Consider the following 57,671-nt stretch of genomic DNA (forward strand, 5'->3'; position numbering starts at 1 on the left):
TTTGGTGGAAACGCTCGCAAATACCATTGGTTTGAGGGCTTCTGACCTTAGTTTTGGTATGGTCGATTTCGTTGAGTTGCAGGAACAACTCGTAAGGGTGTTTATCCAGGCTGCCACAAAACTCGGTTCCCCGATCCGTCAATACCCGCACAATACAGGGACATTGTGTTCCTCAAAGAAAGGCAACACACGGTCATTGAGCGTATCGGCAGCGGTGACGGGGATCTTGGCCGTATACAGCTTGGCAAAGGCCACCGACGAATAGGTATCGACCACCGTTTGCTGATAGATCCGGCCGACACCTTTCAGATACCCGACATAAAAGGTATCCTGGCTGATCAGATAACCCGAATGTTGGGTTTCGATTTCATCCGGGTGAGATTCCCGACTGCGCTTGGCTGTTTCCAAGGCCGTCAATTGGGCCTCGGTGTAAACAATGCCTTCTTTGGCTGCCCGCTCTTCAAGCGATGCCAGACGTTTTTTGAAAGTTTCCAGATCGTGCCGAATCCAGATGCTTCGAACACCGCCGGATGACACCAGAATGCCCTCTTTACGCAGTTCATTGGCAGCTCGTGCCTGACCATAAGCCGGATATTCAAATGCCATTTTGATCACGGCCGCTTCAATTTCAGGAGCAACCCGATTTTTGATACACGGCTTGCGCCGGCTTTTATCCTTGAGGCCTTCAAGGCCGTGCTCTTCATACGCTTTTTTAATGTCGTAGAAATGTTGGCGGGAAACGCCGTTGATGCGGCAGGCCTGGGAAACATTCTTGAGGTATTCGGCCAGTTCCAGTATGCTGAGTTTAGCTCTTGCGATTTTGTCTTGGGTGGTCATGATGTGCCTCCTGTTTTAGATTGTTTGGCGACAATCCAGAAGGTATCTGACCACCCATTTTTTAGCAAGGTGTCAAGTCAAGTCCGTCCTCATACAGCTAAAGCCCAAGGGTCTCGAAACCGTTGTTGTCGCAGGAGCCCAATAAAGCCTTGCGGCTTCACCTTTCCCGCTGCGGCTCTGAAATGATCCTACTTTTCACCGCTTGAGTTTATTCAGCAAATCTGATTCGATGTCCCGGCGGTTCGTTTTAAAAGCCTGTCCATTACTTTAAGATAGCCAGGGGCGCACTGCAGGTAAAAGGAAAGTCCCTTTGAAAAGTTTATCCCCACCACGCCATCGATAAACATCTGACTTATTTCCCGCTCTCGTTTTAAAATTGCCTGACATCCTGATAAAATTCGTTTTTCCTCGTCGGAAAGGGTTTTGGACAGGTACTTGAGTGCGGTTCGCGCCCGCGGCTGATACATCCAGAAGTAGAGCAGGTCCAAGGCCCCGATGACGATGAGTTTTTCAAGATCTCTGGTGTCGGCATTGGTATCTGTGCGGTCTTTTCCGATGGTTTCAAGTGTTTCCCACACATTGAGTTCGGGCAACAGGGCCTCCAGGCGACCATAGGTGTCAAAAAGCTGGGACAGGGTGTCTGCATAGTCCTGAAAACGGGTCTGAATATTGGTGAAGCGGTCGGCCGCACCCTCGATAACCCCGGCCACGGTGTCCGAGGCTCCTTTTGAGATCACGGCGGCCCATTTTTGCAGGTGGCCGTCAATACCCGCCACTCCGATTATTCCCAACAGGGTGCCGATGAACATGTTTAGGCTGATGGCGATGGGAATGGAGAGGATGCTGCGGAAAAAGTTCCCATACACAGCCCCCTTGGGCAGCCCGCGGAACAGGTTGTGGCTGGACAGATAAATGCCGTTGGCCACGGCCATGACCGTGTAGAGGGCAATCGGGTTAGTCGCCGTTGTAATGCCCATGAACCGATCCAGCAGAAGGGTTTTTACCAGATAGTCCAAGAGCGGCACGGAGAATCCGGTAAAGAGCAGCGAATCGGATATTCTTACCCAACTGACATAATCGTTCCAATGCAGCAGCGGTGAACGACTGATGCCGCCGCCGCCCAGAACCGATTGGACGATGTTTCTCACCCCCGTGATGCCGAACCAGATGAACGCCCCGAGGTAGGCCAGCACCCACCACGAGTTCGTCAGATAAAAAGAAAGAAAGGCCGGTATGAAGCCCATGATTATTTTCAGCCCGTTTCTGACCGTACTGTTCAGGTAGAAGGGTGTCACGCGGGGCTTGGGGGAGGTGGCCGGGCTGCATTCCAGCCGCAGGCCGTTATCCGACCGGTCGGCAATGCCTCCCAGGGTGACGATGTTCCCCTCCGGTTCCATGCGGGTGAGGTGGGTCTGGACGAGCCAGTCGACCAGGCGGATTTTGCCGAGGACCCTGAGCATGGGCAGATGTTGAAGCAGGCGCTGGTGAAGTCCTTGGGATCCCTTGGGACTTTCATAGGGGATATAGGTGACCCGCTTATAAACCGGTATTCTGAAGGGAATCACGCTGCGGATGGCCCGGTTCGGCGGTTCCGACGGTTCCGATGGTTCGCCGACCGAACAGGGTATCTCTCTCGGCGCCACATGCTGGCGGTGCCTGCAAAGCCGGCGGGCTCTGGGGGGCAGCGTATCCAGAATGGCCAGCCCCATGCCGTACATGCGTGATGAGTGGCCGGTCGAGTCACTGCCGATTCTCGGCTTGAGATGCATGGAGGTATACATGGCCGTGAAGGCCGAGATATCGTGAAGGATGATGCCTAATTTTTCGATTCGTTCCGTCTTGCCGGGAAAGGGTTTAGCGGTGGCCAGCCGTCCGATGATTCTCCGGATGACTCGCTTCAGATTGATGGCATTGCCCTCGTTGAGCGCCAGTTGCAGTTCGCTGATCTCCTCAATGTAGCAGGTCTTGCCGGTTGTATAATCCTTGAGATTAAAGATTTCCAGCCGGCTGATGAGGCCTTCACAGTCGTAGAGGATTTCCACCACGTCTTCGGGAAGCAGATCCGTCAGGTTCAAGGTGACCCGATAACCGGTGCGCATGCCCGTAACCCGGTCCAGCAGCTGCCGAGGCGTCAGGTGGAGCAATTCCGGAGTGTCCGGGTCGTCGTGGACCTGGTTGGGGTCGGGGATGTCCGGATGGGCCGCCGGCCGCAGAAACTGACGTACAATGGTTTCCGAATCCAGGTCGTTCATTCGTTCCACCAGTGATATCATTTCCGCTTTGTGGGCTTCATCGGTGCTTTCACAGATCGTCCGCAGGGCATCCACCTTGCGCTTCATCAGGGGAAGCAGTTGGTGATGGATGTATTTGGCCAGGTGAAGAATGGACGGCTGGCCGGGCCGAACGAATACCAGGAAGCCACCGGCATCCAGCGGGGGCATGTCCAACCCCATGGCGGCGTTGATGGCGGGCCGGTTTACCCGGTTGAAGGCGTCGAGAATCTTTAGCACATAGCGCTGCCGGTAGTGGGTGACTTCGCGACCCTGGTCCATTAACTGCCTGACCGGTTGTTCGGCTAGGAAACAGAGGAACGACTGGGCATCGGAAAAGCCCCGGGGGACCCAGATCAGCTGGATATATTTGTCCCGGAAGCGGGCTGAGAATTCGATGCCGATGCGGATTTCGACCCCCATGATCTGGGCGGCTTCGATCAGTTCGGCGGCTGATGGGGGATCGATGAAGTTGTAGTAGATCACTCGCAGCCGCCGGATGCCCTTAATCCAGGCATCCATGATCAAGTGGGAGGCCGATTTGCGACCCTTGGTGTTGATATCGTGCACATGATCGTCGAAGGAGAGCTGATTCCAGGCTTCAGGCATCTCCAGCAGGTGGTATCGCCGCAGCATTTTTCTGACGATGCTGGGCTTCCCGCTGGCCACTCGCCGGAAATCATGGGCCAGCTTGAGCTGTTCGGTTTCGCTGCCATGGGCCCGTACCAGATCTTTCATGATCGACAGAAGCACCCGGGCGGCGTTTTTGGGCATGGTGCCGGCCGAGGCATGCAATACCTCGTCACGCAGGGAGCGCAGGGCGTTGAGACGGTCCTCCAGGTCCCCGGCCTCCAATGACTCGAGGAGGTGGATGACGGCGTAAGCGATGCGAAGTCCCCGGGTTTCGGCCAGTTCCTTGATGCCGTGGGGATGAAACCAGGGAAACAGGCCTTTCTTGCCAATGATGTCAGGGGTGGATCTGCTCAGCACACCATTGACGATCTTCAGAAGATCACGGTCGCGCTTGTCGAAGAATAGGCTCAACGGTCCTCCAAAGGTCGGATGAACAGGTGCTTCGTTTTAACAGGGTGGCCAAAAACTGTTGCGGTTGGCCGTTCAGCGTTAAAAATTGACCTAACATGGGCATTTATCACCCATAAAATTCGCTTTGTCGCTTGATATTGCATAGTCCGGCCTGCCTATGACTTTTTTCAACACGCGGTTATTTGGCGATGGCCCATTCCCTTCATCCCTGTCGCGGAAACGGGGAAAGCCTTTTTTCCCAACAGGAAACTGTAATCATTCAGGTTTAGCAGGAGGAAATTGAGCCAGAATTTTTTCCACCAGCAGGTTGATGTCCTTGTTGGTTTTCTTCGGATCATCGTATTCCCGGAACGGCTGGGTTCCGGTGCCCCGCCAGAGGAGGCTTTGCGATGCCGCGTCGACAAAATCGATGGTCAGGGCGCCCTCATCATATGCTCGGACGCTGTTGCCGGTGCCGATGGCAATGCCGCCATGGCTGCCAAAGCTGCCAATGCCGAATCCGATGCCGCCGCCGTCCGATCCGATTTTTTGGCGCAGCACATATTGATAGCGGACCAGGAATGTCGGGGAGCCGTCAACAAATTTGCGGAAGCCCTTTTCATTCAGCAGGCGGTCCACCGCCGCTCGAATGCGGGTATCCCGCAAGGGATTGTCGACGCGAAGCTCACCGGTTTTTTCCTGGGTCTCGGCAGCCCAGCGGTACGTCTTCATAGACGCAAAGTCGGTGGTCGGATCATAGTCCTGATTGACCTTTATTCCCGAGCATCCACTGATAACAAGGGCTGCCGCAAAAACCGCGAACCATATTCTTATCATCTTTAAGACCTCCACTGATAATTTTTCTGAAAATGGGAGATGACTCCACGCTACTGCCTGTTATCCCCCGGGCAGGCGCTGAGAATTCAGTCAAAGCAACTCTATCTGCCCATCATAATTAGCATATTCGTAAAATAAGTCAAAACAAGACCGCTTTTGGCGATAAAAAGTCATGAACGGTGGTGGCCGATCTTGTCGACCACTTGTCGATCGCAGTTGGCCGGGAGGAGAAACTCGGGGGTCGGTGTGATTGTTGAGGGGGCTCCCTGAACGGGTAATCATCCAGGTAGACCCGACCCGGCCGAGTTCCCACCGGGTCGGCGGGGAATGCCGTGAACATGGCGTCTTTCATCGGGATCCTTTGGATTTGGATCCGTTTCACGGAGTGGTTCAGGGAAAATAATGTCCGATCATTTCCGGGCTTCTCCACCAGTTATCGGTCTGCGTGGTCAGTTCTTTAATCTGTTTTTCAACATCCCGGCGCAGGCTTTCGAAATCGTCGGGATTTAGTCGTCGAGGAACGAAGATGGGCTTACCGAAACGGACAAACACCCGGGAGAAGGGTTTGGGTACCATGAAGCGGTCCCAGCTGTTGAAGACCCAGCGCCGCTCGGCAGAAGTGATGACCGGCAGGATAGGGGCGCCGGAGAACTGGGCGATGGTGAGCAGACCGGGTTTGATCACCCCGAACGGTCCCTGCGGCCCGTCGACGATGTGGCCCACCCGATATCCCTGGCGAGTCAGCGAGCGGAGTTCTTTCAGCGCACGGGTACCCCCCTTGGATGACGATCCCCGGACCGACCGCCATCCCAGAATGTCCACCACTCGGGAGATCATCTCGCCATCGCGGCTCTGGCTGATTATGATGGCGATGGGTTTTCGAGTGGCAAAGAAGGTGATGCCCGGGAAAAACCGTTGGTGCCAGGATGCGTAGACCACGGCACCGTTGTTTTCGAGGGCACGCTGTTCGTTTTCCGTATCCACCAGCCGGTACCGGTAGGTTCGGGAAATGATCTTGACCAGCAGCAACCCCGCTCGCGGAAAGAGCTGCCGGTAACAAAAATCCTTGATGGTATCTTTAATTTTCATGGAGTTTGCGTTCTAAGCAAAGGATGAGCAATTGGCAGGCCAGGAGGGATTCGAACCCCCAACACCCGGATTTGGAGTCCGGTGCTCTACCAATTCGAGCTACTGGCCTGCAGCGTGATCGGAGGCATTTTCTATACAACAGAAAATGGAAAAAGTCTGCCTAAAAATAAATTGGAGATTGCAGGTTCACCAAATTCTTTCGATCTGACACCGGGGTTGAAACCGGCAGGGTGTAAGAAACGTCATGAGGTTGCATGGGATTCCGTGCCGGCGATCGTGAATTCTAATTCAAAACAAGCCGAAGACTTTCAAGCACCTTATTAAATGCAGGTAACTCTTTATCAAAATAATATCTCTGAGTCGCGGTATAGCGTAAATTGAAGAACCGGTCGGGTAAAATGACGCCGTAATAAATGGTTTTTATTTCGACTCCGGATGGATCCTGATAGGTGTATGTCAACCTGAAGCCGTCATGACCACCGACCATCGCCGGTTCGCTGGCCAGCAGGCGGAATTGCCGGATCAGCGGATCGGAGAGCATATTGTCGGTGATTAACCGAGCGGCTTCATAGGGCAGCATGCCGGGGTTCAATTTTTGTTTGGTATGCCGAAACTCTTGCACCATGGGTCTTGATTGAATGAGGATGTACTCCAGATAGGGCCCATCCTTGGATAGCATCTCCGACTCCTGGGTGCTCAGATGCATCCATTCTTCAGGTGGCGTGATGGACCATTGAGGCCCGCTGAGCCGATTCGGAGCTGTATTCCACGGTCCGGCACAGGCGGTCAGCATCAATGTCAGCACAGTACAGACGATTATTACGGGTCTGTTAACGATTAATTCCGGCATTGACGCAGATATCCTTTTATAAATTCTCTTGCATTGTCCTGGGGAGCCAGGCGGAGAAACGCTTCGAAATAGGGTTTAGCCGTCTGAAATCGGCCGGCTTTAAAATAAAGTTCACCAAGAGCCCGATGGGCCAACGGGAATTCAGGATCGATTTTTAGGGACTTAATATACGATTCAATGCACTGATTTTTACCATCGCCATTGTTTCGTCGGCGCAGGATTTCCCCTTGAAGATAATATGCGCGGGCATCCTCCGGTTTCAATACCAGAAATTTGGAAATACTTCGATCCGCCTGATTCAAGTCACCGCAAGTGAGCGCGGACTGCGCATTGGCAATCAAGGCCGGCGCAATGCGGTTAAGGAAAAAATAATGGTCGCCATCGGTTGCCGACGTACAGGGAAAGCTATCCCGGGCTTGGCCGATAAGTGTCTTCATGGTTTTTATGCGGTTTTCCAGTTGTCCCACGGCTTCGGAGGCCCCCTGATCCTGAAGGCTCTTCAACAGGTTGGACATGAGGGACAGTACTTCTGTTTCGCAATAGCCGGCGGCTTTTAGCATTACCAACCCTTCATCGTCGGCCTGATATTCTGCAGCATCGATTTTTTGTTTCATGGCCAGTCCGCCAGCCGCCTGGCTCTGATTGGCGTAAGATAACCCGGTACTACGGATGGACGTGTGAAAATGATCGTAAAGCACGGCGGTGTGCTGGCGAACATAATGAACTATCTCGTGGGCGAGGATCATGGCCAGCTGGTCTTCGTTTTCTATCTGGTTGAGGATTCCGGTGGAAAGAAATAAATATCCATTAGGATACGCATAGGCCTCCATCCGCGTATCCATGACGACTTTAATTGTCGGTTCGTTTAAATCGGTGGATACCTGTTTCCAGAGGCGTTCGGCCACTGTTTGCAGATAACTCGACAAAGACGCCTCGTGCAGGACGATGCCGCGCTGTTCAAGCATCGCCTGTTCCTGGGCGGCGAGCTGCCACAAGCGAGGTGTGGGGTTGGAAGCAGCCACTGCATTCAAGGCGTAAAGCGGCGCAGCCCATGCCAGCATCAAAATCATCCATGCCACCACATACCGGTGAGGTGTCATGAACCCTGCTCCCATAAGTCGGCCAATGTGGCTTCCACCAGTGCTTTCATCCCTTCCGAGGTTTGAAGGTTGAATTTTTGGTGGTCACCCTGCAGGCTGTACCAGATAATATGACCTTCCGGTTCGACAACGGCGATGCTGAGCCAGTTTTTAGAAGGCTGGCCGGAAGCGGTTTGATGTCCCAGGGCCAGAACCAGGCCGTCCGCCCTGTTGGCCTTCAGGATGTCGGCCACCGATCCCAGATCGTATTCAAAGGCGCTTAATTTGGCCGGAAATAGTTGAGGGCCGAACGTGTGCAGCTGGATGGAACGGTTCACGGATCTGAAAAGAGAAGTAACACTTATAATTTCAGTTAATTGCATCATCTGTGGATCGGCTGCTTGTACCGTAAAATGACGCTCCTGCAGTTCGCGGACGATGGCCTGTTGCGCGTTGCATTGCGCTTCCTGGCTCTGGATATCCTGAAAGATCCGGCTGCCGTCGGGCATTTGTTCAAACATGCCGATTTCGGGAACCAATACCAGCATTGCGTCCATGGATTGCCGATAGCTTGGAAACTGGGGGTGAAACCGCTCCGAGGGATAGGTGCAGGCGGATAGAATAAGGCCGATCAGAATAGCCATCAGGACGGATCGGCCGAAAATCGTCATTTTCTTAAGGTTTTGCATCGGCGGTTCGCGATTTCACTCCTTGAATCAGGACATGGTTACTATGGAAAATGCAAGTTTCAGACCAACGAAAAAAAAATTAATAGTTTGTATATTCGGTATGTTAAATGATTTGAGCAGGAAGGTCGAAATCGACTTTGCCATTTCTGGGCATTTGCGGTGACAAAAAAATGTCAATCTTGACATTTTATTGCAACTACCTATTATTTGGGGATTAGGGGAGTCCTGTTGTTCAATAAAATTTGAACCCAAAAGGAGGATGAGGGCATGAAAAAAATGATTGTTTTGATTTTTATGGTTCTTTTCTTGGTGAGTTGCGGGCAATCATCTTTGATGAGCAGGTCAGAATTTTTGCAGCACGACACCATGTACAAAAACTGGGATCACATGAAATTCAGCTGGTTCGGTCCAGATAAGGCAGCAAGCCAAGATCTGGAGAAATCTATCGATCAGCAATGGTGGGGAATCGAAGTGCCCTACGTTCCCGGTCAGTAGGTGCTGTCGATGTCGTGATTGGGTGCGTTCTCGGTTTATACGGATTTAAGCCGGTAGAGGTTTCGTTCAAGCCTCTACCGGCTTTTTTATGGGGCATGAACATCTACCTTGGCCGTTTTGTCTATAATCGTCCAATGTTAACGCAAGGGTTCGAAATTCCCTGCATTCTATGTTAACCGTCTAATTTTAAATATTTTTCCACCCATCAAAAGGGCCTGGCATCAGGCCGAAAAATCATAAGGGAGCAAGGCTATCATGCGTGATGACAGGATGAATCGGTTCGTGGTCGTTTTGCTGGTCGTATTCATTTCGGCCGTATTTCTCTCGATGATCCGATCCTTTCTGATGGCTATCTTTCTGGCCGGCATTTTTTCGGCACTTTCCCGTCCCATATACCATTGGCTCGAAAAAAGACTTAGAGGACGGCGCAGCCTGGCATCGATTTTGACGCTGCTGCTGATCATTATTGTGGTGGTACTTCCCTTGGGGGTGCTCACGGGGGTGGTAACCGGCCAGGCCATCAAGGTCAGCCAGACCGCCGTGCCCTGGGTAAAAAACCAGCTCAGCCAGCCGGGCGCCGTATCCGAGTTTCTGGAGACCCTTCCGTACTACGATAAGATCGCCCCCCACAGCGAACTGATCCTGCGCAAGGCCGGTGAGACGGTCGGCCACATCAGCCAGTTCCTGATTAACAATCTCTCCTCGGCGACCATGGGTGCGGTCAACTTTCTGTTTATGGTTTTCGTATGGCTTTACACCATGTACTTCTTCTTGATGGACGGGGATAAACTGCTTGAAAAAATACTCTATTACCTGCCGCTTCAAGACCATGACGAGCAGCAGATGCTGGATCGCTTCACATCGGTAACGCGTGCCACGCTGAAGGGGACGGCGGTTATCGGCATCCTCCAGGGGGGATTGGCCGGGGTGGCCTTCTGGGCGGTGGGCATCCCCAGTGCGACGTTCTGGGGCGTGATTATGGTGGTTTTGTCCATTATCCCCAGTGTGGGAACTGCCATCGTCTGGGTGCCGGTGGCCCTCATCCTGGGATTTGGCGGCGCCGTCGGCAAGGCGATCGGTCTGTTTGCGTTCTGCGGGCTCGTGGTCGGCAGCCTGGATAACCTGCTCAGGCCTATCCTGGTGGGCAAGGATACGCAGATGCACGAACTGATGATCTTTTTCGGCACCATGGGGGGCATTTTCATGTTCGGCATGGTGGGGGTGATCATCGGTCCCATCATTGCCGCGCTTTTTGTGACCATCTGGGAAATTTACGGGCAGGCATTCCAGGATGTTCTACCGGACACCGGGTATGTGTTAAGGAAGAAACAGGTGCAGGCTGAATCGGACGGCCTTGGCGGTGAGTGAATGAAAGGGCATTGGGGAAGATTAAAAGAGTCTCCGTTCGTGGCGGGGATTTTGGCAATATAATTTTCTATCCACGCCAAGTGGCCATTCCGGTGAGACATGGAATTAAGTGAATGACATCCCGTTGTTTCCCGGATAACGCTGACTCCAGACGCTGTGCCCGGTTTTCGCCGGAATGGCCACTTGGGCTTTTCAGGTGTCGGTTTAATCGCTGAGCATTACTTTATCAGGGACTTCAGCTTCTTCAGCCGCCTGCCCGTTTCAGCGAGAATCGTCTCGGATCGTGAAAAATGGAGCCGGATCAGATGGTTGACCGGTTCGTGGAAAAAACTGGAGCCGGGCACGGCAGCTACACCTACCTCCTTGGCCATCCAACGGCAGAATTCGTTATCGTCGGTCACGCCGAATTCGGAGCAGTCCACCATTACGTAGTAAGCCCCCTGGGGTTTGGTATAGGAGAGGCCGGCCGCGTCCAGATAGCCCAGGAACAGGTCCCTTTTTCGAGTATAGTCCGCCGTCAACTGCTCATAGTAGCTCAAGGGAAGTTCCAGTGCGGTGACTGCGGCTTCCTGCAGGGGCGCTGCAGCCCCCACGGTAAGAAAGTCATGCACCTTGCGGGCACCGGCGATGACCGATTCCGGTCCAATGACATAGCCCAACCGCCACCCGGTCATGTTGTAAGTCTTGGACAGGGAACTGCAGGAGATGGTCCGGTCGAACATTTCCGGCAGCGACGCTATATAGTGGTGACGGTAGGGGCGGTAAACGATATGTTCATAGACTTCGTCGGTGATGACAAAGGCGTCGAATTCCTTGGCAAGGTCGGCGATGATTTCAAGTTCCTCCAAGGAGAAGACTTTTCCGGACGGATTGGCCGGATTGCACAAAACGATGGCCTTGGGCTTTTGCATGAAGGCGGCGCGGAGTTCATTCAGATCGAAGTTGAAATCCGGGGGGTGCAGGGGAACGTAAATGGGCCGGGCGCCGCTGAGGATCGTGTCTGCACCGTAGTTTTCATAATAGGGAGAAAAGATAATGACCTTCTCTCCGGGATTGCAGGCGGTCATCATGGCACTCATCATGGCTTCGGTGCTTCCGCAGGTCACCACCACGTGGACGTCGGGATCCAGATCGAGACCCATCCAGTGGTGCTGTTTTTTCACCAGGGCTTGTCTGAAACGCGGCGCCCCCCAGGTAACAGCATACTGGTGGGGACCTTCCGCCATAGCCTTTTTCCCCGCGGCCAAAACCTCTGGCGGCGGGTCGGCATCCGGAAAACCCTGGGAAAGGTTGATGGCGCCGTATTGATCGGCGACCCGGGTCATCTCGCGAATGACCGACTCGGTGAATAAGCTCAGGCGGTCTGCAGTGTTGGGCATGGTTTCTCCTTAATATGGCTAAAATTGTCGGTGAACGATACCACCGTCGAACAGGGTCATGTCGACTTTCATCCAGGGCATCCGCGATGGCGGCGACGTCAACATGTTCTCACTGAGTACTGCCAGATCTGCTTTTTTGCCGGGTGCGATCACGCCAAGATATCGGGCTTGATGGACAGCAGCCGGGGTGGCGGTATAGGCCTGAATGGCTTCGGCCACCGATATGCGATTCTGCGGATGCCAGCCGTTCTCCGGCGTGCCGTTGGCCCGCTGGCGCGTCACCGCCGCATGAATGCCCACCAGCGGATCGGGGTCGCACACCGGGCAGTCCGAGCTGAACATGACCGGCGTACCGGTGTCCATCAACCGCCGAAAGGCATAGGTCCACTGGCCCTTTTCCCCTACCGCCGAGTCGATGAGGTTGATATCCAAAACCATGTTGGCCGGTGTCACGCACAGCGCCAGGTGAAGGTTGCGCAGCCGGTCGGCATCCTCGGGACGGATCATCTGCACATGTTCGATGCGATGGGGGATGACAGGTCGTGATTGACCGGTCCGGATGCGGCGGGATTCGAGGGCTTCAAAAAGAGTGACCAGTTCACGGTTGGCCCGATCGCCCACCGCATGAACCATCACCGACAGGCCGGCCTCGTCCGCCCGGTGGATGTCTTCAGCCAACGCGTCCATCTCCATCAGCGGCATGCCGCAGCCTGCATCCAGAAAAGGGTCGATCATCCAGGCGGTGCGCGCTCCCATACCGCCGTCGGAAAAAAATTTGACATGACCGACCCGCAGCCGGTCGTTGCCGAACCCGGTGCGCAGTCCCAGGCCGATAATGTCGTCCAGCCGGTCTCCCGGCAGAGTGACCCATGATCGAAGCTTCAGGCGACCGTCCCGATCCAGCTTCTGGAATGCCTGAAACGCACGGGCGCCGTCCTTGTCCGCCATCAATCGAACGTCGTGAATGCCGGTGATCCCCCGGCGATGCAAGGCGCTGGTGGCATCTGCAAAAGCTTCTACGATCTGATCGTCATTCGGTGGTGCAATGGCCTGACGTACGAGGTTGATGGCCAATTCCCTCAGGATTCCGGTAGGCTCTCCGGTGTAGTCGCGCTCGATTCTGCCTTCCGGCGGATCCGGGGTGCCGGCGTCGATTCCAGCCAGTTTCAGGGCGGCGGAGTTGGCCGCGGCCAGGTGAAGGTCGCAGCGCCACAGCAGCACCGGGTGGGCAGGGGCCGCCCTGTCCAATGCTTCGCGGTCAGGCATGCGCGGTTCGGTCCAGTCGGTCTCGTTCCACCCCTGGCCCATGATCCACTGGCCCGGCGGGCGGTTTCCGCCGGCCTGACCAACGCGGGTCAGCAGCTCTTCGAAGCCTGTGAGATCATCCAGCTTTACTCCCTGACGCTGGAGGGCCCATTCATAGAAGTGGATATGCGTATCGATAAATCCCGGTACCACCAGGCGACCGTTTACATCGATTTTCTCGGTGCCTGCGCCGGCCAGGTGCAATATGTCATCGTTTTTGCCGACGGCCAGGATGCCTTCTTGTCCGATGGCCACGGCCTGGGCGAAAGGATTTTCTGAATCCTGGGTGGCAATGGCCGCGTTAAAGAGGATGATTCTGGGCCTTGATGAATTCATGATAGGCGTTTCTCCGGAAAAAGGGTAATAAAGGGTTTCAGGATTAGAGGATTCAAGGGCTCAAGGGGGTGAAAAGTGATTTTATCGGCGTGTTTAGCATGATCGTCGGGAACCTTTTTATACAACACTTTCGGTTTCTTACAACAAAAATCCATCGGGAAAGGGGTCGTTGGCATCCAAGACAAACTGGTGGTAACCGGTAATCTGGGCGTTTCCCCGGACCTGGCCCACGATACCGTCAAATTTTCCGACGGACACGGTTTTGACGATATGACCTTGGAACACCGTGCCCAGGGGGCTGGCATTTTTGTAGACCTGACCGGGGTCGAGTCTGCCCTGGTGGTGGAGCAGCGTCATCTTGGCAGTGGTGCCGGTGCCGCACGGCGAGCGGTCCATGTGGGATTCGCCGTAGACCACCACGCTTTTTCCGGTTCCCGCAGCCGGATCTTCATCGTAGAATTCGGTTACGTCCACCGTTTTTACCTCCGGTCGCCCGGGATGATAAACGTCAAATGCCTGATTGGCCGCCTCGATGACGGCCATTCCCAGGGAGATCAAGCGGTGGCTGTTCGCCGGAACCAGGTCGATGCCGACGGAGCGGGATGATACCATGGCGAAAAAGCCGCCCACGCAGACCAGATCGACGGGTATCCTGCCGAATCCGGTAACCTCGATCTCACGGGCGGTATCAAAAACAAATGAGGGTACCATGTCAATGGCCACGGATTCCACACAGCCATTTCGAATCCGGGTATGGGCATCCAGCGGCCCGGATGGGGTGTCCACGGTGATTACCGTGTCGCCGTCTTCGGCGACCAGTGCCCCGGCATCGATCAGGGAGGCTACGGCGCCAATGGTGGCGTGACCGCACAGGAAAGGGTAGCGCCGGGCGTCCATATAAAAAAGACCGAAAGCCCCTTCCGGGCTGACCGGTTCGGTCACCACAGCCACCATGATACCCCGGTGTCCCCTGGGTTCACGGGTCAGCAGTTTTCGGATAGGGTCGTAATGGGCTTCGAAATGATCCCTCTTGGCTTTCATCGTGCTGCCGGGGAGGCTCCCCACCCCGCCGATCAAAAGGCGGGTGGGTTCCCCCTGGGTGTGGGAATCGATGGTGACGATTCGATCCGGATAGCGATGGAAAAAGCCGTTTTCGATCAGATTCAATTTGAGCATGCACTTATTCCTGTAAAGCCTATGGCAATTCGGGAAACATAATCACAATCCGGTCAACCGACAACCTTTAACCCAAAAAACAAAACCTGAAAACGATAGGAACTGCTTTCAGGCTTCGGTTAAAAAGGATTACGGCAAAAACGGTCGAACTGATCATTCAAGGGAAATCAGGTGGCAGTGGTGGGGCGATACCTGCACGCTGACCGATTCACCGATGCTGTAAAGCCGTGTGCGCATCATGCTGATGATGTGAATTTCACGGCCGGTCCCCAATTCAATGAAGTAGCTGACCTCGCCGCCCATGTAGCTGCGGTCTTTGATGCGGCCCTCAAAGTGGTTCATCCCTTCCACCGGTTTGAATTCATCCTTGGGAAAGGCATCGAACCGTTGGGCGCGGACGATTATCTCCACCGTGTCGCCTGTCGAAAATCCGCCCTTGTTTTTTGCAAAGAGGACGTCGCCGGTTTCAATTCTGACGTTGACATGATCGTTATCTACCCCTACGACTTCGCCCTTAATAAAATTGGAGTGGCCCAGAAAATCGGCTACAAAATGGTTGACCGGTTCATTGTAGACCGCCTCGGGACCGCCCTCCTGCTGTTTGCGACCCGCTTTCATGACCAGGATCTTGTCCGACATGCTCAGGGCTTCACGCTGGTCATGGGTGACAAAGATGGTGGTGACGCCAAGCATCTGTTGGAGGTTGTCTACCTCCCGCCGCATCTCTTCTCTCAGGTTTTCATCCAGGGCGGAAAGAGGCTCGTCCATCAACAGCACATCCGGTTCGATTACGATGGCCCGCGCCATGGCGATGCGCTGCTGCTGGCCACCGGAGAGCTGGCTGGGCATGCGGTTCTCCACTCCGGGCAGGCGAACCATTTCCAGCGCCCGGGTCACTTTCTTCTTGATATCGGACTTTGACACGTCGCGGTACTTCAACCCGAAGGCCACGTTTTCAAATATGTTTTTATGGGGAAACAGGGCATAGCTCTGAAAAATCATTCCCAGGTTGCGCTTGTGGATCGGCGTATCGTTGATTCGGACCCCTTTGATGAAGATATCGCCCTCGGTGGGCTCCTCCAGTCCGGCCACCATGCGCAGCAGGGTGGTCTTGCCGCATCCGGAAGGGCCCAGCAGCGTCACCAGACTGCCTTCTTCGATGTCAAAATCCATTTTTTCCACGGCGACGACGTCGCCGAACCGTTTTAAAATGCCTTTGAATTGTACGATGGGCTGCTTCTTGCCGGTCGCCACGTTATTCTGTCTCCCACGCTTTTATTTTTCTCAGCACAGTGGGACCGCCGCCGTAATGACGGCCCCACTGTAAGTTGTTTTAAGTCAGCCGGTGACCCTTACTGCCCGCCTTGATCCTACGTCAAGGATCTCAGTATCGCGAGAACGCAGGCCTGGGCCGCAAGATGCCGTTTAGGATTCGTAACGAACTAACTACCAGCTTTTATCCTATCCCACTTCTCGGTCCACTCCACTTGGTGGGCATTCCAGTAGGAGGGGTTGGCAAACAGGTAACCGTCCAGCTTGCCGGTGGGGTCGAAGGCTGGCATCTTTTTGATCTTCTCGGTCAATTTTACTTTGGACGGATCCAGGCTGGGCGGATAATTCTGTCCCTCGGAAACGGCGATGGCCGCGGCCGGCTCGAGCATGAAATTGAGCAACTGCTGGGCGACGTCCAGATCGGTGCCTTTCAGGACGAAGAGATATTCCATCCACGAGTAGGTGCCCTTGGGGGAGAGATAGCCGATGGGGTTGCCTTCCTGCTGAAGCGCGGCCACGCGTCCGGACCAGGCCACCGTAGCATAGATCTCCTCGTTGGCCAGCAGGCTCATCAGTTCGGCGCCGGAAGCCCAGTATTTTTTCATCAGGTCGCGCTGTTCGCGCAGGGCCGCCCAGATGGCCTTGAGGTCGGTCATATTGTTGGGGCTCTGGCCGGTGTGCAGCGCCGCGTACCACATGTTGGTCCTGAAGTCCCCTTCCCAGCTGCCAAGCTTGCCTTTCAAACTTTTGTCCCACAGTAGGGATGCACCCAACTTCTCGGCCTTCTCCTTGCTGATATGTTTCGTGTTATAAGCGATGCCGGTCTGGCCCAGATCGTAGGGGACGGCCGAGAGTGTACCCTTGGTGATCTCCCGAAGCGGTTTGATCATGGATGCCATGACATTTTTTAGATTGGGGATTTTGGTTTCATCCAGCACGGACGCAAAACCCAGTTCGGCATACCGGGCATAGTCGAACACGGCGCTCAGATGGGCGATGTTGAATTCTCCGCCGGGCGGAAAGGAGGCCTTGACGCGCGTCAGGTAAGAGTTCATATCGCCGAATTCACCATCGATAACTTCAATCCCCGTGGCCTTGGTAAATGGCTTGAATGCGTGTTCTCTGAATGCCTCGGAAACCGAGCCGCCCCAGCCATCGAAGCGAATGGACTTGGCTGCCCAGGCATCTTTGACGGCGCTGCCGAAGGGCGAGCCGACCAATCCGATGGATGCGCCGGCAAGACCGAGGTATTTGAGAAAGTGGCGCCGGCTGAGCCTGCCGTTTTTATACGCGTCATAAACCCGATCCAGTTTCTCTTTCGTTACGATGGCCATGGGTACTCCTTTCAGGTGATGGTTGTCGGTTGAGATCCCTAATCCTTTATCTTTGAGAACTTGCGGGACAGGTAGCCCGCAAGCAATGGGGTGGTGACGGTCAGTACAATCATGACGGCGCCAAGAGCATTGATTTCAGGGCTGATCGAATTTCTCAGCATGCTGAAAATTTTTACCGGAACGGTCTGGTTTTGTGCCGTAGCCCAGAACAGCGTTGCCGTGATGTCGTCAAAAGAGATGGTAAAGGCAAACAGGGCGCCGGCCAATATGGCTGGCAGCAACAGTGGGAAGGTAACTTCTCTGAAGGTCTCAAAGGCGTTGGCGCCCAATGATTTGGCCGCCTCTTCGTATTCTTTCTTAATACCCACCAGACGGGCCTGGACGATCAACAGCACATAGGGCAGGGTCAAGACCACGTGTCCGATCAGCAGCAGCACGAAACTCTTGGGCTGTTGAAGAAACCGCAAAAACAGCAGCAGCGCGACGCCCAGAACCACTTCCGGGATCATGATCGGCGACAGCAGCATGGTGTTCAGGGTGTTTTTGCCGGGGAATTCGAAGCGGATGAATGCCAGGGCGGCAAGGATGCCGATACCGGTGGAGATCACCGCGGTCAGGGAACCCAAGACAAGTGAATTTTTAAACGCATCGATGATCGATTCATTTTGCGCCAGTTTGACGAACCAGCGTAAACTGACGCCCTCCATGGGGAAAATGCCGAATTGCTTGGGGTTGAATGCCAGTACGATCACCACGACGATGGGGGCGAACATGAACACGTAGACGAGAATCGTGTAGATCCGGATCAATGTCCACCCCGGTGAGAATTGTTTCATCGTCTAATTTCCCTGAAGGTTTTTGAAGATCTGATTGATTCCCAGGTACCGGTTGTAGGTCCACACGATCACAAAAAGCAGGGAGAGCAGGATCACGCTGATGGCCGATCCGAAGGGCCAGTCCAGCGTGCCGATCACCCGCTTGAAAATAAGATTGGCAATCATGTCGTTGCCGGGGCCACCCAGTATCATGGGCGGCAGATAGGTACCGGCGGTGAGCACGAAGACCAGCAGACAGCCGGCGCTGACACCGGGAAGGCTCAAAGGGAGCGTCACTTCCCGAAAAGCCTGCCATTCGGTGCAGCCCAGGCAGCGGGCGGCTTCGAGAAGGCTTTTGTCGATGCCTTCCAGGCTGACGTAGATGTTAAGCACCATGAACGGCAGCAGGTACATCAACAGGCCCATGAGGACGGTGAACTCATTGTACAGCATGGATATGGGCGACTCGATCAGCCCGATCTTCAAGAGGAAATGGTTGATCAGTCCGGAATCCCCCATGATGTTGATCCAGCTCATGGTGCGGATGATGAAGCTGACCCAGAATGGCAGCATAATCAACAGAAGATAGACTTTTTTATAACGGCTTTCGCTGCGGTAGAAAAAATAGGCGGGAATATAACCCATGACCACGCAGAGAATGACGGTTTCGAAGGAGATGCGAATCGTCCGAATCAGAATTTTCGGATAAAAGAAATCTTCGAAGAATTTGGCGTAATTGCCGAATTGGAAGGCAGGGATGTCCGCCCCGCTGGGGGCGCGAAGCCAGAAGCTATAGACGACGATAAAACAGACGGGGATGACCAGAAGTAAAAAAACGGCACTCATAGACGGCGCCAGCAGCGCCCACGGTTTCCAAGTGTCAGATTTCATCGGTGTGTTGCCCTGATACATAATATAAGGTGAGAAATGATATTTAGAAACCTATCGAAAAAACAGCAGCATGTCAAGGAACCCACTTAACTTTCCCTTAAGATAGAAGTAAAAGAGAACTATGGTAAAACCGAGTCGGTGGTGATGAAAATCAATCTGTTTTAATTCTATATGTTGATTCGCGAAACGGACAGCGCACCATTGCGCAGCAGCTTTTTCACGGGTGACATTACTTGCGGTTTTTGTCCAGCGGCATCAATTCGGACAGCGTCCTGGCCGTCTCCCGGATCATGCCCCCAAATTTTTTCCTGATATCGTCGGCGTCGTGCTGGAGCACCGAAAAGTCAAAGGAGACCGCACCGACGCCTTTCCCGCTGATGGGATCGAACAGGGGTGCACCGATGGCAATCAAACCGGGCAGATACTCTTCTTCGGACATGGCGAAGTGATTCGCTTTGGCTTCTTTCAGGGATTCAAACAGAACCCTTTTATCCACGATCGTCCGTTCAGTCTTGGCGACAAGCGTCATCGCTTCCATCTTTTCAGTGATCATATCGTCAGGCAGGCTGGATAGATACGCTTTACCCAATGCCGTGTTGTGCAGGCAGTGTGTCGAATAATTCGGCAGGCTGTATGTGAGGGTCTCCTCGGCCTCCCGATGGTAGATGCGCACCAAGGTATCGTCCACGGCAAAGACTACATCGATGCTGATATTGTTTTCGCGGTGTATCCGGTCCACGACTTCCTTGATCAGCTTCAGATGGTCGGTGGCCTGCATCAAATTGGTGCAAAACAGCAGGCACAGGATTGACGGCCGGATCTCCTTGGTTTTCGTGTTTTTTTCCAGGTATCCCAATTCAACCAGTGTATTGATGTATCGGTAGGTTGAGGTCATGTTCATACCCAGCGTTTTGGCGATTTCACTCTGGGTCAATACCGGAGTTTCCCTGGTGAAAAGGCAAAGGATTTTAAGCCCCTTTTCCAAGGATTTCGAAAAATAGAATTTTCCTTTTGACATGCCGAGTATGCTTGATTTACTATCATACTATAATAGAAATGATATTACTATTATAGTTAATAAACCAAGAAACGAAATGAATGTCAATCATAAATTTGGATTCCGTCAAGGAGGGTGGGGTATGTCACAGGATGACACGTTAATGAAAATCGTTTTCGAAAATTCGGGTGAAGCCAACCAAATCGCCCTCTCAAAACTGATTTCCGCCGCAACGGCCTGTCTTGACCATTTTGGCGTGAAGGCCCTCGTTGGCAAGACATTTTTTGAAATCATCCAGACGGGTGACGGCCCGACAAAAATGGCCAGACTGCTCGATGCCTGCGGCTACAACAATAATCCCGGTGGATTCTTTGAAGAACTGCTCATGCTGCTGGGAAAAGCCGACGGCACGGCCAGGATTCTTGTCAACGGGGTTGAACTGCCCCAGTTGATGCTCATGGCGATTCTGGAAGTCGTCCTGCCCGGCAACAAATTTATTTCCATTAAAAATACCGATCAGCTGGAAAAAGTGGCCAACCTCCGTATTCCGGAGGCTGACCGGGCGGACATCCAGTCGGTTATCGACACTTACCCCGTCAGGCTGTCCATGCACACGATCCGTCAGATGCGGGTGTCGGGCGACGTGGCCTATCAGTATCTGCCCTTCGTCCAGGAGTTGGACAACACCGGACACACCAACACCTGGATCGGCCAGTTTCACCAGGGGCTGCTTGAGCAGATGTACCAGAACCGGGTCATTTTTCTGCTTAACATGAGCTGCCCGGTTTACTGCCGGTTCTGTTTCCGCAAACACAAAGACTCCCGCAACGAAGCCAATCCCACTCCGGCGGATGTCGAAAAGGCAGTCGCGCACGTCGCCGCGTCGCCATCCATTAAAGAGGTCGTGATCACCGGCGGAGACCCCTTCATGAACCGGGCAAACATGACCTGCGCCATCGACGGACTCATGGAAATCGACCATGTTCAGACGCTGCGTCTGGCCACCCGTTCCATCGCCTATTACCCGCATTTGTTCCTGGCTGACGATGCCGCCCTGCTGGGTTACTTGAAGCGGAAGAACCTTGACCTGCAGCAGCGCGGCAAGCGCATGGAAGTGGCCACGCATTTCATTCATCCGGATGAAATTTCCCCCCAGAGTCTGATGATCATCTCCGATCTGGTCAAAAGTGGCATTGCCGTTTACGTCCAGACGCCGTTTTTGAACAACTGCAACGATGAAGGCCCCGAACTGGTTCGATTATTCGGTCTGCTGCGCGGGGCGGGTGCGGAACTCCATTACATTTACATCCCCTGCAGTCCCATCCATGGAAACAACGTTTACTGGGCACCGATTTCAAAAGGGCTGGCCGTGGGCAATTACCTGCGGGCGCATCTGTCCGATCGCGTGATCCCGAGGATCTGCACGGCCACGCCCATCGGCAAGATGGACTGGCACTCCAGCGGCTGGGCCGTTGAACCGGTGGCGGACAACGGGAACTTCATGTGGATTCGAACGCCATACACACCGGACTATTTCAAGCGCTTTGCGCCCATTGCCAACGATCTGGATAATATCCGGGTCAATGCGGAGGGGACCATCGATATTCAATACATGGCCCAAATCGGGGATGAGTCGCTCTTTCTGGGGGCGCGGCCGCCCAGGCGCGGAGCAGGAATGACCCTGCAGCCGGAAAGCAGCGCGTCGATACTGCCGATGGTCCGTGGCGGTGAGAGAATTGGCCCATCCATTGTCGATACCGGATCTTCAACGCTTTCACGTGTCCATGAGACACGGGTCGAAATCGATGCCGGCGCCGTCGAGGAAGATTTTTTCTATATCCGCAGCGATGACCGGATTACCGATGTGGTGATCGTTTCGCCGGTGGATGCCGTTGACTCCCTGTTCCAGGTCCGCCGGATCGTTCGCGAACTCGAAGCGATCCCCCACGTCAATGCGGTGCGGCTGCGCAGCCTGAAATTCAACTATGAACCGGAAAGTTTCACGCCGGTGGTGATCGACGAACTGGCTGGCCTGAACCGGCTGACCATGGTCTCTCCCCTGCGGCTGGAAATCGAGACCCAGTTTCTGGACAGCGGGGAATTGCGGCCGGAACACAAGCGACTGGCCCGGCTGCTCAGCAACAAGGGCATAACGGTTTACTGCAACACTCCCTTGCTGGGGCGAATCAACGACACGCCGGAAGCCATCCAGAAGCTTGCCTTCGGCTGCCGCGAGGCCGGCATTGAATTCCACCATGTGTATGTGGCCGGGCTACCGGTTCAGAATCACTGGAACAGGGAAAACCCGGTTGACTTGTATGATGTGGTCGATATCGGCACACGGGTCCGGCGGGAAGGCAGCGGCCGGGAGGTGCCCAGATACATTATTCGCACTGTGCTGGGAGAGGTGGATTTTGGCCTGTCATCCACATTTTTAGGCCAGGACGGGAATCTTACGGTCAAACTGCTGCCATACGATTTGTCCTATTTTTCCGCCATGCAGCCTGATTTCACCTGGCCGGCGGAGGTATCCGAAGACGTTGACGGCAAACCCGTCGCGCCGGTTGTCGGCTTGCGGAAAACCACGGAATTTGCGTTGTCCTAGGCAGGAGGTCTCATGTACTACCCGTTTTTGCTTTTCAACGAGAAAATCGACCACCGGCCGGTCTTCACCGGGTTGCAGGGCGATCCCTTCGTCGCTGATCTTTCGCCCGACAGCCCACTTCTAAAAGGGGTGGAGGTCAGGGACCAAAAAAATTTCCAACGTATCCTGGACCAGAAAATGGGTTCCCGATACCAGTGGGGGTTTTCTCCCTACCTGGAACGGCGCGACACCCTGCTCGGGGACTGCCCCCAGATGGTGGCCGACCAGCGGTTCATCCATCTGGGCCTGGATGTGATCGTCGGTCTGGGTACGCCGCTGCATGCGCCGCTGGACGCGACGGTTGCAGAGAGCGGCTACGAAAGCGGGGAGGGGAACTATGGCGGGTACGTCCTCCTTAAGCACGCGAGCCCCTGCTTTGAGACCTTCTACAGCTTTTACGGGCATCTGTGCAAAGACCGCCTGCCGGGAGCCGGCAAAACGTTCCCGGCCGGCGCGGTTTTTGCCGAGATCGGTGATTTCCACGAAAACGGCAACTGGTTTTACCACACCCACATCCAGACCATCACCCAAAAAGGCCTGGACCGGGGCTACGTGTCCAAGGGATATTGCGCTAAATCCGATTTGGCCGAGATGAACGATCTGTGCCCGTCGTCCATCCCCCTGTTCAAGCGGGATTGATTCCCCTTATGCGTCTCAGATGATTTGTTGGTATGAAGATCTGAAAAAATTTAATCCTACGGGGACAAAAAACCACCACACACCAGATCGTTTTGCGACGATTATTTGCCGGGTGCATACTCTTTTTTGAGCTTCAGGCTCTGTTTCAGGTAGGTTTCCAATTTCTGCTGTACCCGTCCGTAAACCGTTTCAGGCGGATAATTGCCGCCGGCATCGGGTTTGCCGGCAGTTTTGCCGGTAAGGATTTCGATGCCTGCCTCGATGGTGGCAACCTGCCAGATCTTGAACTGACCCTGCTTGACCGCTTCGACGACGCTTTTTTTCAGCATCAGGTTCTTCACGTTGGCTGACGGAATCATTACACCCTGGCTGCCGGTCAGTCCTTTGCTGCTGCAAACGTCGAAAAATCCTTCGATCTTCTGATTGACGCCGCCGATCGCCTGGACCTGGCCCTTCTGGTTTACTGACCCGGTGACGGCAATACCCTGGCGGATAGGAATCCCCGACAAGCTGGAGAGAATGGCGTAAAGTTCCGTGGAGGAGGCGCTGTCACCGTCAATCCCGCTGTAGCTCTGCTCGAAGGTCAGACTGATGGACAGGCTCAGCGGGTAGCGCTGGGCAAAGGTTCGACCCAAGTAGCCGGAGAGGATCAGTACGCCCTTGTCATGCGTTTTCCCGGAAAGCTTGGATTCTCTCTCGATGTTGATGATGCCGGATTTTCCCATGAAGGTTTCGGCAGTGATGCGCGAGGGCCGGCCGAAGGCAATTTCACCCATCTGATAGACGGCCAGCGCATTGACCTGGCCGACTTCTTCCCCGGCCACGTCGATCATGATGGTGTTTTCCACGTAATCGTCGTGGATCTTTTCTTCATATAGATTATAGCGAAAGCGGTATTCCATGAAGGCTTTGACCACGTGGGCGGCGGTCACTCGGTCGGCGTTTTCCTTTCTTGCCCAGTAGTCGGCCTCCTTGATGACACCGGTGATCGAACCGAACCGCAGGGAGAGTTTGTTTTTGCTGTCGATCGCTTTCTCACCATACTCAACCACGGCGGATACCCCGTCGGGGGTAAACGGCAGCAGGCTTTCATCCCGGCAGACCCGTGCGATGAATTGGGCATAGAGCCTGACGGTTTCGTCGGTGCGGACCACTTCATAGTCGAAGTCCGCCCGCACCCGGAAGATCTTGTTGAATTTAGGATCGTAGTTCTGGAGAATCTGGAAAGGCTCGTAGCCTCCCAGCAGAATCACTTTTACGTCCAGGTCCACCGGTGCCGGGCGCAGGGAAGCGGTGCCCATGCCCATGTCGTGGGCCATGTCCTCGATGCAGAGCATCTTGTTCTGCAGGGCGCGTTTTAGCGATTCCCATACTTGCGGGTGGGCCAACACCGACTCCACTTCCAGGATGAGAAAACCGCCATTGGCTTTCAGTATGGACCCGGATTGAACCATGGTGAAGTCGGTGACCAGTGTGCCCATGAAGGCCTTTTTTTCGATGCGGCCGAACACGTTCTGATAGGTGGGGTTGGGTTCGAATACCACCGGGGCTCCTTCCATGCCGGAGCGGTCTTCCAGCACGTTGACCTTGTATCGGTTCAAGGAGAGTTCCATGACGTCGCTTTGCGCATCGCTATTGCCTTCCGTTTCCTGCTGCCGGGGCAGGAAGAGGCCGACATTGTCCACCATGTCTTCCTGCAGTTCGTCCAGGAACTGGAGGATTTCCGGTTGATCCTGGTAGTTCTCACGGATCAGGTCAAAACGGTTTTTCAGCACGAATCGGGTCAATTCCCCTGCCAATTGTTGGATTTCTTTCTGCTGAGTGTGGTTGAGCCGGTTGACTTCCCGCATGGCCGTCTGGATTTCCTCCTGGAAGGCCTGAACGGTTTCTTCGATGCCGGCCCGCTCTTGGTCGGAGAGGTTTTCAAATTCCTCCTCGGTATAAGGGGCTTCCCCTTTCATGGCGATGGTCTGGTAGCCTGACGGCGTTTTCTCTACCTTCAGATGCTTTTCCAGGGCCGATCGGTCCAATGCGTCGAAGTGGTCATTTTTCTGCTGTCCATATTTTTTCTGGATTTCAATGACCTTCTCACGAAACGGATCCGCCTGGAATTCTCTGGGAAGGCGGATTTTGAGGTCGCTGACCAGCCGGTTGAGGCTTTTGGCAAAGCGGGCGGCATGGCCGGGTTGCACCGGCAGCGCCCGAGGACGGTATTCATCTTTGAAATTGTTGACCATGCACCAGTCCGGCGGAGTGGGCAAGACTTTAGCCGTCTTATGGATGATTTCCTGCACAATGGTGGTTTTGCCGGTGCCTTCCGGGCCGGTAACGAAGATGTGGTATCCGGCGCTTTTCATCTCCAGGCCGAAAGTGATGGCTCGGACCGCCCGCTCCTGGCCGATGACCTGGTCCAGCGGTTCGATGTCGGCGGTCGTTTCAAAATTGAACATGGAAGGGTCGCACAGACAGCGCAGGTCGGAGAGGTTTACCTCGTTTTGAACGGTCATGAAGGCTCCCGGATCATGGATGAAGGTTCAATCAATGTCTTTTCTCAGGACGGTGCTTCACGTCAACAATATTACCATCAGATAGTGGATGGACGGACCGGTGTCAAGGATTGTGATACGGGAATACAAAACGCCCGAAGGCGTCATTTACCTTCGGGCGCTGGTATACAACGGTGTTGTTCAAATCAGAATCATTGTCAGCCGGCGTTTTTCTCCTGAGTTTCCGTCACCGTCAACTTAATCCGCAGAAACAGTTCGTCCAACTGCGCCTTGGCCGCTTCCGACGGGGCATTGGTGAGCAGGCAGGCGGCGCGCTGGGTCTTGGGGAAGGCGATCACGTCTCGTATGGATGGCTCGCCGCACAGCAGCATGACCAGTCGGTCAAAACCGAAAGCGATACCCCCGTGGGGGGGGGCGCCGGACTCAAGGGCGTCCAGCAGAAAGCCGAACTTCTCCTGGTAGACCGCCGGCTGCATGCCCAGGGCTGAAAAGATCCGCTGCTGCAGTTCCATGTCATGGATACGAATGCTGCCGCCACCCACTTCGAAACCGTTAAGCACTAGGTCGTAGGCCCTGGAACGAACGGCAAGCGGATCGGTTTCCAGCCGGTCATAGTCTTCCTCCAGGGGGGCGGTAAAGGGGTGGTGCAGGGCCTGGTAGCGTTTTTCCACCTCGTCGTACTCGAACATGGGAAAGTGGGTGACCCACACAAAGTCAAACCGGCTGTCGTCGATAAGTCCCAACCGCTTGCCCAGGTGGTTGCGCAGGTGTCCCAAGGCTTCGTTGGTGACTTTGGGCTGGTCGGCCACGAAAAAGACCAGGTCGCCGGGGTCCATGTCGATGCGCTCGGCCAGCCGGGCCTTCTCCTCGTCTGTGAAGAATTTGGCGATGGGGGACTGCCAGGCATCCTCCCGGACCTTGATCCAGGCCAGGCCCTTGGCCCGGTAAACCGCCACGAAAGCGGTCAGATCGTCGATTTCTTTTCTTGAGAAATCGATGCATCCCTTGGCGTTAAGCGCCTTGACGATGCCGCCGTTTTTGACCACACTGGAAAAGACCTTGAAGCCGGAGCCTTCAACGATATCGGAAATGTCTTTGAGTTCCAGGCCGAAGCGGGTATCGGGCTTGTCCAGGCCAAAACGGTCCATCGCCTCGGTGTAGGTCAGCCGGGGAAAAGGGCGGGGCAGGGCTCGGTCCATGACTTCGTCGAACAGACCGGTCATCATGCCTTCGCTGACAGCCATTAGGTCTTCCTCGCCCACGAAGGACATTTCCATATCGATCTGGGTGAACTCCGGCTGACGGTCGGCTCGCAGGTCCTCGTCCCGGAAGCAGCGCACGATCTGATAGTAACGGTCGAACCCGGAAATCATCAGCAGCTGCTTGAACAATTGGGGGGACTGGGGCAGGGCGTAGAACTGACCGGGGTTGACACGGCTGGGCACCAGGTAGTCTCGGGCCCCTTCCGGGGTGCTTTTGGTGAGCACCGGGGTCTCGATGTCCAGGAATCCGTTGTCGTTGAGAAAGCGCCGCATCGATGCGGCTGCCTTGTGCCGGGTGATGAGGTTGCGCTGCAGCGGGGGTCGCCGCAGGTCCAGGTGCCGGTTTTTCAGGCGGATGGGTTCGGAGACATCCACGTTCTCTTCAATCATGAACGGCGGGGTTTTGGCCGTATTGAGAATTTTCAACTCGTCTACGAGCACCTCTATTTCACCGGTCGGCAGCTTGGTGTTGATCATTCCGTCGGGTCGGGGCTCGACCCGGCCGCGGACCCCCAGGACAAATTCGTTGCGAAGGGTGTGCGCCTTGGCATGGATTTCCGGATTGATTTCGGGGTTGAAGACCACCTGAGTAATCCCCTCCCGGTCACGAAGGTCGATGAAAATCACGCCGCCGTGATCCCGCCGTCGCAGGACCCAACCCATCAGAATGACTTCCTTGCCCATATCCCGGGCACTCAAGGCGTTGCAGTGATGGGTTCTTCTCATGTCGCCGAGTATGTCAGCCAATGGATTGCTCCTTTTTGGAAAATGTTTCGATCAATGTGTCCACGATTGCGTTAACGGAGATTTCACTTTGGGTTTTGTCGGCCATGTTTCGAAGCACCACCGCTCCTGATGCCAGTTCGCTCTCTCCCACGATGAGCACCTGACCGACGCCCATGCGATTGGCCTGCTTCATCTGCGCCTTCAGGCTCTTGTCACCATATTCCATGGAGGCGGCGATACTCTTGAGCCCCAGTGCGGTGGACCATTCGAAGGCGAGTTTTTTGGCCGGTTCCCCCAGTGCGGCGATGTACAGGTCTGGCGGCCGGACGGCACTCGGGGTGGTTAACGCGACGATTTCCGCCAGGCGGTCGAAGCCGATGGCAAACCCGATGGCCGGAATTTCAGGCCCGCCCAGAGAACCGACCAGGCTGTCGTAGCGCCCGCCGCCCGCCACGGCGCTCTGGGCGCCCAGGGCGCCGGTCTGGATCTCGAAGGCGGTGCGGGTGTAGTAGTCCAGGCCGCGCACCAGCTGTTTGTCTACCTCGAAAGGAACCCCCAGCCGGGTCAGGGAATCCGTGACCATCGAAAAGTGGCGGCTGCATTCATCGCACAGGTAGTCGAGGATGGCCGGGGCACCGGCCATGGCCTCTCTGCAGCCGGGAACCTTGCAGTCCATCACACGCAGGGGATTGCGGTCTTTCCGGCGCAGGCAGTCACTGCACAGGGACGGGGCCGCATCGGCAAGCAGCGCGGACAGGGCTTCTTTGAACCGCGGTCGGCAGACGGGACAGCCCAGGGAGTTGACGTGGGCCGTGGTGTCGGTCACGTTCAGGCGGTCGAAGAGGGTGCGCAGCAGAAAAATCAGTTCCACATCCGCATACGGGGCCGCCACACCGAAAATTTCCGCATCGATCTGGTAGAACTGCCGGTAGCGGCCTTTCTGGGGTCGTTCCCGACGGAACATGGGGCCGATGGTGTAGAATTTCCGGACGGGGTCCTGGGCATACATTTTATGCTGGATGTAGGACCGACAGATGGAAGCGGTGGCTTCGGGCCGCAGGGTCAGTTGGTCACCTCTGCGGTCGGCAAAGGTGTACATCTCCTTTTCCACGATGTCGGTGTCTTCACCGATGCTTCTCGCGAACAGCTCGGTCTTTTCCATGATGGGAATGCGGATTTCCCGGTAGCCGAAATCCTCGAACAGGGCGACGGCGGTGCGTTCGATTTGCTGCCACAGTTCGGTTTCACCCGGCAGGATGTCCTTGAATCCTCTGATCAGTTGTATGTTAGGTTGGCTCATCGGTTGACAACTACCTTTCGGGCAGCCCGGCAACCATTAAAAAGTGTTGCTGCAGCCTGCCGGCGAACGTTTACGCGTAAACTTGAATATTTATCCCAGGCATTCCCGGATAGTCAACATTATTATGCCGCGGAAGGGAAGGACATCATCGTTTACCGGCAAAATCGGCATGGATGCAGGCCCTTTTTCCACAGGGCGAACGCCTCCCGCTGATGGGTTCTCAGATAAGTTCGAAGACGATCGTCCATGGTGGTCACTCTTCCGGCAGCCGGTGGTCTGGGTCGAGAGGATGGTAGGGATTCGCAGCCCTCTCGGCAAATGGCAATTTTTAGGTAAATTAACGGCCATAGAGGCGTTGCGGCCGGTGAGCCTTGTTGACATGGGTGCTGATTTTGGATACCGTGATTTCTTCTTCCCCAGCGGCTAAAAACCAACCATAATCAGGATGACACCATGATCATCGGGCTGGATGTCGGCGGTACCCATACGGATGTGGTCCTTTTAGGACAGGAGGGGCTGGTTAGACAGGTCAAGGTGCCCACCAACCCCTCGGACCTGTTTGCCACCGTGCTCACGGGTCTGGAAAAGATCACCGAAGGTATCGATCCCTCCCGCATCAGTCGGGCGGTGCTCTCCACCACCCTGGCCACCAACCGCATCGTTCAGGGCCATATCCCCGAGGTGGGGATGATCGTGTCCACCGGGCCTGGAATGGATCCCGAACTGTTTCGGACCGGCCCGCATTACCACATTGTGGCCGGGGCCATCGATCATCGAGGGCGGGAGATTACCCCCATCGATGAGGGTCGGGTCATAAAAGTGGCCGACAGTCTGAAAAAAAACGGTATTCGCTACGTGGGGGTGGTCTCCAAATTTTCCGTCAGGAATCCGGCTCACGAAATCGCTATCGGTGGTCTCATCGGCGATCGCTTCGAAAAAGTGTTCATGGGCCACCGCATCTCGGGGAACCTCAACTTCCCGCGCCGTATTGCCACCACTTTCCTCAACGCCTCGGTCTACCCCATTCACAAGGATTTTTTCGAGGCCGTGGTCAATTCGCTGGCCAAAAAGGGGCTCAACGTGCCCATCCGCATCCTGAAACCCGATGGCGGGAACATGCGTTTCGACGCGTCCATCGACCATCCGGCCCAGACCATCCTTTCCGGGCCGGCGGCCAGTGTCATGGGTTCCGTGGCCTTTGCGCCCAAGGATGAGGAGTGCCTGGTGCTGGACATCGGCGGCACCACGACCGACATGGCCGTGTTGGTCAACGGCGTGCCGCTGCTGGATCCGATGGGCATCGGCATCGGGGAACACCAAACGCTGATCCGCTCCCTGGATACCGTTTCCATCGGTGTCGGTGGCGACAGCGCCGTGCGGGTGGTAAACGGAAGAATTCATATCGGTCCTGACCGACTGGGCATGGCCATGGCCTACGGCGGGCCTGTGCCCACGCCTACTGACGCTATTTTTCTTCTGGGCATCGGCGAAGGGGGCGATCCGGAAAAAGCCCACGAGGGCATCCAGACGGTGGCCGATGCCCTGGGAACCGATCTTCATGATGCGGCTAATCGGATTTTTGAGCAGGCCTGCCAGACGATTCTGGATGAAGCTGAATCGATGGTCGAACGGATCAACGCCAAGCCGGTGTATACGGTCCACGAATTGTGGGAGGGCCATCGCCTGCAGCCAAGGCAGATACTGGTGCTGGGCGGGCCGGCTCCTTGGTTTGCCAGGGGGTTGGAACGTCTGAGCGAGAGTCGCGTTACTGTGGTTCCCCGTTGGGAGGTGGCCAACGCCATCGGCGCCGGGCTGGCCCGCACCACCTGCGAGGTGACCTTCTTTGCCGATACGGAGCGGCAAATCGCCACCGCACCGGAGGAGAATTTCTCCATGGTGATTCCGTCGACCTACACCAAGGAAGACGCCATTGAGGCAACCATCGATCTGCTTCGTCGCAAAGCCATCGCCCGGGGCGCCAATTCCGAACACCTGGAACTGGAGGTCATCGAGGCCATGTCGTTCAACATGGTTCGCGGCTTTACCACCACCGGCAGGAACATCCGGGTCACTGCTCAGGTCAAACCCGGACTGATCCACGGCTATGACCCCATTGCGGAAAAGATTGTGGACAGCAGTTTTACCTGAAAATGGAGCCTGCCATGCTGCGCGCTAAACACAAAACCGGCCTGGTCTTTTTCCCCGCTTTCGACTGGGCCATCAGCCCCACCCATCCGGAACGAGAAGAGCGGCTGCTCTACACCCAGGATCAGGTGTTCGAAGAGGGAATCCTCGACGTCGAGGGCATCATCGAATACAAACCCGACCTGGTCACCAAAAAGGATGTTCAGCGGGTCCACTTCTGCGTGCCGGACCTGTGGGCCGTGATGACGGAATCCCATTTCATCAGTGCCGGCGGCGCCAAGACCATCGCCATGGCAGTGATGGACAAGCAGGTGGAGCGAGGGTTTGCCCTGGTGCGGCCGCCGGGACACCATGCCAACCGGGTGGTCCATGGCGCCAGAGGATTCTGCAATGTCAACATCGAAGCCATCATGGTTGAGTATATCCGCAAGGCCTATGGGGTGAACCGGGTGGCCATCGTTGACACGGATTGCCACCACGGCGACGGCACCCAGGACATCTACTGGCACGACCCGGAGACCCTGTTTATCTCCATCCACCAGGACGGCCGCACCCTCTACCCCGGCTCGGGTTTTTTGAGTGAACTGGGCGGGCCCAACGCCGTGGGCAGCACCATCAATATTCCGTTGCCGCCCAATACCTCCGGGGAGGGGATCCTGCATGCCATCCGGGAAGTGGTGCTTCCCATCCTGAAAGAATTCCAGCCTGAGATTGTCATCAACTCTGCGGGGCAGGACAACCACTATTCGGACCCCATCACCAACATGAATTTCTCTGCCCAGGGGTATGCGGAACTCACCACCCTGCTCAAACCCGACATCGCCGTTCTGGAAGGGGGCTATGCCATCGAAGGGGCCCTGCCCTATGTCAATGCCGGCATTATTCTGGCCATGGCCGGCATGGATTACAGCCATCTCAGAGAGCCCGACTTCGACCCCGTGAAGATCCAACAATCCCCGGAGGTCTCCCGCTGGGTCCACAAAACCTGCGACAAGGTGCTGGAGAACTGGCACCAGCGGCGGCACCTGGCAGAGATGTACCGGGGGGATTATCAGTTCATGAACCGGGACCGCAATATTTACTACGATACGGACAATATCCATGAGCACCAGCAGGAGACCATCCGGGTCTGCGACAATTGCGGGGGAGCCCTGAAAATCGATTCCGCCGCACGGGGGATGAAACATATCCTGGCCGTACACATCCCGCGAAAAGCATGCGAGAACTGCCGCAAACAGGGTTATCAATGGTATGATTCGGCCGACACGACCCTGTACGACAAGATTTATCTCCAGGATCGTTCCGGTGATGTGATTAAAGAGAAGGCCGAACCGTCCTAACCACCTTCATCCCGACGAGAATCATGCGTTATTACCGACAAGCCGCCATTCGACCCAAGCTGGAACGACGAGCCCAAGTAATCGATGCCGTCCGTTCCTTTTTCAGTGTATCGGGATTTTTGGAAATTGATACACCGGTACGCATCCCCGCGCCGGCACCGGAGATGCATATCGATGCTCAGGAATCGGGAGACTGGTTTCTGCAGACCTCGCCGGAGCTTTGCATGAAAAGGCTCCTGGCCGCCGGTTATGAGAAGCTTTTTCAGATTTGCCGGTGCTTCCGCAAAGGAGAGCGCGGCAATCGTCACGTACCGGAAATGACCTTGCTGGAATGGTATGCGGCCGGCTTCGATTATATGGATCTGATGATTCAGTGTGAGGAGTTGATCGGTTTTGTGGCCGGACGGATGGGCAATGCCCAGCGGCTTGCCTACCGGGGACATGCGGTCGACCTGACACCGCCCTGGGATCGGATGACCGTGGCCACCGCTTTCGAGCGGTTCGGTGGGATGACAGCCCAACAGGCGCTGGATAAGGACTGCTTCGACGAGATCATGGGCATCGCCATCGAGCCTCAACTCGGATTCGACCGGCCGCTGTTTCTCTATGACTATCCGGCCCGATGCGGCGCACTGGCCCGGCTCAAACCGGCTGAGCCCTCGGTGGCCGAACGTTTCGAACTTTATGTCGCCGGCATGGAGCTTTGCAACGGCTTCAGCGAACTCACCGATCCCCTGGAGCAGCGCGTCCGGTTCGACGCAGAGAACCGTGCCCGGGGAACAAAAGGCAAAACCGTCTACCCCATTGCCGAACCCTTTCTTCAGGCCCTGGAAGCCATGCCGCCGGCTGCCGGAAATGCACTGGGACTCGACCGGCTGGTCATGCTTTTTACCGGGGCGGCTTCTATCGACGAGGTGGTTGCATTTACACCGGAAGAACTTTAGCCCAAGGAGACGAACCATGAGCGAACTCAAACGCACGGTGTTATTTGACTGCCACGTCAAGGCAGGCGCCCAGATGGTGCCGTTCGGCGGCTGGGACATGCCGGTGATGTACGACGGGGGGATTCTGGCCGAACATCTGGCCACCCGCAAGGGTGCCGGGATGTTCGATGTTTCCCACATGGGCCGGTTTTTGTTTCGGGGCCCAAGAGCGCTTGAGTTCTTGCAGTATGCGCTGACCAACAACGCCGCGGCGCTGGATACCCCCGACAGGGGCGCCCAGTATACATTGATACCCACCGCAGCCGGTACGGCGGTGGACGATGCCTATCTCTACCGGTTCGTGGACGATGAATATCTGCTGGTGGTCAATGCCGGCAATCGTGACAAGGACTGGCACCACTTTCGGGAACTGCTGAAAAAATTCGATCGAGTAGAACTTACCGACCGCAGCGAGGATCTGGCCATGGTGTCGGTGCAGGGGCCTGCATCCCGTTCGATGGTGTCGGCAATCCTCTCGACCGGGCGCCTGCCGGAACCGGCGAGAAACGCCCTGAGCACGGTGACGATCGCCGGAGCCACGGTGCTGCTGGCCCGCACCGGGTACACCGGTGAACCCCTGGGGTTCGAGCTGTTCATTCCCCGGGATGCGGCGGTTGATATCTGGAACCTGCTGGTTGATAAAGGGGCCACCCCCGTGGGCCTGGGCGCCAGGGACACCCTGCGGCTCGAAGCGGCGCTGCCCCTTTACGGTCATGAACTGGGAACAGATGCCGACGGAAAGGAGATTCCCATCTTTGCCTGCCCGCTGGCCAGGTTCGGGGTCAGTTTTTCTGCCTTGAAAGGCGATTTCATGGGACGCGGGTCCCTGGCGCGCCAGCACGACGCCTTCCGGAAAATCATGTTCCGGGATTTCTCGGCCATGGCGGATCTTCCCCGGATGATCCGGCCGCTGGTATTGGCCGGGCGGGGCATCGCCCGCCAGGGCGCCCGGGTATTTGACGGGGATCGGCAGGTGGGAACTGTCACCAGCGGCACCATGGTGCCCTATTGGGAAGTAGACGGTCAAAGCGTTCATGCCAGCCTGAGTGATATCTCCCAGCGGCGTTCCATCTGCCTGGCCTATCTCAACAGCGATATTCTCGACGAGGCGCCTTTATCGGTGGACATTCGAGGGAAACAGGTGGCGGCCATGGCGGTTCCCTATCACATGCGCAGCGAGTCTCCCCCTTATACCCGCCCCATTTTGTATGACCATGGCCGGGAGCGAAAAGCCCTTGAGTCGGATACCACCCAGACCGATGCTTTGCGCCTGTTGAAGATGGCCACGGCCAACCACCGCTGGCGGCAGCAGGCATGCATCAATCTGATCCCTTCGGAAATGACGGCATCGCCCCTGGTGCGCATGCTTTCCATCACGGATCCCTCCTTTCGATATGCCGAGCACCGCAAACTCAAGGCTTATTACGATTCCGAGGTGTTTTACTACCAGGGCTGCGATTTCATCGATGAGGTCGAAGCCCTGCTGGTCAAGGAGATGAAACGCTACTTCGGCTGCGCCGAGGTGGAGACCCGGGTGATCAGCGGGCAGATGGCCAACACGGCCGTATACAGCGCCATGCTCGACTATATCAACCGGGCCGACCGCAAGTGCGAACCCCGGCGGATGCGCCAGGTGATGAACAACCACATCGGCAGGGGCGGTCATCTGAGCGCCCAACCCATGGGCGCTCTCAGGGATTTCGTGGCCCGGGACCCTGCCACGGAACGCCCGGCGGTGGTCAACTTCCCGGTTCTGGCGGACAATCCCTTTACTATCGACGTGCCGGCCATGCTGAAACTGATCGACCAGTACCGGCCCGAGTTGATCATCTTCGGAAAGAGCATGGTGATCAGCAGGGAGCCGGTCGCGCAAGTGAGGGCCTTTCTGGACCAGCAGGGCATCGACGCGGTGGTGATGTACGACATGGCCCACGTGCTGGGGCTGGTGGGCCCGCATTTTCAGGATCCGTTCAAGGAGGGGGCCGACCTGGTTACCGGTTCCACGCATAAGACTTTTTTCGGAACCCAGCGGGGCGTGGTGGCCAGCCGGTATGCGGAAGCCGATGAACGGTATGCCCTCTGGGAAGCCATCGAGCGGCGGACTTTTCCCGGCTCGGTATCCAACCACCATCTGGGGACCTTGGTGGGTTTGCTGCTGGCCGTCTACGAGATGAACCATTTCAAGGACGCTTACCAGTCTGCTGTCATCTCAAATGCCAAAGCATTTGCCCGAGCGTTGAACGATTGCGGTCTGCACGTGGCCGGCGACCCGGCCCTGGGCTACACGGAAACCCATCAGGTGCTGGTGGATGTCGGTTATGCCAAAGGCCCGCGGATCGCCCGGCGACTGGAAGCCAACAACATCATCTGCAACTATCAGGCGGGGCCTGAAGACGAGAGCTTTTCCGCCTCGGGGTTGCTGCGCATGGGCGTGTCGGAAATGACCCGCTTCGGTATGGAACCACAGGGCTTTGAGCAACTGGCCCAACTGATTCGCGATGTCGTGGCCGAGGATAAGCAGGTAAAGGAAGCCGTGTCCCGGTTGAGACAGCAATATATGGAAATAAAATATTGTTTCACGGGCGATGCATTTGAAGATCAACTGAAAAAGATGATGGAAATATTGATATAAGGATTTTTCAATCGATACGATTTAACCTCCGTTTTGCGTCACTGGTCCATTATTTTTATTGGTATAAGGAAACTGTTTGTATCACCCGTATGATTGCTGAAGCAGGGTTTGAAATTATTATGCAGCCAACACTGTTGACCACTTTCCTAAAAGAAAAGCAGGCCGGATGCGGCCTGCTTTTCTCTCTTGCGTTAGCGAAAAGAATTGAAATTATTTCCTGGTCGCTTTCAAGGATATCCCTGATTTTGTCTTGCGAACGGTGAACGTATTGCCTTCGACAAAACCCATTTCATCAATCATCGATTTTGGAATGACAACACTGCCGCGTTTGCTTACCAGAACTTCTTTTGCCGAATTGGCTTTTGCTTTACCGCGCCCGGACTTGATTTCCGGTGCTTTGCCGGCTTTCATCAACGCATCGAGAAGATGCGATTTGAATTGTGCGGCGGTATTGAATTTAAACTCTTTCATGATTTCCTGCTGATGCTTTCCGCTCTCTACCATTTTGATTAACTTGGCACCGTCGACCTTCTTTTTTGCTGGCATTTGAATCTCCTTTTTAATGAATCCGATAAATAAAAAATGATTTTAATTATTGCCACGATGAAAAATAAATCAAGCTGATTAAGAAATAAATTTTACATATTTGACATGAATGCAATAATACAATCAACCTTTTTTTTGAAAAGAGTTGGTTCTTGACGATCCTTCTCCGTCATTTGAATCGATCATACCGGAACAGTATAAACCATTTTTGAATCCAATTTCACTTCAGAGAATAGCGCAATTCCATCGCTTGTATTATTGACTTGCCATGAAAGATGTGGCAGGTTCTCACGCTTTAAATTCTTTCATAACCACTGGTATGAGGTGTCACGCATGACACAGCCGAGTTCTGATTTTGAGACCGCATCGTTTCGGGCCATTGTAGATGCCATCCCGGATATGATCATCCGCATCGGCAGGGATCATACCTTTCGCAGCTTTGAAGGAAAAATAAATGAGCTTTTCCGGCCTGAAGTGGATTACCTGGGAAAGCGGATAGAAGATGTACTGCCGGAGAATACGGCCCCGCGTTTTGTCAATACGCTTGAATCCGTTTTCGCGACCGGCGAAGTGCAATCGATAGAATATTCTCTCACTTTTGAACAGACGATCTGTTATTACGAAGCCCGCCTGGTGAAGAGCACCGTCGATGAAGCCATCGCCGTTGTAAGGAACGTTACGCATCAAAAAGAAACGGAAGAGCAACTCCACGAATATCAGTTCCATCTCGAACACCAGATGGCTATACGAAGTGCCGATCTGTCGGCAGCTGAAAACCGCTATCGAAACATATTTCATCACTCCGGTGCACCATCGATTATTGTCGAACAGGACTTTACCATTTCTATGGCCAATCCCAAGTTCGAAGAACTTACCGGATTTTCATGCAAGGAAATCGAAAACCGGATGAAATGGACGGACTTTATTGATCCGGAAGACCGTCAGATGGTTATCCGGTATCATTTCTCCCGACGGTCCGGTGAGGGCGCAGCGCCACCTGAATATGAATGCCGCATCATCGATCGCAACCAATCGGTAAAGATCATTTTTATCAAAGTGGGGATGCTCAGCGAAACCGGCCGAAGCATCGCTTCAATTATCGATATCACGTCTTTGAAGAACACGGAGCACGACCTTCGTGATCGTGAAACGCTCTACAGCGCCATTCTGGAGGGATACGAAGGGTTCGTCTATTTTATCGACAGGAAATACCGCATTCGCTTCATGAACGAAAACCTGATCCGCAACACCGGCATCGATGCGACGGGGACGCTTTGTCATGAGTCGCTTCATGGCAGAGCGTCACCCTGTTTGTGGTGTGTTGCCGAGCAGGTTTTCGAGGGCAACCGGGTTCGTTTTGAAATGAAGAATCCCAAGGACAAAAAATGGTATTACAGCATCAATGTCCCCGTTCGGCTGTCGGATCAGTCGGTTTTCTGTCAGGCAATGATCACCGATATTGACGAACGCAAACGGATGGAAGAATCCCTCCGTGACAGTGAAGCCCACCTTCGCGACGAAAATATCCGTCTGCGCACCACCATCGAAGAGCGTCAGCGGTTCGGTGACATTGTGGGAAAAAGCCCGGCCATGCAGGAGGTTTATGAATTGATGCTGATGGCCGCCGCATCGGATACCAATGTTATCTTATACGGGGAGTCGGGAACGGGAAAGGAACTGGTTGCCCGGGCGATCCACGGCATGAGCGCCCGTCAGAACCGGAATTTTGTGCCGGTGAACAGTGGCGCCATACCTGAGAATCTGCTGGAAAGCGAGTTTTTCGGCCATAAAAAAGGCGCTTTCACGGGTGCCGGTGCCGACAAGAAAGGGCTGTTGGACGAGGCCGATCAAGGCACCCTGTTCCTGGATGAAATCGGTGAAATCAAACCGGATCTCCAGGTTAAACTCCTGCGCGCCATTGAAGGCGGGGGATTTACACCTGTCGGCAGCAGTCAGATAAAAAAACCCGATTTCCGGATCGTTGCCGCCACGAGCCGGAATCTGAGCGAACTGGTCAAGGCGGGGCGGATGCGCAGCGATTTTTTTTATCGGGTGCATGTAATTCCGATTCATCTGCCGCCGCTCAGAAAGCGGAAAGAAGATATCCCGCTTTTGGCCGAGCACTTCTTCAAGGCGTATGACAGCAATATTCGACCTGTCCTGACATCAAAAATCATGGACACCCTGATGAATCACAACTGGCCGGGAAATGTCCGTGAACTCCAGAATGTACTCTACCGTTTTGTTACCCTGAAACGCCTGGATCTTGCCGGGGAATCACCCATGCCCGCTGAAGACCCTTTGGCTGAGACCTCATATCCGGCAACGTCACTGCCGGATACCGTGGCATCCTTTGAAAAGCGCCAGATTGCCGCTGCATTGGCCGAACACCGCTGGAACCGCACCCGAACGGCCAAAACCCTCGGAATTGGCCTCAGAACCCTCCAGCGAAAGATGAAATTCCACCAGATCCACTAAAGCAGTCGGATACGTCACCACAGGCATGGATAGCGACAATATTGGCATATAATAGAAAATATTAATAATTACAAAATGTTGAGGCTATGTTAGAATTGACCATGCCACATGTGGCATGGTTTTAGGTATTCCCAAGGTGTGGTCTGGGAATGCTTATATGAGATTGAAAAAGTAAATTTAATCGAAAATACAATTGGTTGTATTTGGTTGGGAGTGGTCTGGAGCCGACTTGGCACAGTCATTGTACTTCCTGCAATAGTCGGGTGAAAACAAAACCTAATTGTTGCAGGAGGAAAAATGATGATTTCGAGAGTTGCCACCGCTTACGACCAGAATCCGGCAAGAATGGCCCTAGTTTTAAAAAGGCGTCGAAAAAAAGAAAGAAAAAACCGTCGGGCAATGGTCAGCATCCTGATCTCCATCGGTATGGTTGCCCTTTATGCGGTCAATCATTTTCCCGGGTAGTTCCTGCAGCCGGAATTCATGCAAGGATCTCCCGGCAAAGGCTGAAGGCCTTCGCCACGGGGGAAAGATTGCCTGGCAACTGTCCAACGGATAAACCGAAGAAAGAAAAGAGGCCGGGGGAGTAAAATTCCCGAAACGCCCGGCCTCTTCAAGCCCCATCTTTTTTAAATCAAACCGTCCACGTCAGCGATAGCCCTTGGAAGGTTTTTCTGTTTGCAACCCTGGCTACTTGAACTGATCTTCTTCAGTGCTGCCGGACATGGCGCCCACCGATGAATCGCCGCTGCTGATCGTGTCTATCAATCGGTCAAAATAGCCGGCCCCCACGAATTTCTGATGGGTGGTGGCCATGTAACCGTCTTCCTTGCCGAAACGAAATTCCTCTTCCTGGAAGCGGGAATAGGCCAACATACCGTTTTTGCGGTAGTTCAGGGCCAGATCGAACATGCCCAGATTCAGGGCATGGAACCCGGCCAGGGTGACGAACTGGAACTTGTAGCCCATGGCTCCCAGCTCACGCTGGAAGGTGGCGATGGTGGTATCGTCCAGGTTGGCTTTCCAATTGAACGACGGAGAGCAGTTGTAGGCCAGCAGCTTTCCGGGAAACTTCTCATGAATGCCTTCGGCGAAGCGTCTGGCCTGATCCATGTCCGGTTTGGATGTTTCGCACCAGACCATGTCCGCATACGGCGCGTAGGCCAGGCCGCGGGCAATGGCTGCTTCAACGCCGTTTTTTACATAGAAGAATCCTTCGCTGGAGCGGGATTGGTCGATGATAAATGGCCGGTCCCGTTCGTCGATGTCACTGGTGACCAGCTTGGCGGCATCCGCATCGGTTCTCGCCACGAGGATGGTCGGTACGCCGCACACGTCGGCGGACAATCGGGCCGCCACGAGTTTGGCCACCGCTTCCTGGGTGGGAACCAGCACCTTGCCGCCCATGTGTCCGCATTTTTTGGCCGAGGATAGCTGGTCTTCGAAATGAACCCCGGCAGCGCCGGCTTCGATCATCTGCTTCATCAGCTCGAAGGCGTTGAGGGGGCCGCCGAATCCGGCCTCGGCATCGGCCACGATGGGAGCAAACCAGTAGGGGCCGTTCTTTCTGCCGTCCAGTACCTGAATCTGGTCGGCCCGTCGCAAGGCGTTGTTGATGCGCTGGACCACCGCCGGCACGCTGTTGGACGGGTAAAGGCTCTGATCCGGGTACATCTCGCCGGCCAGGTTGGCGTCGGCGGCCACCTGCCAGCCGCTCAGGTAGATGGCCTTGAGGCCGGCCTCGACCTGCTGAACCGCCTGGTTGCCGGTCAGCGCTCCCAGCGCCGGCACGTAGTCTTCATGGTTTATCAGGTACCATAGGCGCTTGGCGCCGATGGTGGCATAGGTATAGGCGATGGTCAGGTTGCCGCGCAGCTTGAGCACATCTTCGGCCGAGTAGGGGCGGACGATGCCCTTCCAGCGAGGATCCTCGGCCCAGTGGGCTTCCAGTTCCTCGCGTTCGTCGGCCACCACTTCGTGGCAGGTCAATCGTTGGCAGATCTCTTCGGCTTTTTCTTCTATGGTTTTCATCTTTTTTCCTCCAGGTAATCGTAGGCCTTCAAGGTCAAAAATTCCGCCAGGGTGTCGGCGGCGATGATTTCGTCGAACAGGGTTGCGGCCTGCTCGTACTTGATCTGCCGAAACTGCGCAGCGCCCACTTCGGCTTTGATCTTTTCCATTTCCTCTTTCATCATCGAACGAAACAGCTCCAGCGTAACCTTTTTCCCGTCGTCGAGGGCCGCCTCCGGATGCTTGATCCACTGCCACAGCTGAGCCCGCGAGATTTCGGCGGTCGCCGCATCTTCCATGAGGTTATACAGCGGCACGCATCCCAGACCCGAGAGCCAGTTGGCCATGTACTGGATGCCCACACTGATGTTGGTTCGCATGCCCGCCTCGGTGATCGTTCCGGAAGGCACCTTCAATAAATCCGCCGCCGTGACGTGAACGTCATTTCGCAACCGGTCGATCTGGTTGGCGGTGGGCATGGCTTTATCGAACTCTTCCATGGCGATGGGGACCAGGCCGGGATGCGCCACCCAGGTGCCGTCGTGGCCGTCGGTAGCTTCGCGGGTTTTGTCTGCCCGGACCTTGTCGAGCGCCTCGCTGTTTTTCTGCGGATCGCTCTTGATGGGGATCTGGGCGGCCATCCCGCCGATGGCATAGGCCCCGCGGCGATGGCAGGTCCTGATCGCCAGCAGGGAGTAGGAACGCATGCAGTGGCGGGTCATCGTGATCTGGGCCCGGTCGGGAAACAGATAGCCGGGAACGTTCTTGAATCGTTTGATGAAACTGAAAATGTAATCCCAGCGCCCGCAGTTCAGCCCGGCGCTGTGGTCTTTGAGTTCGTAGAGGATTTCATCCATCTCGAAAGCGGCCATGATGGTCTCGATGAGCACCGTGGCCTTGATGGTGCCCGCCGGGATGCCCAGCGCCTCCTGGGCGGCGATGAAGACATCGTTCCACAACCGCGCCTCCAGGTGGCTCTCCATCTTGGGCAGATAAAAGTAGGGGCCGCTGCCCCGGGCCATAAGGGTCTTGGCGTTGTGGTAGAAGAAGAGGCCGAAATCGAACAGGCTGCCGGAAACGGGCTGCCCGTCAACGAGAACATGCTTTTCCACCAGATGCCATCCGCGGGGCCGGACAATAAGGGTGGCGATCTGGTCATTCAACCGGTAGGTTTTGCCTTCGGGGGTGGCCCATTCGATGGTCCGGTTGACCGCGTCGCGCAGGTTGATCTGACCGTCGATGGTATTGGCCCATGTCGGGCTGTGGCTGTCCTCGAAATCGGCCATGTAGGTCTTGGCACCGGAATTGAGCGCGTTGATCACCATTTTGCGATCCACCGGTCCGGTAATCTCGACCCGGCGGTCGGAAAGGTCGCCAGGCACCGGGGCCACGGTCCAGCTACTTTCGCGGATATGCTTCGTTTCCGGTAAAAAATCCGGCAGGTTCCCGGCGTCGAGATCGGCCTGGACTTTTTCCCGGCGGACGATCAGCTCCCGCCGGCGGGTATCGAACCGGCGAGCAAGGTTCCTGACAAAGGTGAGTGCTTCCGGAGTGAGAATACGGCTGAACGCGTCGCTCACCGGCGCGTTGATGGTGATGCCGTCTGGAATAGTGGTGTTGCTCATCTGATTCCTCCTTTGGTGCGTTGCGGAGGGAGTGGCCTTCAAACTCGAATGGCGGCCCTCCCGACGGACTGGAAATGGGAACGGTCTGGGCTGAGTTAAAGAAATAAAGGAGCGATAATGCCGGTTGGACCATCGGCCGTAGAACTTTTGCGAAAACGTCTGCTTGACAGCCGGATAATGGGAAACCTGGACAAATATAATGCGGCCCGGGGCAATGTAAACCCGGTCAATGCCATTGCCGCCCTTACAGCCGGTATCGGGGGTGGTAGGGACGGATGTGCCGGAGGTGCCCGGTATGGATTTCATCCTGAGCCTTCACCCAGAAGTCCGGTGCCAGCAGATCGGCGTGCCGACTTAAAAAAAGTTCCCGATGTCCTGGAGAGAGTCCCAGAAAACGGGAAAATTCCTCGGGAAAGACGTCGTCCTCTCCTACGGTGTACCAGGGTTCGTCGGCCATTTCGTCCATGTATGAGCGGGCCTGGGGGATTTTTCTGAACCGGCAGGCGGTCAGCGGCACAATTTCGTCGTAGTCATAGAACACCACCCGCCCGTGGCGGGTGACACCGAAGTTTTTAAGCAGCATGTCGCCGGGAAAGATGTTGGCGAACGCCAGGTCCTTGATGGCATTGCCGAAGTCCACCACAGCAGCTTCGGCCTTTTTATCGGTGTTCTCTTTCAGATAGATGTCCAGCGGCGTCACCCGGCGTTCCAGGTAAGCATGGTCGATGATCACCCGGTCGCCTGCCAGGTGAACCGTTTGCCCGGCTTCGGCGATGAGATGATCGATCAGATCGTCTGAAAACCAGCAGCGGTCGAAAGAGAGGTGCTCAAAGGCATGGGCCTCGATGAGCCGTCCCACCCGGTAGTGGTTGAAGACGAAGTCGTATTGTTCGAGGACCTTGTTTCGGGTGGTCTTTTTGGGATTGTCGAAGCGGTCCCGGATCAGCTTGACCACCATTTCATGACCGGCCATGTCAAACACCACCATGACCATTCCCCGTTTGCCCGGCGATAGGCGGAACCGGTCGTCCGTGCACTCTGCCGTATGCCGGCATACATCCCGGTAGAGCACCGTCTTGCCGTGTTTGAAAAATCCGATGGCCGAGTAGATCTCGGCTTCGGGTTTAGCCGGCATGATGGACTTGAGAAAACCGACCAGTTCGCGGAGTTTTTTCACCTGCACGTGAAAGGCCGAGCGGGTATAGGAAAAGACGATGCTCACCCCGTCTGCGTCCATCAGCAGGGCGTCCACCGCCACGCCTTCCGGCGGATGAAGCAGCGCCATGACCAGCGGGATGATCCGTTTTCCCGCCAGGATGCGTCCGATGAGATACGCGCCCTGTCCGCGGTAGAAGATGTGCCGAATCATCTCGATACGGACCGGCCGGGTCCGGTCGTTCATCTCGCTCAGGCGTTTTTCCACGCTTTCCGCGATCCGGGGCATTACCCTTTCCAGGGCCGTGGGGTCGATCTTGAGATCGCGGCAGTCGGAATAGATCTGCCGGATAACCGGTTCAATGGCTCCGGTCAACGGATAGGTCTTGAAGACCGACTCGGTCGGGAATGGCAATGCCGGCTGGTGGTCATCGTGAATGAACTCGATTTGCCGGTTCACGCCGACGGTACCGAAAATGCGGCGGGTGACCGAGTTGAAAAAGGTTTCGGCCAGTTCCCGGTCATCCCCGGCAGCGGTGCGGGCGGCATAGTCGGCCTTGGCGGCGGCCCATAAACTGTTCTCGGCGACCCGGTCGTCGAGCAGGCTGCGGATGTCGATTTCTGTCTGATCGACGACCGTTGCGTAGAGGTTCAGTCTCTCGGTGGTGTCGGCCTGGACGAGTTCCCACTGGCGGTTCATAAACCGTTCGGGTGCCCGCCGCGTAATCCGGCGAAAACGATCTCCGTAATCCTGGAACCATTCATGGATACAGCCGGAACAGTCTTGGGCCAATGGTACGATAGTCATTCTGACACCTTGTGGAGCACCATCTTGCAATCTGTCGATGGGTGGGGCGGGCTGCCGACACCAGGAGCAGGAAGACCCTCTTTATGCACGGTTCAGCCTGATACCGAAGGAATTTTTTCAAATCATACCGGAAAAATAACCGATTACGCGCGAGAATGCAAATCAGACTTTAAACCGTCCAACCAGTTCACGGAGTTTGTCCGCCAAAGCGGAAAACTCATCGGATTTGTGGTTGACCTGGCTGATCTCATTGGTGGCAAAACATTTGGCGTGGTGTGAGTTGAGGAAGGTGTGTCAGGCCGTTGTCCAACGGATGGGTAAGACAATCCTGTCTGGAAAGCATTTGGTCAGCCGGCAGGCCCGGGGACGGACTTAGTACCCCTGTTCATAAACGGTGGCATTCGATCGCCGATGCATCCCGACTCGCCGCGTTGCCCGGCGTCCCAATAGCGCTGCTATTGTCGCTTCTCCCGCCTTGCGATCCGAATGCCTCGTCAATCTCGGTGCGTTACCGTATTTACGAACAGGAGCACTTAGGGATGGGAAATCGGGAAAAAACCAAACGCCCATCGTTCTCATTAACGGGCGTTTGGTTTATGGGTATTGAATGGGCGGCAGACTACCTGATTTGGGCCGGGCTGCAAAGATGGGCCTCTTCCATTGCCACACGGCCGCATCCATTGCAGACATATTTCATTTCGGCCAGTTTGTCCTTGCAGATGTGCCTGGGGTCAACTTCAGCTGCTCCGCAGAAACTGCATTTTTCTTTCTCCCCGCAAGGGTTGCACAGATGCCCCGGTGATTCGGCAATGGCGCCGCAATTTTTACATGTGTAAGCCATATCGATGCTCCTTTTTTCAGTTGGTGAAAGATAGCATAAAAATGAGGCCTGAATTGACAATGTCAAACCGGTCCGGCCCCGGGGAAGACCGGTCTGTGCAGTTGAATGGATTCATACGATTGTTCCCGCAAACCCTGCCGGCAACCCAGTTAAGATGTGAAAAACGTGATTCGGACGGGCAAAACGGTTATCATCCCCGCTCTTTTGATAATAAACCGGCGGCACGATCATGTTTTTTCTTGAGTCGCCGCCCTAGCCGGCCGAACAATTGAGCAGGTGCCGACGATCACCGGCAGTCGGAGAAACAGGGTAATTGTATTGACATATCAGGAGCTTTCCGTATTATGCACGCTGCTGTGCGGCAAGGTGTCGTCATTCACCGGCCATCCGGCGCGCGGTGTCTGCGAAAATAATTGACCGGCCGGGCTATTGCCCGGCGGGAAAGGGAACCTGCATGATCTATATCGTTCTGGGGTTGATCGGGGCTGTCATGGGGAGCTTTTACCTCTATGGCCGGGGCGACTTTCTGCTGGGCGGAGTCATTGGCCTGCTGGCAGCGGCGGTTATTAACCAGCGCAACGGACTTCTCGCGCTGAAAAAACGCCTGGAGGCCATGGAGAAACAGATCGCCGTATTGCTTTCCGGGGAGAAAGTGGCGGACCCGGCGCAATCTCACGGTGCGAAAGAAGCGGCTCATTCAACCGCTGCCGCACCCAATAGTCAAGGGGGGGCCTCCATGTCGGAAGAAGAACCCGCCGGGGACCATACATCCGAGACACCCCCGGCCCCCACGCCTTTCCTTGAGCCGCCCGCCGGGATTCCCTCCCTGGAACTGGAACTGTCCGATGCAGCCATGGCGGATCTCACTGCGCCGCCAGGGCCGCCGCCGACGGACTCGCCGTCGGGTGGTATGGGAGAGTCGGTCCGGGAATTTTTCTTCGGTGGAAACCTCATGGTGCGCGTAGGTGTGGTGGTGCTGCTGTTCGGATTTGCCTTCCTGGTGAAATACGCCGCCGCCCGGGACCTCGTACCCCTGGAGATCCGCCTGGCGGCCGCTTTTGCCGCCGGCATCGGGTTGCTGCTTCTGGGCTGGCGGCTGCGCATCGATCGTTTTGGCTATGCCGTGGCCCTTCAGGGCGGCGGCATCGGGGTGATGTATCTGACCCTGTTTGCCTCGGCCCGTCTCTTTCACATGGTGCCCTTGACGCTTACCTTCGGGGTGATGGTGGGCCTGGTGGTTTTTTCCGGCATGCTGGCGGTGCTGCAGAATGCCGCCGCCATGGCCGTGCTGGGGGCCGCCGGCGGCTTCATGGCGCCGGTGCTGCTATCCACGGGATCAGGCAGCCACGTGATGCTCTTCTCCTATTACGCCCTGCTCAATGCCGGCATCTTCGGCATCGCCTGGTTCAAGGCCTGGCGCTGGCTTAACCTGCTCGGCTTCGTTTTTACCTTCGGCATCGGCTCCGCCTGGGGATTGCAGTACTACCGGCCGCATCATTTTGCCACCACCGAACCGTTTCTGATTCTCTTCTTCGCCTTCTACCTGGCCATTTCCGTATTTTTCGCCCTGCGGCAGCCGCCCCGACTGAAAGGTTATGTGGACGGCACGCTGGTATTCGGCATGCCCCTGGTGGTGTTCAGTCTGCAGGTGGGGCTGGTCAGGAATATCACCTATGGCCTGGCATTCAGTGCCGTGGCCATGGGCCTGATTTATACCGGCCTGGCCACGGCCTTGTGGCGGCGGCGGGATCAGGGGCTGAAAGCGCTGGTGGAGGCATTCCTCGCCCTGGGGGTGATTTTCGGCAGCCTGGCCATTCCGCTGGCGCTGTCCGGCAGCTGGACGGCCATAGCCTGGAGCCTGGAAGGGGCGGGCCTGGTCTGGGTGGGTGTCCGTCAGAACCGCTGGACAGCCCGGACTTTCGGGCTGCTGCTTCAGGTCGGATCGGGTGCCATGTTCATGCTTGGCGGCCACGGTGCCTGGAGCGAAACAGCTGTTTTCAACAGCCGGTTTCTGGGCGGCATGATGGTGGGCACCGCCGGCCTGTTCTCCGCCTTTTTCCTGGAGCGGTTTGGAGCGCGGCTGCATCCGCTGGAGCGGCCCTTTGCCGGTGCCATCATGGCATGGGGGATGCTCTGGTGGTTCGGCACGGGGCTGGAGGAGATTGACCGGCGGTTGGACCGCCGCCATGAACTGGTCTGTGCGATGACATTCATTTCACTCAGCGCAACGGCCATGGGAATTCTTTTCCGGCGGGTGGACTGGAAGGGGCTGCGCTGGCCGGCCCTGGGATTTTTGCCCGTCATGGTGCTGGCAAGCGCCGCGCTTTTCGATCAATACACCTTCAGGCACCCTTTTCAAGATTGGTGGGTGCTGGCATGGCCGGCCGCCTTTGCGGTTCACTACTTCCTGCTGCGAACCATGGAGGCCACCTGGAACCAGAAGATATCGGCCGGCTGGCACGTGGCGGGGGCGCTGTGGGCCACCGCGCTGCTGGGCCGGGAGGCCGGCTGGCTGCTGGATCAGCTGGCCGGCGGTGGCCGCGTCTGGGCTTTTATCGGCTGGGGCGGCGTTCCGGCCGTCGTCGTCGTGGCCCTGATCCGGTTGAGGCGCCGGCCCGGCTGGCCGTTCGATGCCTGGCACAACGCCTACCGGGGATGGCTGCCGACCCTGCTCGTATCCGGTTTGATGGCCTGGACGCTTCTGGGCCTCGCCCTGAACGGCGATCCCGGACCATTGCCCTATATTCCGCTGCTCAACCCGTTGGACCTGATGCAGATTTTTGTATTCCTGGTGATCCTCAGCTGGGTGCTGTGGATGAACCAAGAGCCGCTTGCCCCGGCAGCAAGCCTGCCGCCGGCGGTGTTGTGGGGGGCGCCGGCAGCAGGGGTTTTCCTCTGGCTGACCGCCGTCGTGGCCCGCACTGTCCACCACCTGGGCAACGTGCGTTATAACGGGGATGCCCTGTTTCGATCCGACCTGTTCCACGCGTCGATAGCCGTGCTATGGGGGCTCCTGGCGCTGGGGTGCATGATCGCCGCCAATCGCCTGAAACGCAGGGCGGTGTGGTTCACCGGTACCGGTCTGCTGACAGTGGTGGTCATCAAGCTGTTCATGGTAGACCTGTCGGGGTCGGGCACCGTCTCCCGGATTGTTTCATTTCTGGCGGTGGGCGGCCTGATGCTGGTGATAGGGTTCTTTACCCCCTTGCCTCCGGCGGAATCGAAAGGAGAAATCCGATGAGAAAATGGCTGTGGCTCCTGCTGCTGGCGGTCTGCAACCCGTCCCCATCGTTGGCGGACCTGACCGTGAATGACTTTGCCTACGGCATTAGGATCGACGTGCCCGTCGGTACCGCCGTTGCCGCCATGAGCCTGCCTGAGCAGGTCTACGCAAGCGCCTGTCGGAGGGACCTGGGCGATATTCGCGTATTCAATGCCAGCGGGGAACCGGTGCCGCACATGATCCGCTATGCGCAGACCCAGTCGGCTGAAGCGCCCTGGCGATCGCTGGCCTTTTTCCCGCTGCCGGAAGAGGTGGCACCGGAGGCCGGCGGGTATCGGGTCTTTGTTCGCACCGGACCGGACGGGGCGGTAGTTCAGGTCGATCCCCGGCCGGCGATCTTGCCAGATGAATACGCCCGGTCGTTTCTGATCGATTTGAGTCTTGTCAATCGCAGCCTGGCCCAACTGCGGCTGGAATGGCAACCGGGAGAGACAACCCTCATGGCCGCTTTTGCCGTTGATGCCAGTGACGACCTGGTGGCCTGGACAACGATCCAGAAGCGGGCGGCGATTTCGGACATTCGGCACGGCGGCCGGCGGCTGATCAGCAATACCATCACCCTGGATCGGGGCACGAAACGTTACCTGCGGCTGCGCCAGTTGAATGCGGGGCCGGCGGTACCCCTGATCCGCATCGACGGTCGGTTTCAGCCTGAAGGCCGGATTCCCATTCGCGTGTTTTTGAAGATCGACGGCCAGCCGGTCCCCGAATCGCCGGGGGTGTTCGAATACCGGAGCACCGGCGCTTTTCCGGTGGACCGGGTCAATCTCATCTTCGACCAGGCCAACAGCATGGCCGAAGCGCTGCTCGAATCCCGCAACGATGATCCCAAGGCGACCTGGACCCGGCGATTCAAGGGCCTGTTCTATCGCATCGATGTGGACAACCCTCCCCTGACGAGCTCCCCCCAGGCCGTGCCCATCTCCATGGACCGCCGCTGGCGCCTGACGGTCGATGCCAGCGACAGCACCATCGGCAGTGCCGTTCCCCGGCTGGAGATCGGCTACCGCCCCCATGACCTGTTTTTTATCGCACGGGGAAGCGGCCCCTTCACCCTGGCTTTCGGCAGTGCGGTGGCTGAGCCGCTGAAGGTAAACGTGGCCGCCCTTTTCGACGGAATCGGCCGGCATCGTGAAAATGGCCTGGAGCGATGGGTAACTCCGCAAAGCACATGGATGGTTCTGGGCGGCCCCCAACGCCTGTCGCCGCCGCCGAAACCGCTGCCGATGCGCCGTATTCTGCTGTGGTCGGTTCTTTTGGCCGGTGTGCTGGTGGTGGCCGCCATGGCCTGGCGTTTAGCACGACGGTTGAAAGGGTGAAGAGGTGGTGAATAGTTCACCGTTCATTATTCACCATTTTTCCTATTGACTTTCAGGTATGGGTCATAAGAAATTGCGGGGTTGATTATAAATATTTACATGATTATCCAACCCCAACGCGCATCAGGAACCCATAAGAAATGAGACAGGTCAATATTGCCATTTTAGGCTGCGGCACGGTGGGGACGGGTGTGGCTCGTCTGCTGCTGGAAAACGGGGATATCATCAGGGACCGCATCGGATGTGATCTCAATCTGAAATATGTGGCGGATATCGACACGAAAAAGGACCGGGGCCTTTCCCTGGCACCCGGAGTGATGATCCCCGATGCGGCCGCGGCCATTGCCGATCCCATGGTGGATATCGTCGTGGAGACGATCGGCGGTGAGGGGATCGCGAGAAAACTGATCCTCGATGCCATCAGCAAGGGCAAGCATGTGGTAACCGCCAACAAGGCCCTGCTGGCTAAGCACGGCAATGCGATTATCGCCGCCGCCGCCGAACACGGCGTCGACCTGGCTTATGAGGCCAGCGTGGGCGGCTGCATGCCCATCATCAAGACGGTGAGGGAATCCCTGGTGGGCAACCGGATCAGCGCCATGACCGGCATTCTCAACGGCACGTGCAACTATATCCTGTCCAAGATCACCGACGAGGGCGTGGTTTTCGAAACCGCCCTGGCCGAGGCCCAGGCCAAGGGATATGCCGAGGCTGACCCGACCCTGGATGTCGAGGGACAGGACGCGGCCCACAAGCTGGCCATTCTCGCCGCCCTGGCTTTCGGCATGAAAATCAATTTCGATGATGTCTACATCGAGGGAATCTCCAGAATAACACCGATGGACATCGAGTTTGCCGCCCAGTTCGGCTACCGCATCAAACTGCTGGCCATCACCAAGTTTGACGGCCGGGCAGTGGAGGCTCGGGTTCACCCCACCATGATTCCGTTCGACAACATGCTCTCCAATGTCAACGGCACATTGAACGCCATCAGCATATCCGCCGATGCGGTGGGAGAAATTCTGCTATACGGCCACGGGGCGGGCATGATGCCCACGGCCAGCGCGGTGGTTTCGGACATTGCGGATATCGCCAGAAATCTGGCTTCCGACGGCGCCGGACGGGTGCCGGCCATGGGTTTCCAGCCGGATAAGGTGCGGCCCATTGCCGTGATGCCCATGGACGACATCGTCACCAACTATTATTTCCGGTTCGATGCCATGGACCGGCCCGGGGTGCTTGCCACCATTGCCGGTATCCTCGGAAAATATACCATCAGCCTGAAATTCGTTCACCAGAAGGGCAGAAAAACCAACGGATCGGTGCCGGTGGTCATGCTCACCCATCATGCGCGGGAGGCGGACGTGACCCGGGCGCTGGATGAAATCAGCGCCCTGGACGTGGTCGCTGGCACACCCATGCTGATTCGCATTGAAGACGATAACGGGCAGGAGTGAGGGCTGCGGAAGCCGGAGCGCTCCATATCCTTTATTGTCAAGGGCTAACAGCAGAATTGCTAAGGCTTCACCCTTTCTGCCGCGGCTATGAAACGCTCCGGCTTCCGCAGTTATCGATTGACCGTTGCAGAAAAGAATAAAATAATCACCTCAGCGATTGACCGGATTCCGAGTCATTTTCGATACCGACCAACCGGCAAACAAGAATGATTGATGAGAGGTTTCATGCATGTAATATGTTCAGACCTGGAAGGCGTCTTCGTCCCGGAAATATGGATCAACGTGGCCGAGCGCACGGGCATCGATGATCTTCGTCTCACCACCCGGGATATCTCCGATTATGATGTGCTCATGAAGCGGCGCCTGTCCATTCTGGATGGCAACGGCCTTAAACTGAAGGACATCACCGACGTCATTGCCACCATGGACCCACTGCCGGGTGCCCGTGAATTTCTTGACTGGCTGCGGGCACGGACCCAGGTGATCGTCGTTTCCGACACCTTCGTCGAATTTGCCCGACCGCTGATGGAAAAGCTGGGCTGGCCCACGCTGTTGTGTCACGGCCTGACCATCGACGGCAACGGTTCCATCGCCGGCTACAACCTGCGGCAGACCGACGGCAAACGCAAGGTGGTCCAGGCGTTTAAGGATTTAAATTACCAGGTGCTGGCCATGGGCGACTCCTACAACGACATTAACATGCTCAAGGCGGCCCACCAAGGCATCCTGTTTCGTCCTCCGCAGAATGTGATCGACGAATTTCCCCAGTTCCCCGTGACGAGAACCTATGACGATCTCAGGGAGGTTTTTGGGAAAGTGTTGAAGTAGGGTGAGTGATAAAGTTGGGATACATCGATAAGGAAGACATCATCCTGGAACAAATAAAAATCGTTCGCAAAATGATCCTGGGTCTTATCAATATCTAAAATCTAAAGAAAAAATAACCCGGTCACCGTTCACTATTCACCGTACACGGCTCACCATTCATCAAAAAAACTCATGGCTTCACAACCCAATACCCTTTCCCACCAAACCACCTACCGGGTAATTTACGGTGACACGGACACCATGGGCGTCGTATACCACGCCAATTATCTGCGGTGGTTCGAGATCGGTCGCACCGAACTGTTCCGTCATTTAGGGCTGCCCTACCGGGAAATCGAAGCACGGGGACTCATGCTGCCGGTCTCCGAGGTCAACTGCAAGTATCTCACCCCGGCGCGCTACGATGATGTGATCGTTATCGAAGCGACCCTGAATACAGGCTTTCGCGCCGGCATGCAGTTCGACTACATCATCACCAGCCAGAACGGCTCCGTGGTCCACACCACCGGATACACCCGGCACGCATTCATCAACGCCCAGGGAAAGGTGGTCCGCCCGCCGGCCTTCATTCGCGACCTGATCAGGGACAATCTGTAGGGTTGAGAGATCGAGGAATTGGGAAATTAAGGGATTGACCGATCAACATAAATGCAGTCTTTCTATCTTTGAGCTTTGAATTATGCCTTTCACCATCCAGGAAAAACCCGACGGACTGACCTTTAAAATCCGTGTCCAGCCCCGGTCGTCAAGAAACCAGGTGGTGGGAGTATATGGCGATGCGCTGAAGATCAATCTCACTGCACCACCGGTTGACAATGCCGCCAACAAAGCCTGCAGCGTATTCCTATCGGGTCTGCTGTCGGTGGCCAAATCATCGGTGGAAATCGTGTCCGGGCACACCGGGCGGAACAAGCAGGTCATGGTTCATTGTCGGAAAGATGGTGGCGAACGGGAATCCATCAGAAAGGTTATCCTGTCCTGGGCAAAATAATAATATTTTCGGAAATTCACTTAAAACCGCCGCTGCGCAGGGAAGAAGGGCGAAACGCCCACTTATTTTTTTCCGTCGTTTTAAATCGGATGTTGACAATGGGTGCATTTTCTCTTATTGTCTGCTTTTCTAAATTGATGCGGGGTGGAGCAGTCTGGTAGCTCGTCGGGCTCATAACCCGAAGGTCAGAGGTTCGAATCCTCTCCCCGCTACCATAGTAAAATCAAGGGCTTAGGGAACATCCTAAGCCCTTTTTTTACGCCGGTATTCATCAAGTGGTACAAGATTGGTACACACTTTGTCAGTTTTCACCGGCTCGATGTCTGTGCTCTGGGCATTTTCCGGCAATTCGGGAACCACATCGTTGACGTACCGCATGAACGCCTGTCCATCCGAGCGGGTTGTTTGTGGCACCCAAGCATAGTACCGCTGAAAAATCATCTGCAGTGAGGAATGGCCCAACATATTCTGAACCCAGCCGACATCTTCGCCAGCAGAAATCATCATCGTTGCAAATGTGTGTCGAGATTGAAGGGGAGGGCGGTACTCAATGCCAGCTTTTTCAAGTGCGGGCATCCACACCTCTTTACGGATATGGTCGGGGGTCATCCGCCTACCATCCACAGTCAGGAAAATGTGCTTGTTCTTGCCAGTCAGTTTACGTTGCTCCTCCAAGGCTTCAAGCACCTGCGGCAGGCAATGGATGTACCGCTTCGACTTTTTGGTCTTTGGAACCCCATCTTTCTTATACACGTAGGTTTTGTGGATAAAGATGTGGGGCTCCGGTTTCATGTCCTCCAAAAAATCCGACCAGCTTAAACCATTTTGTTCTCCTGCCCTCATTCCCGTAAAAAACGCAACAGTCAGATACGGTCTATACCAAGTGTGCACTGCATCAAGTATGCGATTGACCTCATCAAGGGTGAAAGGATGGATTTCTGGTGGCTCCTCAAGGCCGGCGTGATTCAAGGTAAAAGTCTTGACCATTTCTCAGTTTATGGGGTACGAATTATAGATTAGTCGGTCCTGAAAAAGCATTTATCCACCAGAAAACATTAGAAAAATTACCTATTTTGTGCTATGTTATTTGCAAGATTACAATCCTTTATCCACTCTTTTCTTGCAAATTTCTGCCATGAAACCCAAGCAATCTGCACACAAAAACAGGCAAAGGGATCTGTTCCGACCTGAGCTCACGAAAATCATCGATCCCGGACATGGGCTAGTAAAACTAGCAAAAGTGGTCAATTGGGATCGCATGGACGAGGTGTTCGGACAAACCTACTGCCCGGACAACGGTCGGCCAGGTGTCAGCACCCGGTTGATGGTATCGTTGCACTACCTGAAGTTCTCATACAACCTCAGTGACGACGATGTCGTTTCCGGATGGGTAGAAAACCCCTACTGGCAGTATCTGAGCGGCATGCAGTTTTTCGAGCACGATCCGCCGATCGATCCGTCCAGCATGTCCCGATGGCGCAAACGCATCGGCGAAGCAGGAGCCGAAGAACTGCTCAAAGAGACCATTGCCGCCGGGTTAAAGATCAAAGCGGTCAAGCCCCACCAGCTCAAACGGGTCAACGTGGACACGACCGTGCAGGAAAAAGATATTCGTTTTCCCACCGACGCCCGCCTGTATGATCGCGCCAGACAAAAATTGGTTGATGCCGCCAAGCAGCGTGGCATTGCGCTTCGCCAAAACTACAATCGCAACGCCAAGCAGTTTTTAGCCCAGCAAAGCCGCTATGCGCATGCCCGCCAGATGAAACGGGCCAGACGGTGTACCCGGAAACTAAAAACCTATCTGGGCCGGGTGATCAGAGACATTGAAAGAAAATCCCAGCATCCGGATGAAGCGTTAAAATCACTGCTTACCATCGGCACCCGCATTTTCCACCAGCAGCGCAAAGACAAGAATAAGATCTACAGTGTTCATGAGCCGGCGGTAGAATGCATTAGCAAAGGTAAAGCGCACAAGCGCTACGAGTTCGGCTGCAAAATCAGTGTAGCGGCCACCAGCCGTGGCGGTTGGTTCGTCGGTGCCAAGGCGGTTCACGGCAATCCTTATGACGGCCACACGTTAAAAGATGCCCTCAAGCAGGTCGAACAGATTGCCCACCCCCCCGAGCATGTGTTCGTGGACATGGGCTACCGCGGTCACGGATACTCAGGCAAGGTTGATGTGCATGTCGACAAACGACGACGAGGAAGAACAGCCAAGAGCCTGTGGCGCTGGATGAAGCGTCGGGCGGCCGTTGAGCCTGGCATTGGACACCTGAAACAAGAACATCGAATGGATCGATGTCGCCTGAAAGGAACCCTTGGCGACTGCATCAATGCGATCTTAAGCGCAGCCGGAATGAACTTTAGGAAACTGCTGCGCTGGGCAGCAGATTTTTTGTACCAGTTTTACTTCCGACTTCTATTTTATCAAAGATCAGATACCTTAACCGGTATAGTCATAAAATGACTTTTTCAAGATCGACTAGATTATACACATTGCGTGACCTTCCGTTACGGTTTTTCAACTCTACACGCTAAATTTTGACACGGTCTCCTTTCTGTTGGGCCAAACTTGTTGAGTACCTCTGCTGAACGCCATCGATAAGCCCCTTCTGTTGTTGATTTTCATCGGTTATGAATTTCTTATCTTGCTGAAAAAACAAATAAAGTTTTCTCTCGGAGGATACAAATTAACAGAAGGAGGGGTGTTATGCTTTTCATGTCTATTTTCACATATGAACCAGATAAAAGGGATGAAGTCCTTAAAAGGCGTGCTGAAGGGCTTTTTACGCCTGAAGGGGCAAAATGTGTCGGTCAATGGTCTTCCACGGCAGGGGGGCGTGCTTTTACGCTCTTTGAATTAGATAACGCATTGGTAGCCGCCCAATGGTCCCAGGTTTGGAACGACCTGGGGAAATTTGAGGTTTATCCGGTAGTAGATACCGATGAGATGATGAAAGCAATGGCGGCAGCCCGAGGATGAAAATTTTTTAAATCGTATCCTCCGAGAGATTTCTTTACTACGATTTTACCAGGTTCAATATCTGTCCGCCCATCGATCTTCAAGATTTCACGTTTGACCTCAACTGGCGAAAAAATAACACCCTTGGTTGCTAAATCGTCCAAGACCTGCCAATACTGAGCTTATAGAGTAGTAACCATTGAGAATAGGGCAGATTGATTTCACGTGCTGCCTTACACGGCACTCAAATCATTGATAGCGGATTTTACGCTGTTCCTGTCAATGACAGCTTTAATGAGGATGAGAAGGGCGAATAGGCTGGCCTACCATCGAAATCTTACAAATTCCTGCACCGTCGCCATGGTGCAGGTTTTTTGTGTCACGATACTTCGAACCATCACTGCTTAATACCTTTTTGGACGAGTTCAGCTAAAAACCTGGAGAACGGTTCAATATTCCGTCTTACGCTCGCTTCTTCCAGGGCGGCCATGTAATCGTTGCGGGTTTCAAGCGGAATCACTGTCCATGGAAAGCCGCCACCGGCTAAAATAACATTCATCAGAAATCTTCCCATGCGGCCATTTCCATCAACATAAGGGTGTATATATACAAAGAAAAAATGCCCTAAAACAGCTCTTACAGCAGGCTCTTTTTCATCTTTTAATAAAGTGAAGAATGCAGGCATAAGATCACGCACGGCTTCATAGCGGGGCGGCACATTCATTGATTTTCGAATATAGACAGGCTGGTTGCGGTAACCGGCAAGATCAGATGCAGATATAAGGCCCGCACTTACACTCGGGGCAAACAACTCTCTGTACCATATGGCATGATCATTTCCTGCCACTGCCCCAGAAGAGTCACCATCCAAAATTTTTGCCAGGCTTTTCTTTACCGCCTGAAAAGCCTGCCAGTAACCACGGGCAACCAAAGCATCTGCATATTCTTTATCTTTTTGGTTTGTTTCCGGGGCCCAGTTCCCTGAGCGGACACGTTCAATAAGCGCCTCGCTCACGCGATATCCTTCTATGGAAAGGGAATGATAGGCGTCAGTCACATAGATATCATCGACCTGTTTGAGATATTCGTCGGTGTTCCGGCGTAATTCAGGCGGCTGAGGAAAGTTTTCGAGGACAACACCGCGCATC

44 protein-coding genes, 2 tRNA genes and 1 pseudogene (2 of these 47 only partly in view) are annotated in these 57,671 nt (G+C 55.3%); 21 read left to right on the forward strand and 26 right to left on the reverse strand.

Annotated features, from left to right (window positions below):
• The 8 genes and pseudogenes from ACHZBS_RS21295 to ACHZBS_RS21330 form a co-directional block, all read right to left on the reverse strand.
• Positions 1 to 837: pseudogene (locus ACHZBS_RS21295) on the reverse strand (IS481 family transposase); it reaches 215 nt to the left of the window's first position.
• A 212-nt stretch (positions 838 to 1,049) separates the two neighbouring features.
• Positions 1,050 to 4,151, reverse strand: coding sequence for a hypothetical protein (locus ACHZBS_RS21300; protein WP_319408519.1), 3,102 nt, complete (start codon positions 4,149 to 4,151; stop codon positions 1,050 to 1,052).
• 255 nt (positions 4,152 to 4,406) lie between these two features.
• Positions 4,407 to 4,967, reverse strand: a complete 561-nt coding sequence (locus tag ACHZBS_RS21305; RefSeq protein ID WP_319408520.1) for a DUF4136 domain-containing protein — start codon at positions 4,965 to 4,967, stop codon at positions 4,407 to 4,409.
• Positions 4,968 to 5,357: 390 nt separating this feature from the next.
• Positions 5,358 to 6,056 (reverse strand): lysophospholipid acyltransferase family protein, encoded by a 699-nt coding sequence (locus ACHZBS_RS21310; protein WP_319408521.1) that lies wholly within the window; start codon positions 6,054 to 6,056, stop codon positions 5,358 to 5,360.
• 32 nt (positions 6,057 to 6,088) lie between these two features.
• Positions 6,089 to 6,165, reverse strand: a tRNA-Trp gene (locus tag ACHZBS_RS21315).
• A 174-nt stretch (positions 6,166 to 6,339) separates the two neighbouring features.
• On the reverse strand, positions 6,340 to 6,906 hold the full coding sequence (locus ACHZBS_RS21320; protein WP_319408522.1) for a hypothetical protein: 567 nt from the start codon (positions 6,904 to 6,906) through the stop codon (positions 6,340 to 6,342).
• Entirely contained in the window at positions 6,894 to 8,006 is a 1,113-nt protein-coding gene (locus tag ACHZBS_RS21325) for a M48 family metalloprotease (protein ID WP_319408523.1), read from the reverse strand. The genes ACHZBS_RS21320 and ACHZBS_RS21325 overlap by 13 nt, the downstream gene beginning before the upstream one ends.
• Positions 8,003 to 8,674 (reverse strand): hypothetical protein, encoded by a 672-nt coding sequence (locus ACHZBS_RS21330; RefSeq protein WP_319408524.1) that lies wholly within the window; start codon positions 8,672 to 8,674, stop codon positions 8,003 to 8,005. The genes ACHZBS_RS21325 and ACHZBS_RS21330 overlap by 4 nt, the downstream gene beginning before the upstream one ends.
• Before the next feature lie 267 nt (positions 8,675 to 8,941).
• Between ACHZBS_RS21330 and ACHZBS_RS21335 the strand changes: the two genes are divergently transcribed.
• Positions 8,942 to 9,169, forward strand: a complete 228-nt coding sequence (locus tag ACHZBS_RS21335) for a hypothetical protein (RefSeq protein ID WP_319408525.1) — start codon at positions 8,942 to 8,944, stop codon at positions 9,167 to 9,169.
• A gap of 255 nt (positions 9,170 to 9,424) precedes the next feature.
• A complete protein-coding gene (locus ACHZBS_RS21340) occupies positions 9,425 to 10,537 on the forward strand; it encodes an AI-2E family transporter (protein ID WP_319408526.1) in 1,113 nt (370 codons plus the stop codon).
• 218 nt (positions 10,538 to 10,755) lie between these two features.
• On the opposite strand, the gene ACHZBS_RS21345 is transcribed toward ACHZBS_RS21340, so the two are convergent.
• The 8 genes from ACHZBS_RS21345 to ACHZBS_RS21380 form a co-directional block, all read right to left on the reverse strand.
• On the reverse strand, positions 10,756 to 11,916 hold the full coding sequence (locus ACHZBS_RS21345) for an aminotransferase class I/II-fold pyridoxal phosphate-dependent enzyme (protein WP_319408527.1): 1,161 nt from the start codon (positions 11,914 to 11,916) through the stop codon (positions 10,756 to 10,758).
• A gap of 18 nt (positions 11,917 to 11,934) precedes the next feature.
• Positions 11,935 to 13,557: an amidohydrolase gene (locus ACHZBS_RS21350; protein ID WP_319408528.1), complete on the reverse strand. Its 1,623-nt coding sequence runs from the start codon at positions 13,555 to 13,557 to the stop codon at positions 11,935 to 11,937.
• A gap of 138 nt (positions 13,558 to 13,695) precedes the next feature.
• The gene (locus ACHZBS_RS21355; RefSeq protein ID WP_319408529.1) at positions 13,696 to 14,733 is read right to left on the reverse strand and encodes a proline racemase family protein; all 1,038 of its coding nucleotides are present in this window, start codon (positions 14,731 to 14,733) and stop codon (positions 13,696 to 13,698) included.
• Positions 14,734 to 14,886: 153 nt separating this feature from the next.
• Positions 14,887 to 15,987 (reverse strand): ABC transporter ATP-binding protein, encoded by a 1,101-nt coding sequence (locus ACHZBS_RS21360; protein ID WP_319408530.1) that lies wholly within the window; start codon positions 15,985 to 15,987, stop codon positions 14,887 to 14,889.
• A gap of 188 nt (positions 15,988 to 16,175) precedes the next feature.
• The gene (locus tag ACHZBS_RS21365; protein ID WP_319408531.1) at positions 16,176 to 17,339 is read right to left on the reverse strand and encodes an extracellular solute-binding protein; all 1,164 of its coding nucleotides are present in this window, start codon (positions 17,337 to 17,339) and stop codon (positions 16,176 to 16,178) included.
• Positions 17,340 to 17,377: 38 nt separating this feature from the next.
• Positions 17,378 to 18,175, reverse strand: coding sequence for an ABC transporter permease (locus ACHZBS_RS21370; RefSeq protein WP_319408532.1), 798 nt, complete (start codon positions 18,173 to 18,175; stop codon positions 17,378 to 17,380).
• A 3-nt stretch (positions 18,176 to 18,178) separates the two neighbouring features.
• Positions 18,179 to 19,045, reverse strand: a complete 867-nt coding sequence (locus tag ACHZBS_RS21375; RefSeq protein WP_319408533.1) for an ABC transporter permease — start codon at positions 19,043 to 19,045, stop codon at positions 18,179 to 18,181.
• A gap of 229 nt (positions 19,046 to 19,274) precedes the next feature.
• On the reverse strand, positions 19,275 to 20,063 hold the full coding sequence (locus tag ACHZBS_RS21380) for an IclR family transcriptional regulator (RefSeq protein WP_319408534.1): 789 nt from the start codon (positions 20,061 to 20,063) through the stop codon (positions 19,275 to 19,277).
• A gap of 121 nt (positions 20,064 to 20,184) precedes the next feature.
• On the opposite strand from ACHZBS_RS21380, the gene ACHZBS_RS21385 reads away from it, so the two are divergent.
• Entirely contained in the window at positions 20,185 to 22,647 is a 2,463-nt protein-coding gene (locus tag ACHZBS_RS21385; protein WP_319408535.1) for a radical SAM protein, read from the forward strand.
• A 12-nt stretch (positions 22,648 to 22,659) separates the two neighbouring features.
• Positions 22,660 to 23,325, forward strand: coding sequence for a peptidoglycan DD-metalloendopeptidase family protein (locus ACHZBS_RS21390; RefSeq protein WP_319408536.1), 666 nt, complete (start codon positions 22,660 to 22,662; stop codon positions 23,323 to 23,325).
• Positions 23,326 to 23,426: 101 nt separating this feature from the next.
• On the opposite strand, the gene ACHZBS_RS21395 is transcribed toward ACHZBS_RS21390, so the two are convergent.
• The 3 genes from ACHZBS_RS21395 to hisS all read right to left on the reverse strand — a co-directional run bounded on the left by ACHZBS_RS21395 (position 23,427) and on the right by hisS (position 29,120).
• Positions 23,427 to 25,832 carry an ATP-binding protein gene (locus ACHZBS_RS21395; RefSeq protein ID WP_319408537.1) on the reverse strand — a complete coding sequence of 802 codons (2,406 nt, stop codon included), beginning with the start codon at positions 25,830 to 25,832 and terminating at the stop codon, positions 23,427 to 23,429.
• A gap of 197 nt (positions 25,833 to 26,029) precedes the next feature.
• A complete protein-coding gene (gene aspS / locus ACHZBS_RS21400) occupies positions 26,030 to 27,841 on the reverse strand; it encodes an aspartate--tRNA ligase (protein ID WP_324292411.1) in 1,812 nt (603 codons plus the stop codon).
• Positions 27,834 to 29,120, reverse strand: a complete 1,287-nt coding sequence (gene hisS, locus ACHZBS_RS21405; protein ID WP_319408538.1) for a histidine--tRNA ligase — start codon at positions 29,118 to 29,120, stop codon at positions 27,834 to 27,836. The genes aspS and hisS overlap by 8 nt, the downstream gene beginning before the upstream one ends.
• A gap of 124 nt (positions 29,121 to 29,244) precedes the next feature.
• On the opposite strand from hisS, the gene ACHZBS_RS21410 reads away from it, so the two are divergent.
• The 5 genes from ACHZBS_RS21410 to gcvT are packed head-to-tail and all read left to right on the forward strand — an operon-like array spanning position 29,245 to position 36,220.
• Positions 29,245 to 29,547, forward strand: a complete 303-nt coding sequence (locus ACHZBS_RS21410) for a hypothetical protein (RefSeq protein ID WP_319408539.1) — start codon at positions 29,245 to 29,247, stop codon at positions 29,545 to 29,547.
• A gap of 26 nt (positions 29,548 to 29,573) precedes the next feature.
• The gene (locus ACHZBS_RS21415) at positions 29,574 to 31,268 is read left to right on the forward strand and encodes a hydantoinase/oxoprolinase family protein (protein ID WP_319408540.1); all 1,695 of its coding nucleotides are present in this window, start codon (positions 29,574 to 29,576) and stop codon (positions 31,266 to 31,268) included.
• 14 nt (positions 31,269 to 31,282) lie between these two features.
• The gene (locus ACHZBS_RS21420; protein ID WP_319408541.1) at positions 31,283 to 32,605 is read left to right on the forward strand and encodes a histone deacetylase; all 1,323 of its coding nucleotides are present in this window, start codon (positions 31,283 to 31,285) and stop codon (positions 32,603 to 32,605) included.
• A 23-nt stretch (positions 32,606 to 32,628) separates the two neighbouring features.
• Positions 32,629 to 33,549, forward strand: a complete 921-nt coding sequence (epmA, locus tag ACHZBS_RS21425) for an EF-P lysine aminoacylase EpmA (RefSeq protein ID WP_319408542.1) — start codon at positions 32,629 to 32,631, stop codon at positions 33,547 to 33,549.
• A gap of 16 nt (positions 33,550 to 33,565) precedes the next feature.
• On the forward strand, positions 33,566 to 36,220 hold the full coding sequence (gcvT, locus tag ACHZBS_RS21430; RefSeq protein WP_319408543.1) for a glycine cleavage system aminomethyltransferase GcvT: 2,655 nt from the start codon (positions 33,566 to 33,568) through the stop codon (positions 36,218 to 36,220).
• Positions 36,221 to 36,430: 210 nt separating this feature from the next.
• On the opposite strand, the gene ACHZBS_RS21435 is transcribed toward gcvT, so the two are convergent.
• Complete coding sequence (locus ACHZBS_RS21435; protein ID WP_319408544.1) at positions 36,431 to 36,766, reverse strand: hypothetical protein; 336 nt, start codon at positions 36,764 to 36,766, stop codon at positions 36,431 to 36,433.
• A gap of 333 nt (positions 36,767 to 37,099) precedes the next feature.
• Here ACHZBS_RS21435 and ACHZBS_RS21440 point away from each other — a divergent pair, with 333 nt between their 5' ends.
• Entirely contained in the window at positions 37,100 to 39,244 is a 2,145-nt protein-coding gene (locus ACHZBS_RS21440) for a sigma 54-interacting transcriptional regulator (protein WP_319408545.1), read from the forward strand.
• Between the two features lie 297 nt (positions 39,245 to 39,541).
• Positions 39,542 to 39,709: a hypothetical protein gene (locus tag ACHZBS_RS21445; RefSeq protein ID WP_319408546.1), complete on the forward strand. Its 168-nt coding sequence runs from the start codon at positions 39,542 to 39,544 to the stop codon at positions 39,707 to 39,709.
• A gap of 225 nt (positions 39,710 to 39,934) precedes the next feature.
• On the opposite strand, the gene aceA is transcribed toward ACHZBS_RS21445, so the two are convergent.
• The 3 genes from aceA to aceK all read right to left on the reverse strand — a co-directional run bounded on the left by aceA (position 39,935) and on the right by aceK (position 44,842).
• Entirely contained in the window at positions 39,935 to 41,275 is a 1,341-nt protein-coding gene (aceA, locus tag ACHZBS_RS21450) for an isocitrate lyase (protein WP_319408547.1), read from the reverse strand.
• Positions 41,272 to 42,879, reverse strand: coding sequence for a malate synthase A (gene aceB, locus ACHZBS_RS21455; RefSeq protein ID WP_319408548.1), 1,608 nt, complete (start codon positions 42,877 to 42,879; stop codon positions 41,272 to 41,274). The genes aceA and aceB overlap by 4 nt, the downstream gene beginning before the upstream one ends.
• Positions 42,880 to 43,123: 244 nt before the next feature.
• A complete protein-coding gene (aceK, locus tag ACHZBS_RS21460) occupies positions 43,124 to 44,842 on the reverse strand; it encodes a bifunctional isocitrate dehydrogenase kinase/phosphatase (protein ID WP_319408549.1) in 1,719 nt (572 codons plus the stop codon).
• A gap of 24 nt (positions 44,843 to 44,866) precedes the next feature.
• Between aceK and ACHZBS_RS21465 the strand changes: the two genes are divergently transcribed.
• Entirely contained in the window at positions 44,867 to 45,121 is a 255-nt protein-coding gene (locus ACHZBS_RS21465; protein ID WP_319408550.1) for a hypothetical protein, read from the forward strand.
• A gap of 340 nt (positions 45,122 to 45,461) precedes the next feature.
• On the opposite strand, the gene ACHZBS_RS21470 is transcribed toward ACHZBS_RS21465, so the two are convergent.
• Positions 45,462 to 45,683, reverse strand: coding sequence for a hypothetical protein (locus ACHZBS_RS21470; protein ID WP_319408551.1), 222 nt, complete (start codon positions 45,681 to 45,683; stop codon positions 45,462 to 45,464).
• A 454-nt stretch (positions 45,684 to 46,137) separates the two neighbouring features.
• Between ACHZBS_RS21470 and ACHZBS_RS21475 the strand changes: the two genes are divergently transcribed.
• The 7 genes from ACHZBS_RS21475 (at position 46,138) to ACHZBS_RS21505 (ending at position 53,773) form a co-directional block, all read left to right on the forward strand.
• Positions 46,138 to 48,924 carry a DUF2339 domain-containing protein gene (locus tag ACHZBS_RS21475; RefSeq protein WP_319408552.1) on the forward strand — a complete coding sequence of 929 codons (2,787 nt, stop codon included), beginning with the start codon at positions 46,138 to 46,140 and terminating at the stop codon, positions 48,922 to 48,924.
• Positions 48,921 to 50,285, forward strand: coding sequence for a DUF3999 domain-containing protein (locus ACHZBS_RS21480; protein WP_319408553.1), 1,365 nt, complete (start codon positions 48,921 to 48,923; stop codon positions 50,283 to 50,285). The genes ACHZBS_RS21475 and ACHZBS_RS21480 overlap by 4 nt, the downstream gene beginning before the upstream one ends.
• A 140-nt stretch (positions 50,286 to 50,425) precedes the next feature.
• Positions 50,426 to 51,742 carry a homoserine dehydrogenase gene (locus tag ACHZBS_RS21485; protein ID WP_319408554.1) on the forward strand — a complete coding sequence of 439 codons (1,317 nt, stop codon included), beginning with the start codon at positions 50,426 to 50,428 and terminating at the stop codon, positions 51,740 to 51,742.
• A 225-nt stretch (positions 51,743 to 51,967) separates the two neighbouring features.
• The gene (gene thrH, locus ACHZBS_RS21490; protein ID WP_319408555.1) at positions 51,968 to 52,570 is read left to right on the forward strand and encodes a bifunctional phosphoserine phosphatase/homoserine phosphotransferase ThrH; all 603 of its coding nucleotides are present in this window, start codon (positions 51,968 to 51,970) and stop codon (positions 52,568 to 52,570) included.
• Between the two features lie 171 nt (positions 52,571 to 52,741).
• Positions 52,742 to 53,164: a thioesterase family protein gene (locus ACHZBS_RS21495; RefSeq protein ID WP_319408556.1), complete on the forward strand. Its 423-nt coding sequence runs from the start codon at positions 52,742 to 52,744 to the stop codon at positions 53,162 to 53,164.
• Between the two features lie 82 nt (positions 53,165 to 53,246).
• The gene (locus ACHZBS_RS21500; RefSeq protein WP_319408557.1) at positions 53,247 to 53,558 is read left to right on the forward strand and encodes a DUF167 domain-containing protein; all 312 of its coding nucleotides are present in this window, start codon (positions 53,247 to 53,249) and stop codon (positions 53,556 to 53,558) included.
• A gap of 138 nt (positions 53,559 to 53,696) precedes the next feature.
• Positions 53,697 to 53,773, forward strand: a tRNA-Met gene (locus ACHZBS_RS21505).
• Between the two features lie 28 nt (positions 53,774 to 53,801).
• On the opposite strand, the gene ACHZBS_RS21510 is transcribed toward ACHZBS_RS21505, so the two are convergent.
• Positions 53,802 to 54,545, reverse strand: a complete 744-nt coding sequence (locus ACHZBS_RS21510; RefSeq protein ID WP_319408558.1) for a site-specific integrase — start codon at positions 54,543 to 54,545, stop codon at positions 53,802 to 53,804.
• A 148-nt stretch (positions 54,546 to 54,693) separates the two neighbouring features.
• Between ACHZBS_RS21510 and ACHZBS_RS21515 the strand changes: the two genes are divergently transcribed.
• The gene (locus ACHZBS_RS21515; protein WP_319407203.1) at positions 54,694 to 56,028 is read left to right on the forward strand and encodes an IS5 family transposase; all 1,335 of its coding nucleotides are present in this window, start codon (positions 54,694 to 54,696) and stop codon (positions 56,026 to 56,028) included.
• Between the two features lie 243 nt (positions 56,029 to 56,271).
• A complete protein-coding gene (locus ACHZBS_RS21520; RefSeq protein WP_319408559.1) occupies positions 56,272 to 56,544 on the forward strand; it encodes a DUF3303 family protein in 273 nt (90 codons plus the stop codon).
• Positions 56,545 to 56,920: 376 nt separating this feature from the next.
• Here ACHZBS_RS21520 and ACHZBS_RS21525 read toward each other — a convergent pair whose 3' ends face one another.
• Positions 56,921 to 57,671, reverse strand: the 3' portion of a protein-coding gene (locus ACHZBS_RS21525) for a Fic family protein (RefSeq protein WP_319408560.1). 779 nt of this gene lie beyond the right edge of the window; the window shows 751 of its 1,530 coding nt (coding positions 780–1,530); the start codon falls outside the window, past its right edge — the gene reads right to left on this strand; its stop codon occupies positions 56,921 to 56,923.

This window comes from uncultured Desulfosarcina sp. (genome assembly GCF_963664155.2).
In the GTDB taxonomy this organism is placed as follows: Bacteria; Desulfobacterota; Desulfobacteria; order Desulfobacterales; family Desulfosarcinaceae; genus Desulfosarcina.

Bases quoted from the DNA above. Each gene is read 5' to 3' on its own strand.
- ACHZBS_RS21305 (WP_319408520.1), bottom strand. From the start codon at position 4,967: ATGATAAGAATATGGTTCGCGGTTTTTGCGGCAGCCCTTGTTATCAGT.
- ACHZBS_RS21310 (WP_319408521.1), bottom strand. From the start codon at position 6,056: ATGAAAATTAAAGATACCATCAAGGATTTTTGTTACCGGCAGCTCTTT.
- ACHZBS_RS21320 (WP_319408522.1), bottom strand. From the start codon at position 6,906: ATGCCGGAATTAATCGTTAACAGACCCGTAATAATCGTCTGTACTGTG.
- ACHZBS_RS21325 (WP_319408523.1), bottom strand. From the start codon at position 8,006: ATGACACCTCACCGGTATGTGGTGGCATGGATGATTTTGATGCTGGCA.
- ACHZBS_RS21330 (WP_319408524.1), bottom strand. From the start codon at position 8,674: ATGCAAAACCTTAAGAAAATGACGATTTTCGGCCGATCCGTCCTGATG.
- ACHZBS_RS21335 (WP_319408525.1), top strand. From the start codon at position 8,942: ATGAAAAAAATGATTGTTTTGATTTTTATGGTTCTTTTCTTGGTGAGT.
- ACHZBS_RS21340 (WP_319408526.1), top strand. From the start codon at position 9,425: ATGCGTGATGACAGGATGAATCGGTTCGTGGTCGTTTTGCTGGTCGTA.
- ACHZBS_RS21345 (WP_319408527.1), bottom strand. From the start codon at position 11,916: ATGCCCAACACTGCAGACCGCCTGAGCTTATTCACCGAGTCGGTCATT.
- ACHZBS_RS21350 (WP_319408528.1), bottom strand. From the start codon at position 13,557: ATGAATTCATCAAGGCCCAGAATCATCCTCTTTAACGCGGCCATTGCC.
- ACHZBS_RS21355 (WP_319408529.1), bottom strand. From the start codon at position 14,733: ATGCTCAAATTGAATCTGATCGAAAACGGCTTTTTCCATCGCTATCCG.
- ACHZBS_RS21365 (WP_319408531.1), bottom strand. From the start codon at position 17,339: ATGGCCATCGTAACGAAAGAGAAACTGGATCGGGTTTATGACGCGTAT.
- ACHZBS_RS21370 (WP_319408532.1), bottom strand. From the start codon at position 18,175: ATGAAACAATTCTCACCGGGGTGGACATTGATCCGGATCTACACGATT.
- ACHZBS_RS21375 (WP_319408533.1), bottom strand. From the start codon at position 19,045: ATGAAATCTGACACTTGGAAACCGTGGGCGCTGCTGGCGCCGTCTATG.
- ACHZBS_RS21380 (WP_319408534.1), bottom strand. From the start codon at position 20,063: ATGTCAAAAGGAAAATTCTATTTTTCGAAATCCTTGGAAAAGGGGCTT.
- ACHZBS_RS21385 (WP_319408535.1), top strand. From the start codon at position 20,185: ATGTCACAGGATGACACGTTAATGAAAATCGTTTTCGAAAATTCGGGT.
- ACHZBS_RS21390 (WP_319408536.1), top strand. From the start codon at position 22,660: ATGTACTACCCGTTTTTGCTTTTCAACGAGAAAATCGACCACCGGCCG.
- ACHZBS_RS21395 (WP_319408537.1), bottom strand. From the start codon at position 25,832: ATGACCGTTCAAAACGAGGTAAACCTCTCCGACCTGCGCTGTCTGTGC.
- hisS (WP_319408538.1), bottom strand. From the start codon at position 29,120: ATGAGCCAACCTAACATACAACTGATCAGAGGATTCAAGGACATCCTG.
- ACHZBS_RS21410 (WP_319408539.1), top strand. From the start codon at position 29,245: ATGCCGCGGAAGGGAAGGACATCATCGTTTACCGGCAAAATCGGCATG.
- ACHZBS_RS21415 (WP_319408540.1), top strand. From the start codon at position 29,574: ATGATCATCGGGCTGGATGTCGGCGGTACCCATACGGATGTGGTCCTT.
- ACHZBS_RS21420 (WP_319408541.1), top strand. From the start codon at position 31,283: ATGCTGCGCGCTAAACACAAAACCGGCCTGGTCTTTTTCCCCGCTTTC.
- epmA (WP_319408542.1), top strand. From the start codon at position 32,629: ATGCGTTATTACCGACAAGCCGCCATTCGACCCAAGCTGGAACGACGA.
- gcvT (WP_319408543.1), top strand. From the start codon at position 33,566: ATGAGCGAACTCAAACGCACGGTGTTATTTGACTGCCACGTCAAGGCA.
- ACHZBS_RS21435 (WP_319408544.1), bottom strand. From the start codon at position 36,766: ATGCCAGCAAAAAAGAAGGTCGACGGTGCCAAGTTAATCAAAATGGTA.
- ACHZBS_RS21440 (WP_319408545.1), top strand. From the start codon at position 37,100: ATGACACAGCCGAGTTCTGATTTTGAGACCGCATCGTTTCGGGCCATT.
- ACHZBS_RS21445 (WP_319408546.1), top strand. From the start codon at position 39,542: ATGATGATTTCGAGAGTTGCCACCGCTTACGACCAGAATCCGGCAAGA.
- aceA (WP_319408547.1), bottom strand. From the start codon at position 41,275: ATGAAAACCATAGAAGAAAAAGCCGAAGAGATCTGCCAACGATTGACC.
- aceB (WP_319408548.1), bottom strand. From the start codon at position 42,879: ATGAGCAACACCACTATTCCAGACGGCATCACCATCAACGCGCCGGTG.
- aceK (WP_319408549.1), bottom strand. From the start codon at position 44,842: ATGACTATCGTACCATTGGCCCAAGACTGTTCCGGCTGTATCCATGAA.
- ACHZBS_RS21470 (WP_319408551.1), bottom strand. From the start codon at position 45,683: ATGGCTTACACATGTAAAAATTGCGGCGCCATTGCCGAATCACCGGGG.
- ACHZBS_RS21475 (WP_319408552.1), top strand. From the start codon at position 46,138: ATGATCTATATCGTTCTGGGGTTGATCGGGGCTGTCATGGGGAGCTTT.
- ACHZBS_RS21480 (WP_319408553.1), top strand. From the start codon at position 48,921: ATGAGAAAATGGCTGTGGCTCCTGCTGCTGGCGGTCTGCAACCCGTCC.
- ACHZBS_RS21485 (WP_319408554.1), top strand. From the start codon at position 50,426: ATGAGACAGGTCAATATTGCCATTTTAGGCTGCGGCACGGTGGGGACG.
- thrH (WP_319408555.1), top strand. From the start codon at position 51,968: ATGCATGTAATATGTTCAGACCTGGAAGGCGTCTTCGTCCCGGAAATA.
- ACHZBS_RS21495 (WP_319408556.1), top strand. From the start codon at position 52,742: ATGGCTTCACAACCCAATACCCTTTCCCACCAAACCACCTACCGGGTA.
- ACHZBS_RS21500 (WP_319408557.1), top strand. From the start codon at position 53,247: ATGCCTTTCACCATCCAGGAAAAACCCGACGGACTGACCTTTAAAATC.
- ACHZBS_RS21510 (WP_319408558.1), bottom strand. From the start codon at position 54,545: ATGGTCAAGACTTTTACCTTGAATCACGCCGGCCTTGAGGAGCCACCA.
- ACHZBS_RS21515 (WP_319407203.1), top strand. From the start codon at position 54,694: ATGAAACCCAAGCAATCTGCACACAAAAACAGGCAAAGGGATCTGTTC.
- ACHZBS_RS21520 (WP_319408559.1), top strand. From the start codon at position 56,272: ATGCTTTTCATGTCTATTTTCACATATGAACCAGATAAAAGGGATGAA.